At 71.3% G+C, this 57,151-nt stretch carries 49 protein-coding genes (2 of these 49 cut by a window edge); 22 read left to right on the plus strand and 27 right to left on the minus strand.

All coding sequences use genetic code 11. The annotated features are described in order from the left end of the window. Nucleotides 1-794: the 5' portion of a 6-phosphofructokinase gene (locus IPL40_12515; GenBank protein ID MBK8481973.1), read on the minus strand. It extends 466 nt beyond the left edge of the window; the window shows 794 of its 1,260 coding nt (coding positions 1-794); its start codon is at nucleotides 792-794; its stop codon lies beyond the left edge, outside the window. A 138-nt stretch (nucleotides 795-932) separates the two neighbouring features. On the opposite strand from IPL40_12515, the gene IPL40_12520 reads away from it, so the two are divergent. Then, complete coding sequence (locus IPL40_12520) at nucleotides 933-1,571, plus strand: MBL fold metallo-hydrolase (protein MBK8481974.1); 639 nt, start codon at nucleotides 933-935, stop codon at nucleotides 1,569-1,571. Between the two features lie 126 nt (nucleotides 1,572-1,697). Here the strand turns inward: IPL40_12520 and IPL40_12525 are convergent, their stop codons facing one another. Together IPL40_12525 and IPL40_12530 are read right to left on the minus strand one after the other, a co-directional pair. Further along, the gene (locus tag IPL40_12525) at nucleotides 1,698-2,099 is read right to left on the minus strand and encodes a peptide chain release factor-like protein (protein ID MBK8481975.1); all 402 of its coding nucleotides are present in this window, start codon (nucleotides 2,097-2,099) and stop codon (nucleotides 1,698-1,700) included. 11 nt (nucleotides 2,100-2,110) lie between these two features. Beyond that, complete coding sequence (locus IPL40_12530) at nucleotides 2,111-3,505, minus strand: phospholipid carrier-dependent glycosyltransferase (protein MBK8481976.1); 1,395 nt, start codon at nucleotides 3,503-3,505, stop codon at nucleotides 2,111-2,113. Nucleotides 3,506-3,849: 344 nt separating this feature from the next. On the opposite strand from IPL40_12530, the gene IPL40_12535 reads away from it, so the two are divergent. Next, nucleotides 3,850-5,157 carry a hypothetical protein gene (locus tag IPL40_12535; protein MBK8481977.1) on the plus strand — a complete coding sequence of 436 codons (1,308 nt, stop codon included), beginning with the start codon at nucleotides 3,850-3,852 and terminating at the stop codon, nucleotides 5,155-5,157. Nucleotides 5,158-5,217: 60 nt separating this feature from the next. Here the strand turns inward: IPL40_12535 and IPL40_12540 are convergent, their stop codons facing one another. The 6 genes from IPL40_12540 to IPL40_12565 all read right to left on the minus strand — a co-directional run bounded on the left by IPL40_12540 (nucleotide 5,218) and on the right by IPL40_12565 (nucleotide 11,083). Next, nucleotides 5,218-5,979 carry a hypothetical protein gene (locus IPL40_12540; GenBank protein ID MBK8481978.1) on the minus strand — a complete coding sequence of 254 codons (762 nt, stop codon included), beginning with the start codon at nucleotides 5,977-5,979 and terminating at the stop codon, nucleotides 5,218-5,220. An 11-nt stretch (nucleotides 5,980-5,990) separates the two neighbouring features. Continuing rightward, nucleotides 5,991-6,653 (minus strand): hypothetical protein, encoded by a 663-nt coding sequence (locus tag IPL40_12545; protein MBK8481979.1) that lies wholly within the window; start codon nucleotides 6,651-6,653, stop codon nucleotides 5,991-5,993. A gap of 76 nt (nucleotides 6,654-6,729) precedes the next feature. Continuing rightward, complete coding sequence (locus IPL40_12550; GenBank protein MBK8481980.1) at nucleotides 6,730-8,316, minus strand: serine/threonine protein kinase; 1,587 nt, start codon at nucleotides 8,314-8,316, stop codon at nucleotides 6,730-6,732. A gap of 165 nt (nucleotides 8,317-8,481) precedes the next feature. Then, nucleotides 8,482-9,267, minus strand: coding sequence for an ABC-2 family transporter protein (locus IPL40_12555; protein ID MBK8481981.1), 786 nt, complete (start codon nucleotides 9,265-9,267; stop codon nucleotides 8,482-8,484). Between the two features lie 44 nt (nucleotides 9,268-9,311). After that, nucleotides 9,312-10,007 carry an ABC-2 family transporter protein gene (locus IPL40_12560; protein ID MBK8481982.1) on the minus strand — a complete coding sequence of 232 codons (696 nt, stop codon included), beginning with the start codon at nucleotides 10,005-10,007 and terminating at the stop codon, nucleotides 9,312-9,314. Nucleotides 10,008-10,132: 125 nt separating this feature from the next. Beyond that, on the minus strand, nucleotides 10,133-11,083 hold the full coding sequence (locus IPL40_12565) for an ATP-binding cassette domain-containing protein (GenBank protein ID MBK8481983.1): 951 nt from the start codon (nucleotides 11,081-11,083) through the stop codon (nucleotides 10,133-10,135). Between the two features lie 244 nt (nucleotides 11,084-11,327). On the opposite strand from IPL40_12565, the gene IPL40_12570 reads away from it, so the two are divergent. Further along, nucleotides 11,328-12,776: an OmpA family protein gene (locus IPL40_12570; GenBank protein ID MBK8481984.1), complete on the plus strand. Its 1,449-nt coding sequence runs from the start codon at nucleotides 11,328-11,330 to the stop codon at nucleotides 12,774-12,776. 128 nt (nucleotides 12,777-12,904) lie between these two features. Here IPL40_12570 and IPL40_12575 read toward each other — a convergent pair whose 3' ends face one another. Further along, complete coding sequence (locus tag IPL40_12575) at nucleotides 12,905-13,351, minus strand: hypothetical protein (protein ID MBK8481985.1); 447 nt, start codon at nucleotides 13,349-13,351, stop codon at nucleotides 12,905-12,907. A gap of 306 nt (nucleotides 13,352-13,657) precedes the next feature. Between IPL40_12575 and IPL40_12580 the strand changes: the two genes are divergently transcribed. Next, nucleotides 13,658-15,865, plus strand: a complete 2,208-nt coding sequence (locus tag IPL40_12580; protein ID MBK8481986.1) for a protein kinase — start codon at nucleotides 13,658-13,660, stop codon at nucleotides 15,863-15,865. A 56-nt stretch (nucleotides 15,866-15,921) separates the two neighbouring features. On the opposite strand, the gene IPL40_12585 is transcribed toward IPL40_12580, so the two are convergent. After that, nucleotides 15,922-16,959, minus strand: coding sequence for a response regulator (locus IPL40_12585; protein ID MBK8481987.1), 1,038 nt, complete (start codon nucleotides 16,957-16,959; stop codon nucleotides 15,922-15,924). 193 nt (nucleotides 16,960-17,152) lie between these two features. Here IPL40_12585 and IPL40_12590 point away from each other — a divergent pair, with 193 nt between their 5' ends. The 11 genes from IPL40_12590 (at nucleotide 17,153) to IPL40_12640 (ending at nucleotide 29,990) form a co-directional block, all read left to right on the plus strand. Beyond that, nucleotides 17,153-18,283, plus strand: coding sequence for a type IV pilus twitching motility protein PilT (locus tag IPL40_12590; GenBank protein MBK8481988.1), 1,131 nt, complete (start codon nucleotides 17,153-17,155; stop codon nucleotides 18,281-18,283). Between the two features lie 8 nt (nucleotides 18,284-18,291). Beyond that, complete coding sequence (locus IPL40_12595; GenBank protein ID MBK8481989.1) at nucleotides 18,292-19,926, plus strand: hypothetical protein; 1,635 nt, start codon at nucleotides 18,292-18,294, stop codon at nucleotides 19,924-19,926. A 37-nt stretch (nucleotides 19,927-19,963) separates the two neighbouring features. Next, entirely contained in the window at nucleotides 19,964-22,666 is a 2,703-nt protein-coding gene (gene alaS, locus IPL40_12600) for an alanine--tRNA ligase (GenBank protein MBK8481990.1), read from the plus strand. Continuing rightward, complete coding sequence (locus IPL40_12605) at nucleotides 22,663-23,541, plus strand: hypothetical protein (GenBank protein ID MBK8481991.1); 879 nt, start codon at nucleotides 22,663-22,665, stop codon at nucleotides 23,539-23,541. The genes alaS and IPL40_12605 overlap by 4 nt, the downstream gene beginning before the upstream one ends. 542 nt (nucleotides 23,542-24,083) lie before the next feature. Next, nucleotides 24,084-24,710, plus strand: a complete 627-nt coding sequence (locus tag IPL40_12610; GenBank protein ID MBK8481992.1) for a hypothetical protein — start codon at nucleotides 24,084-24,086, stop codon at nucleotides 24,708-24,710. Between the two features lie 967 nt (nucleotides 24,711-25,677). Then, nucleotides 25,678-26,007, plus strand: coding sequence for a transposase (locus IPL40_12615; protein ID MBK8481993.1), 330 nt, complete (start codon nucleotides 25,678-25,680; stop codon nucleotides 26,005-26,007). Then, entirely contained in the window at nucleotides 26,007-27,149 is a 1,143-nt protein-coding gene (locus IPL40_12620; GenBank protein MBK8481994.1) for an IS3 family transposase, read from the plus strand. Before IPL40_12615 ends, IPL40_12620 begins: the two co-directional genes overlap by 1 nt. A gap of 245 nt (nucleotides 27,150-27,394) precedes the next feature. Beyond that, nucleotides 27,395-27,805, plus strand: a complete 411-nt coding sequence (locus IPL40_12625; protein ID MBK8481995.1) for a FixH family protein — start codon at nucleotides 27,395-27,397, stop codon at nucleotides 27,803-27,805. A 154-nt stretch (nucleotides 27,806-27,959) separates the two neighbouring features. Next, nucleotides 27,960-28,733 carry a hypothetical protein gene (locus IPL40_12630; GenBank protein MBK8481996.1) on the plus strand — a complete coding sequence of 258 codons (774 nt, stop codon included), beginning with the start codon at nucleotides 27,960-27,962 and terminating at the stop codon, nucleotides 28,731-28,733. A 166-nt stretch (nucleotides 28,734-28,899) separates the two neighbouring features. Next, on the plus strand, nucleotides 28,900-29,487 hold the full coding sequence (locus IPL40_12635; protein ID MBK8481997.1) for a redoxin domain-containing protein: 588 nt from the start codon (nucleotides 28,900-28,902) through the stop codon (nucleotides 29,485-29,487). After that, the gene (locus tag IPL40_12640; protein MBK8481998.1) at nucleotides 29,460-29,990 is read left to right on the plus strand and encodes a hypothetical protein; all 531 of its coding nucleotides are present in this window, start codon (nucleotides 29,460-29,462) and stop codon (nucleotides 29,988-29,990) included. Before IPL40_12635 ends, IPL40_12640 begins: the two co-directional genes overlap by 28 nt. Here the strand turns inward: IPL40_12640 and IPL40_12645 are convergent. Continuing rightward, nucleotides 29,987-30,157 carry a fasciclin domain-containing protein gene (locus tag IPL40_12645; protein ID MBK8481999.1) on the minus strand — a complete coding sequence of 57 codons (171 nt, stop codon included), beginning with the start codon at nucleotides 30,155-30,157 and terminating at the stop codon, nucleotides 29,987-29,989. The two genes, IPL40_12640 and IPL40_12645, sit on opposite strands and share 4 nt — an antisense overlap. 1,065 nt (nucleotides 30,158-31,222) lie before the next feature. Next, nucleotides 31,223-31,999 (minus strand): HAD-IIB family hydrolase, encoded by a 777-nt coding sequence (locus tag IPL40_12650; GenBank protein MBK8482000.1) that lies wholly within the window; start codon nucleotides 31,997-31,999, stop codon nucleotides 31,223-31,225. 42 nt (nucleotides 32,000-32,041) lie between these two features. Between IPL40_12650 and IPL40_12655 the strand changes: the two genes are divergently transcribed. The 3 genes from IPL40_12655 (at nucleotide 32,042) to IPL40_12665 (ending at nucleotide 37,825) form a co-directional block, all read left to right on the plus strand. Further along, nucleotides 32,042-33,271, plus strand: a complete 1,230-nt coding sequence (locus tag IPL40_12655; protein ID MBK8482001.1) for a hypothetical protein — start codon at nucleotides 32,042-32,044, stop codon at nucleotides 33,269-33,271. Nucleotides 33,272-33,336: 65 nt separating this feature from the next. After that, nucleotides 33,337-35,898, plus strand: a complete 2,562-nt coding sequence (locus IPL40_12660; protein MBK8482002.1) for an Hsp70 family protein — start codon at nucleotides 33,337-33,339, stop codon at nucleotides 35,896-35,898. Further along, nucleotides 35,891-37,825 carry a hypothetical protein gene (locus IPL40_12665; protein ID MBK8482003.1) on the plus strand — a complete coding sequence of 645 codons (1,935 nt, stop codon included), beginning with the start codon at nucleotides 35,891-35,893 and terminating at the stop codon, nucleotides 37,823-37,825. Before IPL40_12660 ends, IPL40_12665 begins: the two co-directional genes overlap by 8 nt. Nucleotides 37,826-37,847: 22 nt before the next feature. On the opposite strand, the gene IPL40_12670 is transcribed toward IPL40_12665, so the two are convergent. After that, a complete protein-coding gene (locus tag IPL40_12670) occupies nucleotides 37,848-38,492 on the minus strand; it encodes a lytic transglycosylase domain-containing protein (protein MBK8482004.1) in 645 nt (214 codons plus the stop codon). Nucleotides 38,493-38,664: 172 nt separating this feature from the next. Between IPL40_12670 and IPL40_12675 the strand changes: the two genes are divergently transcribed. After that, nucleotides 38,665-40,941 carry a hypothetical protein gene (locus IPL40_12675; protein ID MBK8482005.1) on the plus strand — a complete coding sequence of 759 codons (2,277 nt, stop codon included), beginning with the start codon at nucleotides 38,665-38,667 and terminating at the stop codon, nucleotides 40,939-40,941. After that, entirely contained in the window at nucleotides 40,931-42,373 is a 1,443-nt protein-coding gene (locus tag IPL40_12680) for an outer membrane protein transport protein (protein MBK8482006.1), read from the plus strand. Before IPL40_12675 ends, IPL40_12680 begins: the two co-directional genes overlap by 11 nt. Here the strand turns inward: IPL40_12680 and IPL40_12685 are convergent. The 7 genes from IPL40_12685 to IPL40_12715 form a co-directional block, all read right to left on the minus strand. Further along, nucleotides 42,322-42,783, minus strand: coding sequence for a hypothetical protein (locus tag IPL40_12685; protein MBK8482007.1), 462 nt, complete (start codon nucleotides 42,781-42,783; stop codon nucleotides 42,322-42,324). The genes IPL40_12680 and IPL40_12685 overlap by 52 nt on opposite strands. Before the next feature lie 58 nt (nucleotides 42,784-42,841). Beyond that, a complete protein-coding gene (locus IPL40_12690; GenBank protein MBK8482008.1) occupies nucleotides 42,842-44,662 on the minus strand; it encodes a S1 RNA-binding domain-containing protein in 1,821 nt (606 codons plus the stop codon). Nucleotides 44,663-44,666: 4 nt separating this feature from the next. Beyond that, nucleotides 44,667-45,584, minus strand: a complete 918-nt coding sequence (gene pssA, locus IPL40_12695; protein ID MBK8482009.1) for a CDP-diacylglycerol--serine O-phosphatidyltransferase — start codon at nucleotides 45,582-45,584, stop codon at nucleotides 44,667-44,669. A gap of 66 nt (nucleotides 45,585-45,650) precedes the next feature. Beyond that, a complete protein-coding gene (locus tag IPL40_12700; GenBank protein MBK8482010.1) occupies nucleotides 45,651-46,082 on the minus strand; it encodes a hypothetical protein in 432 nt (143 codons plus the stop codon). Continuing rightward, nucleotides 46,079-46,819, minus strand: coding sequence for a tRNA pseudouridine(38-40) synthase TruA (gene truA / locus IPL40_12705; GenBank protein ID MBK8482011.1), 741 nt, complete (start codon nucleotides 46,817-46,819; stop codon nucleotides 46,079-46,081). The genes IPL40_12700 and truA overlap by 4 nt, the downstream gene beginning before the upstream one ends. A gap of 41 nt (nucleotides 46,820-46,860) precedes the next feature. After that, nucleotides 46,861-47,640, minus strand: a complete 780-nt coding sequence (locus tag IPL40_12710; protein ID MBK8482012.1) for a hypothetical protein — start codon at nucleotides 47,638-47,640, stop codon at nucleotides 46,861-46,863. Further along, nucleotides 47,637-48,959: a hypothetical protein gene (locus IPL40_12715; protein ID MBK8482013.1), complete on the minus strand. Its 1,323-nt coding sequence runs from the start codon at nucleotides 48,957-48,959 to the stop codon at nucleotides 47,637-47,639. The genes IPL40_12710 and IPL40_12715 overlap by 4 nt, the downstream gene beginning before the upstream one ends. 351 nt (nucleotides 48,960-49,310) lie before the next feature. Between IPL40_12715 and IPL40_12720 the strand changes: the two genes are divergently transcribed. Continuing rightward, complete coding sequence (locus IPL40_12720; protein ID MBK8482014.1) at nucleotides 49,311-49,919, plus strand: hypothetical protein; 609 nt, start codon at nucleotides 49,311-49,313, stop codon at nucleotides 49,917-49,919. A 49-nt stretch (nucleotides 49,920-49,968) separates the two neighbouring features. Here the strand turns inward: IPL40_12720 and IPL40_12725 are convergent, their stop codons facing one another. The 6 genes from IPL40_12725 to IPL40_12750 all read right to left on the minus strand — a co-directional run bounded on the left by IPL40_12725 (nucleotide 49,969) and on the right by IPL40_12750 (nucleotide 56,316). Continuing rightward, the gene (locus IPL40_12725; protein MBK8482015.1) at nucleotides 49,969-50,676 is read right to left on the minus strand and encodes a DUF3943 domain-containing protein; all 708 of its coding nucleotides are present in this window, start codon (nucleotides 50,674-50,676) and stop codon (nucleotides 49,969-49,971) included. A gap of 70 nt (nucleotides 50,677-50,746) precedes the next feature. After that, entirely contained in the window at nucleotides 50,747-51,763 is a 1,017-nt protein-coding gene (locus tag IPL40_12730) for an aspartate-semialdehyde dehydrogenase (GenBank protein ID MBK8482016.1), read from the minus strand. Beyond that, on the minus strand, nucleotides 51,763-52,098 hold the full coding sequence (locus IPL40_12735) for a DUF4129 domain-containing protein (protein ID MBK8482017.1): 336 nt from the start codon (nucleotides 52,096-52,098) through the stop codon (nucleotides 51,763-51,765). Before IPL40_12735 ends, IPL40_12730 begins: the two co-directional genes overlap by 1 nt. Nucleotides 52,099-52,101: 3 nt before the next feature. Continuing rightward, nucleotides 52,102-54,015, minus strand: a complete 1,914-nt coding sequence (locus tag IPL40_12740; GenBank protein MBK8482018.1) for a DUF3488 domain-containing protein — start codon at nucleotides 54,013-54,015, stop codon at nucleotides 52,102-52,104. Between the two features lie 160 nt (nucleotides 54,016-54,175). Next, the gene (locus IPL40_12745; GenBank protein MBK8482019.1) at nucleotides 54,176-54,778 is read right to left on the minus strand and encodes a hypothetical protein; all 603 of its coding nucleotides are present in this window, start codon (nucleotides 54,776-54,778) and stop codon (nucleotides 54,176-54,178) included. Nucleotides 54,779-55,158: 380 nt separating this feature from the next. Then, complete coding sequence (locus tag IPL40_12750) at nucleotides 55,159-56,316, minus strand: hypothetical protein (GenBank protein ID MBK8482020.1); 1,158 nt, start codon at nucleotides 56,314-56,316, stop codon at nucleotides 55,159-55,161. 134 nt (nucleotides 56,317-56,450) lie between these two features. On the opposite strand from IPL40_12750, the gene IPL40_12755 reads away from it, so the two are divergent. Then, nucleotides 56,451-57,151, plus strand: the 5' portion of a protein-coding gene (locus tag IPL40_12755) for a transporter (protein MBK8482021.1). Its footprint extends 106 nt past the window's final position; 701 of the gene's 807 nt are visible here — the first part of the coding sequence; its start codon is at nucleotides 56,451-56,453; its stop codon lies off the right edge, out of view.

A 57,151-nucleotide genomic window follows, 5' to 3' on the forward strand; every position in this document is an offset into this window, starting at 1 on the left:
TCGTCGCGCTCGACGTCCTTGAGCTGGCTGAGGTCCTGCTCATCGATGCACTCCGCCGCGCCCTCGGCGATGATCGCCACGCCGTGCATATGCCCCGCGGCCCTACGCTTGATCACCGCGCCCTCGAGGATGCGCGAGAGCTCGGCGAGTCGCACCTTGCGACCCCGGAACTCCTCCGGAATGATCGTCAGCGTCGAACCCGAGGCCTTGCCCATGCCCAAGGCGAGGTGCCCGGCGGTGCGACCCATCGCGACGACGAAGTACCAGCGCATCGTCGTCCGCGCGTCCTCAAGCAGGTTGCAGACCAGATCGACGCCGACCTGGCGCGCGGTCTGATAGCCGAAGGTGGGCAGGTCGCCCGGCAGGGGAAGATCGTTGTCGATCGTCTTGGGCACATGGGCGATCTCGATCTCCTTGCCCGTCGCGGCGTCGATCTTGCTGGCCGTCGAGGCCGTGTCGTCGCCACCGATGCTGATCAGGTAGTCGACCTCGAGCGCCCGCAGCGCGCGCACGGCGTTGCCCAGCTTTTCCTCGCTCTTGGAGGGATTCTCGCGCGAGGTGCCGAGCACCGAGCCGCCCTGCAGGTGGATGCGCGAGACCTCGTCGACCGTCAGCGGACGCACATGCGTCGTATCGCCTTGGGCCAGCCACTTGAAGCCCTCGAGCACGCCGAGCACTTGCAGGCCCGAGTTCGTCGCCTCGATCGTCGCCGAGCGAATGACGCCATTGATACCGGGCGCCGGGCCACCGCCGACGACGATCGCGAGCTTCTTGCCCCGGTTTTCACTTCGCATCGGAGATGCTATGTCGATTGCCATATCTACGAGCCTCCCGTTCAGGTGCGGGGACCATAGTCCCACCGCGCCTGCAGTTCAAGCCGCCACGGCGGCACGGGAGCGCGGAGGCCTGCGATGACCGAGCATGGCGGAATCATGGTCGAGACGGTGCCCAATGGGCCCTTCGTCGAGAACTGCTACCTGGTGGCCTGCGCCGCCACGCGCACGGCCCTGATCATCGATCCCGGCGACGAGCCCGAGCGGATCGCGGAGCGCGTCCGGGCGCTCGGATTTCAGGTCCAGCGCATCGTCGCCACCCACGCGCACATCGACCACGTCGGCGCGGTGGCGGCGCTGAAACGGGCGCTCGGCGTCCCCTTCACCATCCACGCGGCCGAGCGCACCTGGCTCGATCAGCTCGCGCTGCAGGCGACCGTCTTCCGCCTGCCCGCGCCCGAGATCCCCCTCGTCGACGAGGAGCTCGTGCCGGGCGCGGCCCTGACCTTCGGTGAGCAGCAGGTCCAGGTGCTCGCCACCCCGGGCCACACGCCCGGAGGCTGCTCGCTCCACCTCGCGAGCGCGGGCGTGGTCTTTGTCGGCGATACCCTCTTCGCCGGATCGATCGGCCGAACCGACCTGCCGGGCGGCGACCTGCCGACGCTGATGCGTTCGCTGCGCCAGGCGCTGCTCACCCTCGACGACGAAACGGTGGTCTTCAGCGGCCACGGACCGACGACGACGATCGGCGCCGAGCGGCTGCACAACCCCTTCATCCGCGGCAGCGTCGGACGCTGATCGAGGCTGGGCGCGCGGGCGCTGGCCCGTCTAACGACCTCCGGCGCCACCGTGGCATTGGCCAGACCGCGCACCGCTGCCGTCCCAAGCGCTGGCCGCGCCGACCGCGGCTCTGCGGGGCTCTGCTCAGTCGTCGGCCGTCGCCGGACCGCGCTGGCGCTTGAGAGCGCCGCGGCGCCGTTTGGCGACGACCATCTCGCGACGAACGCCCGGCGGCGGCCGCCGGCGCCGGCGCCGCTCCCGTTCGGCTGCCGCGCGCCGGGCGGCGGCCGCGGCCGCGCGTTGCGCCTCGACCCGAGCGATCAGCTGTTCGCGGGCGGCGATGCGGTTCTGTAGCTGAGAGCGTTCGCTCTCGGCGCGCGTCTCGAGGCCGCTCGGGCCGTGCACGAGCTGCACCGCGCTGGCCGTGCGGTTGACATGCTGGCCACCCGGTCCGCTGGCGCGGACGAAGCGCTCGACGAGATCCTCGGCCCGCAGGCCGAGCTCAGCCAGGCGCTGGTCGAGCTGCTGCAGTCGCGTCATGGTCATGCCGAAGCGACCTAACGCCAGCCCGGCAGGCGCGCATAGCCCAGCTCGATCACCGCCCTTGGCACCGGCAGGCCAGTCAGCACCGGATAGGTCAGGACAAACCAAAGCGCGGCGCCGAGCACGACGACGGCTGCCGCGCGACGCGCCCAGGGCGGCAGGCTCCCCTCTCCCGCCCGCGCCCGCGCCACGGCCAATCCGAGCACGATGCAGAGCAGGGGCACCGCCGGCGCGTAGTGGTAGAAGAGCATAATCCGCGGCGAGAGCGTCCAGGGGAGCCAGAGGGCGAAGTATGCCAGCAGCACGAACCAGCGCGCCCAACGCGCCCGCGCGCAGCGCTGCGCCTCGGCGTGGCTCAGTCGGCCCCCGCCACTGGCGGGCACGCCAACGCCGAGGAAATCGCTCAGGCTCCAGCGCAGGGCCACGGCGAAGCCGGCGATCAACGTCACGGAGTTGCCGAGGCTGTAGATGTGCGCGACCCATCCCGCGCGCAGGTAGGCAACGTGCAGCCAGATCGGGCGCAGGTTCAGCACCCACTGCCAGGGCCGCGACTGGTAGCTATGCGTGGCCTTCAGTCGCGTGTGGTACCACCACATCTGCTGCTGCAGCTCGAGCAGCTGCCGCCAGCCGCGGCCGACCGCAAAGAAGTGCAGGTAGCTCGCCAGGTAGAGCAGCGGCGGGATCAGCGCGAAGACGAGGGCTGCGAGCCAGAGGCCACGATCCTGCCAGCGGCGACGGCCGAGCAGTAGGTCGCGCAGCAGGTCGATGCCGACGATGCCGACGAGATAGAGCGCCGTCCACTTGGTCGCCAACGCGAGGCCGAGGCCCGTGGCGGCCAGCAGCAGCGAGCGCCGCCGCCCGCCGTCCTTCCAGCGCACATAGTGCAAGAGCGTGAAGAGCGCGAAGCAAATGAAATAGGCGTCGTTCATCGCGATGCGTCCGAGCGTGAACGATAACCCCTCGAGGCTGAGCAGCAGCGCGGCCCAGAGCGCCGCCGCGCCAGAGCCGAAGAGCTCCGCGCAGAGCAGCGCCGTGAGGCCCACCGCCGCCGTGCTACTGAGGGCCGAGCCCAGGCGCCAGGCGAAGGCGCCTTCGCCGAGGAGCGCCATCGCGCCCGCCATGATCAACTTGGCCAGCGGCGGATGCGTCCATTCGAAGGCGCGAGTGGGCGGCGGCTTGGCCCAGGGGTCGTAGGCAGCGGGATTGCCGTGCAGGTACTGCTGCGCGGTGAACGCGTGATAGACCTCGTCGAGGTAGAAGTCCGGGGGTTCGGAGAGGCGCACGAGCTTGAGCGCCAGCCCGCCGAGCAGGATCGCGAGCAAGGCCCGCCGCCAGCGACGATTCGCCGCGTTGGCCGGCGTCGCGTCGGGCGCTGACGCGGTCGACGATGCTGCACTGCACGAGATCATGCGGATAGCGCCGGCCCTGCCACCTGAGGCGCTCGCTTCGGCGCGCCACGCTGGCGCGCGCTGCCGGGAACGCCAGCGGCAGCATAGCATCGGGCGGGCCATTCAGGCGCTGCGGTGAGCCGCCTCGAGGCCTCGTCCCTGCCCGTCGCGGCAGCGACTCCGTTACTCGAGGGCGGTATCGCGCGGCCCTAGCGCTGCTAGACTGGTGCGCTGCTCACTTGAGGCGCAGCGGGGCTGGCGCGCGGCATCCGCTGGCACGCTGGCGCGCTGGCGCGAAGCGATATGCGCAGCGCGCGATGCGATATGCCCGGCGCGCGATGCGATATGGAGAGGGAGGGGAGAGCATGAGAGCCGAGCGACCAGGGCTTCAGCGCAGGTGGCGCGCCTGGGGCGGATTGCTGATCACGGGCCTGCTTGTCGGCGGCTGTTCGTCGACAAAGCAGGAAGCGGGGCGCGCCGACGCGCAGAGCGCGCGCGACGCCAGCGCGGATATGCAGCGCGGCAAGGGCGACGCCAGCGGGGACACCACCAGCCGCGACAGCCGCGACAGCCGCGACAGCCGCGACGGCCGAGCCCTCGCGGACGCCGGCAGCGACGGCCCGCTGCTGCCCTCGGGCTGGTCGGCCGGCCGCCCGATGGCGACGGCCCGCAGCCAACACACGGCGACGCTGCTGGCCGACGGGACGATTCTCGTGGCGGGTGGGGTCGGCACCGGCTCGACCGCGCTCGACAGCGCCGAGCGCTACGACCCAGCCACGGACACCTGGCGCTCGGCCGGCACGATGACCACCGGCCACGTCTTTCACCAGGCCGTGCGGCTGGACGATGGGCGGGTGCTGATCGTCGGCGGCTGCGCGAATACCTGGAACCAATGCACCTATGTCAGCGCGGAGCTCTTCGACCCCACGAAGCCCGCGGCGACGGCCTGGACCGCCACCACGGCGATGCCCAAGGAGCGCCGCAGTCACCGCGCGCTCCTGCTCGACGACGGCAAGGTGCTGGTGACGGGCGGCTTCGACAACGACGGCGCACACCTGACGATCAACCTCTACGACCCCCAAGCCAACCGCTGGAGCAGCCCCCTGGGCGTCCTCTCGGTAGGGCGCAACCTCGCGACGGTGACCAAGCTCAGCGATGGCCGCGTGCTGATCGTCGGCGGCACCGACGGCAGCGCGGTAAGCGACACGCTCGAGGTCTATGATCCCACCACCGGTCAGGCGAGCACGCTGACGGCCAAGCTCGGCACGGCGCGCTTCGATCACAGCGCCACGCGGCTGAGCGATGGGCGCGTCCTGATCGTCGGCGGTTACTGCGACGACCTTGTCGGGGGCTGCTCCGCCGCCACCGCCGAGCTCTTCGACCCCGCCACCGGCGGCGTCAGCCCGGCCGGAGCGCCCGCGTCGTCGGTCGTGCAGCATCAGGCCACGTTGTTGGCGGACGGACGCGTGCTGGTGTCGGGCGGCCACGGAGGACCGTGGGGCGACGCGGCGTCGATCTTCACGCTCGGGCCGCCGGCGGGCTGGACCACGGCCCCCGACCTGGTGCCGGGCCGGGTGCTCCACACGGCCACGGCGATCGGCTCGCGGGTAATCGTAATCGGTGGCGAGCACCACTACGACGACCTGGCGACGACCACGATCTTCGTCCCCTGACCGCCCCGGACTGCTCAGGGATCGCGTCGGCGTGCCCTCAGATCGCGCGGCCAGGCTCGGCTAGCCTTCCGTCGGGAAGCAGTTCTTGCCGAGCGTACACTCGTAGCCCTCGCCCCCGCGGCAGGCCTCGGCGTCCTCACAGCGCGCCAAGCAGTACGCACCGATGACGCGCTGGTTGGCGTCGCGTTCAGGCACACAGACGGCGGCGGCGCCGCAGGTCTCGGCACCACCCGCGTCTTGCCCGTCGCCACAGGCCCGGGTGCAGTAGCCCGCCGGCAAGGCGCGCGACTGACCGACGACGACGACGTGCTCGAGACACAGGCCATCGGCGCACTGCTTGTGGCTCTCACAGGCGGCGCCGAGCGGGCGGCGGGATGCGGCGTCGCCGCCCGCGCTGCCGCCGTCTACCGGCTGGCCGCAAGCGCTAGGCTCGCGCGCCGCACCCGCGCCGAAGAGGAGCTCGACCTCGGCGCGAGGCAAGACGACGATCGTCGACACCTCGCCGCCCGGCTGCGCGCTGGCCGTGATCGTCAGCCGACGCCCCGCGGTCGGTGCCGCCGGCAGCACTCGCACCCGATTGCTGCTGCAACTCACGAAGGGCGCGGCGACGGTCACCTGCCCCGTGGCTCCCCCCTCCTCGGCCGCGGTCACCGTGACCGGCCCCACTGCCAATCCCGATTGGCGATAGAGCCGCACGACGAGCTGGCCTGGAACCTCTCCGCCCGCGCTGCACGCCGCCAGGAGCGGGCCCAAGGCGAGGCCGAGCCAGGCCAGGCGCCCGAGCGGCACCGCGGACCGAAACGAGACCATCCCCCGGGTCATCGTCGGGGCCCTCATCGCCGAAGATCGATCTGCGGGAGCGCGGTGCCAGGGTCGCGCAGCGCCACGTAAGTGCCCACACCGGCTCCCGCGCCGACGACTGCCGCCGTTAGGGCCCAAAACCAACCCCGCCGATAGAAGGGCTGGCCCGTGGAGGATCGCCGCGCACGCCCGGTCGGCGCAGCATGCGCGCCAATCGCCACGGGCGCGGTCGCGCGCGCATCGCGCTGGAGCGCTGCGGCGGCCGGGCCCGGAGCGGCGCTGCGCCCAGCCGCCGCGGCCGTCGCGCTTCGCCGCTCCTCGGCGGCGAGGGTCGCCCGCAGCTCGCCCTGCAGGCGCTGCACGAGCTCGCCGTTGGGGGGCAGCGTATGCTGGCGAAGATACGAATCGTAGAGCGCGAGGGCCCGGCGCAGGTGCTCGAGCTGGTGGTCGATGCGGTACTGCAGCCGATACGCCTGGGCGATGTTGAAGAGGAAGGCCGGCGCGGGCCACGCGCGGTAGGCCGCCTCGTAGCGCGTGATCGCCTCGTCGTAGGCACCGAGGTCGTAGGCCTGCTGCGCCCGGGCGAACTCCTGGCGTGCGCGATGCTCGGCAGCGGAGGACGCCGCCTCAGCGCCCGCGCGGCCCGCAGCCGCCAGCAGCGAGAGGCCGAGCGCGAGCCAGAGCATCACCGGCACGCGCCCGCTCAGACACGGACGCCGAGGCCGAGGCGCGCTTCGACAGGCGACGGCGCGACCCACCGCGGCGCCGCGATCATTGGGCGAAGGGATCGAGGGTTTCATCAGGATGCCTCGGTGAGCCAGAGGGGGCGCCATGCTCGATCGGCAGAGCAGCGCGGTTGCGCCGCGCTCGAAGGCGAGGGTGCGGAGGACGCGCGTCGGCGGCAAGCGCCGCCAGCGGCGAGGGATGAGGCCCTTCGACCGTCGCCAGCCCGGCCTCGACCGCTGCCGGGGTGATGGCCGCTGCCGGGGTGATGGCCGCTGCCGGGGTGATGGTCGCTGCCGGGGCGCGATCGGGCGGCGGGGCCGCCACGGGAGCGCGCGCGGGTTGGAGCCCGCGGTAGGCGACGAGCGCGAGGACCATCGCGCCGGCCAGCGCCAGGATCCACCCACCCGTCCTCCACCCAAGGGTGCGCCCGCGCGCCCCCGGCCGAAAGTGCCGCCGCTCGCCCGCCACCAGCGGCGCTGCCGCGTCGGCTACCGACGACCAGACCGATGCGCTTGCCCCCTCGGCCGCGTCGGGCTGTGAGTCGCGCACCAGAGAACGCACCCGCCGGGGCCAAAGCTCCGCGCTGGGGCTCCCGCCTTGCTGCGTCGCCAGGGCGAGGTTGCGCAGCTCGGCGCGCAGGGCGCGCACGGTCGGCGGCCGGTCCTCCGGGCTCTTGGCCAGGCAGCGGCACACCAGGTCCTCGAGGGCGGGCGGAATCCCCGCGCGATACTCACCGAGACGCGGCGGCGCGCGCTCGAAGTGCTGGATCGCGAGCTGGACGAAGGAGTCAGCGACGAAGGGCAGCCGCCCGCTGAACATCTCGAACATCACCACACCGAGCGAGTAGAGATCGGCCGCAGCGGTCACCGCTACCCCACGGCACTGCTCGGGCGACATGTAGTGCGGCGTGCCGATGGCGGCGCCGGTCTGGGTCGCCCAGCCGGCAGGGATCCCGGGTTCCTGCAGCTTCGCGATGCCGAAGTCCAGCAGCTTGCCGGAGACCGCGCCGTCGCTCTCCTCGATCACCATGATGTTCTCGGGCTTGAGGTCGCGGTGCACGATGCCCACGTCATGCGCGGCCTCGAGCCCGCGCGCGATGCCGTAGAGCACGGCTAGACCATAGTCGAGGGGGAGCGGGGCGCCTGCCTCGAGCACCGCGCGCAGCGAGCGACCGTCGATCAGCTCCATCACGCAATAGGCACAGCCATCCTCGAGGCGGCCGAAGGAGAAGATGTCGACGATAAAGCGGCTCCGCGCCTGATTGACGGCCCGCGCTTCGAGCGTGAAGCGCGCGAGCCCCTCGTCGCTGGCGCTGTACCGCGCCTGCAGCACCTTGATCGCCACGCGCTTGCCGATCAGCGGCTGGATGCCAGCGTAGACCACCCCCATCCCGCCGCGCCCGAGGACGCTGGTGACGCGGTACTCGCCGACCATCTGGCCAGGAATGAGCACGCCCGGCGCGGAGGGGGTAACCACGGTGGGAACGTCGGCGATCGGCGACGGCTCCGAGGGCCGCCGAGCCGTCGGTTCGCGGGCGCCGGGGCCACTGCCCTGCGGACGGGTCACACCCGGCGCCACGCCGCCGACGACGGTATGCTCGAGCCCACTCGGGTCGGCTGGCGCCCGTGCCAAGGTAAGGCCCCCTGCGTCCAACGAGCCCGCGCCGGCGCCGGCTCCACGAGCCGCCCCCCTTGGCAGTCCGCTAAGCTACGGAGGGGCCCCAACCTTTAGGCTAGTGCGGCGCGCCCCGGCTTGGCAAGTTGACGCTGACCGTTGACGCTGACGGTGGGCGGCGCCTCAGCCACCGGCGCTGGTGTAATAGCGCACGCTGCGCTGCCAGATCGCGCGCGCGACGGTTGCGAAGATCAGCGCCCCCGCCACGGCACCGAGCGCGCTCGTCGGCGCGAGGCGGTCGAGTAGGGCGCGCGCGGGGAAGCTCGTCATCACCACGAGCGGGATGATGAAGGTGAAGATAACCGCCAAGACCCCGCGGAAGACGCTCTCGGGCCAGCGGGCCGCCTCGTAGATCGACCCGAAGAGGTAGGTCAGGTTGTCGACCTTGACGGCGACAAAGGCCAAACCGACGACGACGATCCAGATCGAGTAGAGGATCAGCAGCGAGGCGGCGACCAGCGTCAGCGCCAGCAACACCCCGCCGACCGTCACGCGGTGGCCGCTGTGCCTCAGGCCATAAGTGATCAACGCCAGGCCGGCGCAGGAGTCGGCAAAGTTCCAGAGCTCGAAGCGCGCGGTCGAGACGAGGAACTGCGCATCCGCCGGCTTGAGCAGCAAGAAATCGAAGGCGCCCGTCCGCACGCGCTCGACGACCTCTTGCAGCGAGGGACGAATCGCGCCGTCGAGCACGCCCTTGAGCAGCGAGAAGAAGCCGACGACGAGCAGCGCCTCGGGCCAGCGCCACCCGCCGATATTGTCGCGCTGGTGAAAGAGCACCACGAGCGGCACCAGCGCCACGCTGACCCACGCCAGCGAGAGCAGCGCCTTGACCAGGAAGTCGAGCCGGTACTGCAGCGCCAGCAGCAGCGCCGTGCGCAGTTGCAAGCGCAGCAGCCTCAGATAACGCAAGACGTGGCCTCCATGCTCGAGCGTGTTAGCGAGCGCCGCGCGCGCTAACCACCAAAGGCGGCATAGCGCCGCAGACCGCGCTGAAAGACCGTCAGGGCGGCGGCGAAGAGCGCCGTGACGTAGAGCCACTGCACCGCCAGCGCCACGAGCGCGCCGCGGATAGGCGGTAGGCCGAGCGCCAGCTCGACGGGAAAGGAGAGCACGAAGCGAAAGGGCAGCCAGGCGACGATCGCGCGCAGCCCGGCGGGGAAGAGCTCGAGCGGAATCGTGTAGCCCGAGAAGACGAAGTAGAGCGCCAGCCAGAGCTCGAAGAGCGAGATCGCGCTGTCCCAATAGAGCGCCAGCGCACCGATCAGCAGCATCAGCGATAGCAGCAGCGCCCAGGCCCCAGCGAGCGCCAGCGGCAGGAGCAGCCAGTGCAGCGGCTCGCCGCTGAGCTGGCTCGTACCCAGCCAGGCCAGCATCACCACCAGCAGCGGCAGCACGATTAGCATACGCAGGGGCACGGCCGCGGCCTGCTCGGCACAATAGGCGAGGAAGGGATGCACCGGTCGCAGCAGCCGCCGCGCGAGCGTGCCCTGGCGGATCTCCATCGTCATCTCCCAGACGACCCATGAACCGGTCAGCAGCCGTACGGCCATCGTCAGCAGGAAGTAGGCGCCGAACTGCGCCGCGCCGAAGCGGCCGACGGGGCCATCCTTGGCCACGGTCGTCCAGAGCAGCATCATCACCAGCGGCATGTTGGTCGTCAGCAACCAGACGAGGAACTCGCTGCGATAGGCCAGCGACTGCGCCAGTCCGACGCGCAGCAGCGCCACGAGCAGGCGCCCCAGCCGCAGCGGCCAGGGGGCGACGCCAGGCTGGCTCACGGCGCGATCACGGCCGCGGCGTCCCGCGCCGGTGCCGGCGATGCAGCAAAGAGGTCCGCGAGCACGGTCTCGAGCGGCGCATCCGCCACGCTGAGGTCGACCACGGGCAGGACCGCCAACGCCTGCGTCACCAGCCGCTTCAGGTCGCCCTGCGCGACATGCAACACCGCCTGCGTGCCTTCGTAGCTGACGAGCTTGGCCCCGAGCCCTTCCAGCTCGGCGCGCGGCAGGACGCGCTCGAGGTGGACCTCGACACGCTTCTCCGGCCGCGTGCGGCGCACGAGCTGCGGCAGCGAGCCGTCGTAGATAATGCGGCCGTGGTTGATCACCACGATCCGCGGGCAGAGCGCAGCGACGTCGGCCATGTAGTGGCTCGTCAGCAGCACGCTCGCGCCGTGGCGCTCGTTGTAGGTCGCGATGAAACGCCGCAGGCTGGCCTGCATCGTGATATCGAGGCCGATGGTCGGCTCATCGAGAAAGAGCACGCGCGGGCGATGCAAGAGCGCGGCGGCCAGCTCGCACTTCATCCGCTCCCCGAGCGAGAGCTGCCGCGCCGGACGGCGCATCACCTGGGCGATGTCGAGCAGCTCCACCAGCTCGTCGAGCCGCTGACGGTAGACCGGCCGCGGGATCTCATAGATCGCGCGATTCAGCTCGAAGGTGTCGACCGCGGGAAGATCCCAGAGGAGCTGCTGCTTCTGGCCCGCCACTAAGGTGATCGCGTGCAAGAAGTCGCGGCTGCGCGCGGCCGGGCGAAAGCCCGCCACGCTGACCTCACCCGAGGTCGGGTGGAGCAGACCCGCGAGCATCTTCAGGGTCGTGGTCTTGCCGGCGCCATTGGGGCCGAGGAAGCCGATGCGCTCGCCTGGCGCGATCGAAAACGAAATGTCGTCGACCGCGCGCACCGTCTCCCAGCGCCGCCGAACGAGCGAGCGGAGCGCCGCCATCACACCGGCGCTGCGCTGGTGCACGCGGAAATGCTTGACGAGGCTGTCGACAGTGATCTGCGTGCCCGCGGCCTGAGTGCCTGCGACCGGCGCGACCGCGGCGGAGCCCGGGCGTGCCTCGGGCGCCGTCGCGGCTGCCCCTGACTCCGTGGGCGACGTGAGCTGCTGCGGTGTCTTGTCTTGCATTTCAGTAGCGCCGGGGTTAGCACGGCGAGCGGTCTTTATGCCATCAGGGGGTTGTCTCATGCACCAAGTCACTCGCGGCTTCAACTCGCGCACGCTGCTGTCAGCCGCCGTCTTTTGCGCCATGCTCGTGCCCACGCTGCTGCCGGCGCCCGTCGAAGCCAAGCCCGGCAGCGTCTGCCTCGCCAAGCAGCGCAACCTCTGGGAGGTTGGCGTCTACCTCGGCGCCTTCTTCCCCGATGCGCAGCATGAGCTCTACGAGAACGGCATCGTGCCGCACCGCCCCTTCGACGATGTCTCCTTCTCCGGCGGTCTGCGGCTAGCCTACCTCCCCCTGTCCTGGATCGGGATTGAGGCCGAGGCGGGCTGGATGCCGACGCAGACCGAGGCGAACGACGCCTCCGCCAACATCTACACGCTGCGCGGTCATGTGCTCGCGCAGTACCCGGGACGAATCGCGCCCTTCGTGCTCGCCGGCGCGGGCCTGCTCGGCGTCTCGTCGGGTCGACGCGCCGCGGGCGATGACGCCGACCTGGCGCTGCATTGGGGCGTCGGGCTCAAGTACTACGTCGAGCCGAGCTTCGCCGTGCGGCTGGAGGGGCGCCACATCCCCACCAAGGGCCTGGGCAAGGACAACTTCGCCAACCACTTCGAGGCGCTCTTCGGCCTCTCCTACATCATCGGACTTAAGCGCGCGCCGGCAGCGCCGAGCGACAGCGACGGCGACGGCCTGCTCGACACCAAGGACGCCTGTCCCAACCTCTTCGCCCAGACGCCCGATGGCTGCCCGCCACGCGATAGCGACGGCGACGGCGTGCTCGACGACCACGACAAGTGCCCGCTCGAGGTCGGCGCCTCAGCCGACGGCTGCCCGGTGCGCGACCGCGACGGCGACGGCGTCGCCGATGACCAGGACGCCTGTCCGACCAAAGCCGCGCGCACGCCGGACGGCTGCCCGCTCAAGGACACCGATCAGGATGGGATCCCCGACGCGCAGGACCAGTGCCCAGACCAGCCCGGTAGCACCCCCAACGGCTGCCCGCCCGACGCTGACGGCGACGGCGTGATCGACGCCCTCGATAAGTGCGTCAACGAGCCCGAGACCGTAAACGGCTATCAGGACGCCGATGGCTGCCCGGATAAGCTTCCCAAGGCCGTCCAGCGCTTCACGGGCACGATCCGCGGCATCACCTTCGAGAGCGGCAGCGCCAAGATCCGCAAGAGCTCGTTCGCGCGCCTCGACGCGGCGATCAAGGTGCTGCAGGAGTACGGCGACCTGCGGCTGCGCGTGCGTGGCCACACCGACACCACCGGCACCCGTGAGCTGAACCTCGCGCTCTCGGCCGAGCGCGCCGAGGCCGTCAAGACCTACCTCGTCGGCAAGGGCGTCGCCGCCGAGCGGCTGAAGGCGGAGGGCCTCGGCCCTGACGAGCCGGTTGCCAGCAATGTCAAGGCGGCAGGCCGCGCCGAGAACCGCCGCATCGAGTTCCGCCTGGAAACCACGCCCTAGCGCACGCCCTAGCGCCGACCGAGGCGCAGGCGAGCACCTTCGCCTGCGCGCCAGCCACCGACTCACGGGGCGACGCGCGACGCCAAGCTCGGCGCCGCGCTGCTCGGTGCCCCGCGGCTCGGCGCCCTTCAGCCCGGCGGCCAGGCTGCATGCACCTCCAGCACCTCCACCCTCGTCTTGCTGCTCGCGAACACCGCCAGTGCAGGACGACGCGGCTTTCCGGGCCCTCCAGGCCCGGCATTGAAGGCCTGCCAAAGGAGCCCCATCTCCGAGGCCTCAGGCGCCAGCCTGGCTGCCAAGCGTGCCGTCAGCTGCGGGAAGCACGCCACGAGCCTTTCCCTGAACTGCTTCGCAAAGGGCGTGAACTGGTCGGCAACCCAACTCACCAAGACGAGCTGCCCGAAGGACGTTTCTGAGACAGCAGCGTGAGGAAGCCGCGCCTCGACGAGGAGAGTACGTTTGACGAAGCTCATGTTGCTCGCCATCCCGTGGATGGCCGCGCTGAAGGCCTGCTGATCGGCCGCCAGCGCGGTCTCGGCCTCCACATGCTCGTACTCCGACGACACGCTGCTCATGCGCTTCTCCCTCCCGCGGCTCGGATCCCTTGGCTCGGCACAGACCCTACGCCAGTTGGTCTCGCCCGCCCAAGCACCGTGGCCGACGACCCGCGGCTTCGAGGCTAGCAAAGCGGCGCCGCTTTGCACGGGCGCCGGCTGCGGCATGCGGAGGCCCGAGGCGAAGCTGCGGTGTCGAGGGCGCGGGTCTGTGGCGGGGACTGTCCGTGGGGCTCGGGGTGATCCATGATTCAGCGAATTGGGGCAGGCGCCGGCGGTCTCCGTCGAGGCACCGCAACGCTGCCCCCCTGACGGCAAGAGCCCCGCGTGAGCGACAAGCGTCTGGGACCCTATCGGTTGATTCGCCTGCTCGGGCGCGGCGGGATGGCCGAGGTCTATCTGGCGACGACCGAGGCCGTGGGCGGCTTCCGCAAGCGCCTGGCGGTGAAGCTGCTGCTGCCGCGCTTCGCCGCCGACAAGGAGCTCGTCGCGCTGCTCGCCGACGAGGCTCGCGTCTCGATCTGGCTCAACCACCCGCAGATCGTGCAGGTCTTCGATTTTGGCCGCGACGGCCCAAGCTACTACCTGGCGCTCGAATACGTCGACGGTTGCGATCTGCGGGCGCTCGTGCGCCACGCCCGCGGCTCCTCGGAGGCTCGCGGGCGCGCGCTACCTCTGCCCACCGCGCTCTTTGTCGCGCTGCGGGTGCTCGAGGCGCTCGACCACGCGCATCGCCGCTGCGACCCGCGGGGCCGCCCGCTGGAGATCATCCACCGCGACGTCAGCCCGCATAACATCCTCATCTCGCGCGCTGGCGAGGTGAAGCTGGCCGACTTCGGCCTGGCCCGGGCCGCGATTTCCGTGCACCAGACGCAGAGCGGGATCGTGCGCGGCAAGTTCGCGTTCATGCCACCGGAGCAGGCCCACGCGCAGGTGATCGATCAACGCATCGATCTCTTCGCCGCGGGCGCGACGCTCTATCAGGCCTTGACCGGGATCAAGCCCTACACCTCCGTAACCCTTCCGCAGCAGCTCTATCAGCTGGCGCGCGCGCTGCCCCCGCCCTCGACGCACGCGCCTGGGCTACCGCCTGAGGTCGATGCGCTGACGCTGCGGGCGCTCGCGCTGCGGGCCGATGACCGCTACCCGAGCGCGGCTGCGATGGTCGAGGACCTCGCGCGCGCGCTCGAGCGTCACGGCGGCGGCGACGAACAACGGCGCCTGGCAGCCCTCGTCTCGAGCGCAGCGCCGCCAAGCGCCGAGCCCGATGGTGATCTGCCGGCGCTCTCGATCGCCGACGTCAGGGTGCCGCAGCAGAGCCTGATCGGCGACGCGATCGTGGCGGCGCAGCACACCCTCGCGGCAGAACCGGAGCGCAGCAGGCGGCCGGCGTCAGCGCCAGCGAGGCCAGCGGCACGCGTGCCGGAGGCGCCGCGCCAGAGCGGTGCGGGGCGCGAAGCGGCGCCAGGAGCAGAGCGGGTCGCGCCCAGCCGCTCGAACACGGAGGAGGATCTGCGCGCCCTCGACGCGAGCGCGTCGCGTGCGCAAGGCGCTGCGGAGCCTGGACGCCACGACTCGCGGCAGATCGACGCCGTCCACGGCGTCATCAATCGTCAGCGCGCGCCGTCCAGCCGGCGCGGACGGGCGGAGGCGCGAGCCCCATTGGCTTCGCGGCACGCCGCTGCCGCGCCAGGGGCGCGCCTCGTCCAGGCCTTGCGGCAAGCGCGCGACAGTGGCGGGGGGCGCCGCCGCCGTGAGCGCCACGGCGTCTCGGCCTCCTGGGCGCAGGCGCCGCGCCCTCCCGCGCGTGAGCAGCGCTCAGCAGAGGTGCATGAGGAGACGCAGCTACTCCGGCGCGGCCGAGCTCGCTCGTCGCCACGCGCGCTGCTGGTCCTCGGCGCAGCCGCCCTGATCATGCTGGGGCTGGGGCTGGGCTGGATCCTGCGCGACAACCTCGAGCAACCGAGCATGCTGCCGGCCGGTTACCCCCTTCCGCCGGCCTGGCCACAGCCCGCGCTGGGCGTCCCCGAGGCGCCCGCCGCGGCGGAATCACCGGAATCACGGGCCGCCACCGACGCACCAAACCCCATGCCCGCGCCAGACCCCATGCCTGCCGCCCTCGACGAGTCCCTGCCTGCGCCGCCACCGCAACGCGCGCGCCGCGGCGCGCATCAAAGCGATCGCGCCAGCGGAGCGGAGCGGGCGCGCTCGACCGCTGCGCGCGAACCACCACCGATGCGCGAGCAACCACCGGCGCGCCGCGCCGCCCGTCCAGCGACGTCGACGACGGCCGCGGCAGACCTCGAGCCAGTCAGCGGGCGCCCCAGCTCGGCTCCGGACCAGGGGTTGTTGCGCATCAGCGCCGAGCGCCCGGCACGGGCCTTCGTCGACGACGAGCCAGCGGGAGCGACTCCCTTGCGGCTGGCGCTCTCGCCGGGGATTCACCGTGTGCGCCTCGTCTACGACGATCAAAGCAGCTCGCCCGTGCAATGGATCGCGATCGAGGCGGGGCAGCAGGCGAAGCTCGAGTTCTAGCAGCCCGTCGCTCGCTGGCGCTCGATCGCTCCCGCCGCGTGCCCCGCGCTCGGCTGCTAAGCGTCCTCGACGGCGCCCAGCAGCTCCTGCCGCACCTCGGCGTAGCGCTGGAGCAGCCCGCCATGCAGCGTACGAAAACGCTCGAGGTAGCGCCGCTCGGCCTGCTTGGCGGCGAGGCCCGTCCGCAGCGCTTGAAGTTGCTCGACGAGCTGATCTCCGCTGCTCAGCATCGGAATGAATTCGATCGATCGCTCGGCCTCGACGATGTCGGCGCGCCCCGGACGACTCGCCGTCGGATGCGTGAACCGTATCACGATGCCATCGTCCGCTTCGGCGCGCAGGCTGCGCGCGACGATGCTACTCGGAAGGTCTGGGAGCCCCTCCTTCACCAGGGCCAGGTCGAACTTGGACTGACCGACGTAGTCCAAAGCCTCGCCACCGCTGACGACGCTGACGACCTGAAAGCCCCCCTCGCGACCGAGCGCGAGGCCCAGGCCTTCTGCCGTCCGCGGCTCATCATCGACCACGAGCACGACGCAGGCACGCGGGCCCGCCGCGGCGGCGCCAGGCGCGCGCTCGCCGCCGTCCTCGGCTGGTGAGGACGCCCGCGAGGCCTCGATCAGGGCGCGCAGCAGCTCTTCCTGCAACGCGAGGGCGCGCCGCAGCGCCTCGGCGGGCGCCTCCCGCGGCGGCGCTGGGCGGCGACTCAGCCGGCGAATCGCCTCGGTCAGGTAGCCGACATTCTCGGGCGCCTTCGCGACGATGTCGACGGCGCCGCAGCGCAGGGCCTCCGCGGCCGCCGCGAAGGTCGGCCGCGCCAGCAAGGCGATGCTGCACAGGTCAGAAGCGCCCGCCTGGAGCTCGCGCAAGAGCGCGAAGCCCTCGTCGGGGCCCGGCGTATCGACGTCGACGACCGCCACTCCGAGGCCCGGGCGGGCCAGCGCTGCCAGCGCCTGGGATCGATCGCCCGCCAGCTCGACCTCGATGCCGACGCGGCCCAGCAGCGCCGCGAGTCCCTCCCGCACGCGCACATCCCCGTCGTAGAGCAACACGCGGTGCGCTGCGGGCTTGACCCCGCTGATCGACTTCGACACCGCGCGATCAAAGCACGAAACACCAAGGGGGGCCAACCACCGGACTCGCCCGAGGGGGACCGCCACGGGCCGAACCTTGGTCACCGACGGCTGCGCCGAACCTTGGTCACCGACGGCTGCGCCGAACCTTGGTCACGGTCGGCTGCGCCGAACCTTGGTCACCGTCGAGGCGCTGTGCTAGCTTTTGCAGCTGATGGTCGAAGCAATCGAACGCGTGCTCGCGGCGGCCGCCCGGCTCGGCGCCTCCGACGTCCACCTCAAGGTCGGCTTGCCGCCGATCTTCCGCGTCAAGGGTCACCTGCGCACGGTGCGCGACGTCCCGCCGATTTCGCGCGAGATGCTCGATTCGTTCGCCGACCACATCATGAACCCGCGGCAGAAGAAGGACTTCGAGCAGTATCGCGAATGCGACCTGGCCTACAGCACGGACGACGGCCTGCGCTTTCGCACCAACGTCTTCACCCAGCGCGGCAACCTCGGGATGGTGCTGCGGCTGATTCCGCCGGAGGTGCCTGCCTTCGCCTCGCTACGCCTGCCGGAGGTCATCCTGCGGCTGGCCGAGGAGCCGCGCGGCCTGGTGCTCGTCACCGGTGTGACGGGCAGCGGCAAGTCGACCACCCTGGCGTCGATGATCGACCACATCAACCGCACGCGCGCCTGCCACATCGTCACGATTGAGGATCCGATCGAATACGCCTTCACCGACCGGCGCAGCGTGATCAATCAGCGCGAGCTGGGGCTCGATACCGTGACCTTCTCGCGCGCGCTGCGCGCCGCGCTGCGCCAAGATCCCGACGTGGTCCTGGTCGGGGAGATGCGCGACGTGGAGACGATCGAGATCGCCATCCTCGCCGCCGAGACGGGCCACCTGGTGCTGTCGACGCTGCACACCACAGACGCCGTCGAGACGGTGAATCGCATCACCGGGGCCTTCCCGCCGCATCAGCAGCTGCAGATGCGGCTCCAGCTCGCGGCGGTGCTCAACGGCGTCGTCTCGCAGCGCCTGCTGCCGATGGCCGATGGCCGCGGCATGGTGGCGGCGGTCGAGGTGCTGGTGAACACGGCGCGCGTGCGCGAGATGATCGAGTCACCGACGCGCACGCCGGAGATTCACGACGCGATCATCGAGGGGCTCCACCCCTACGGCATGGTCTCCTTCGACCAGAGTCTGACCGAGCTGGTGCAGCAGAACCTCGTGACCTACGAGGTGGCCCTTCGCCACGCGACCAACCCAGACGACTTCGCGCTGCACTTCCGCGGCATCGCAGACACCCGCAACTGGGTCGACCCCGGCGCCGGTTCCTACGGCCAAGACCCGGGCTGACGGCGCGCTTGAAAACCGCGGCCGCGGCGACGCCGCTTCGTCGATGGCGCGCAGCGCTGGCGCCCGCCCTGCTGGGCGTCGTCCTTGCCTACTGCAGCCTGACCGCCGCCGGAGCCGCGGCCGCGCGCAAGCCCGGCGTCGTGGTGCTGGTCTTCGACGGCAGCTCCGGCGCCCGCGCCAGCGCCGCGATCCTCCGCGCACTCGACGGCCTCCGCGTGGTCGCCGCCGCCGCCTACCGGCGTACCGCCGCACGGCTCGGCGCGGCGCAGGCGAGCCGCGTGCTCGAGGTCGATGCCATCGTCCGTGGGGCGATCGTGGTCCGCGCGGGCGAGCCCCTCTTGCTCGTCGAGTTGGTCCGCACCACGGGCGCCCATAAGACGACGCGGCTCAGCTTTCCCCTGGAGAGCGCCGCCCTAGACGCGGCGACGGCCACGCAGGTGGCGGCGCGCCTCGCGGCCGCACTGCTACAACCCGGCGCCGCCAGCGCTAGCCCGGCTCGATCGCGGGGCGCGTCGCGACGGTCGGGCGGCCGCGGCGGACGGGGCCGGCGCGGGTCCGCCGCGCCGACCGCCACGGAGGGCACCGCGTCGGGGTCGGCGGTCGAAGGCGGGCCGAGCGACGAGGGCGGCGGCTTCGACGAGGTCGGCGCGAGCGAGGGCGGCGCGGGCGATATCGCCGTCGTCGACCCGGCCGAGCGCCGCGAGGCGCTGCCGAGCTGGTCGCCGGGGAGTGCCGGACAAGGCGGTGGCGGCCCGACCAGCAACCTCGGCTACGCAGTCGGCCAGGCCCGCAGTGGCTCCAGCGCCGCAGCGAGTCCAGCCGGCGCTGGCGATCGGCGACCAGCAGCCGCCGAGGGCGAACCCGCGGGCGCAGCGGAGACCGTTTATCGCACCGTCGAGCTTGCCGCGGGGGTGCTGATGGTCGGACGCGGCTTTCGCTTCCTGCAGCCGGTCAATCCGCCGCGGCCACCCACCCTGGGAACACCCGCGCTGCTGCCCGCGCTGCACCTCAGCGCCACGCTGCAGCCCTTCGCGCCGTGGACTCAGCGACCCATTGCCGGCCTCGGGCTGACCCTGCGCTACTGGCGCGTCGTCGGCGCGAGCGCAACGCTCTCCGAGAGCCCCGACCAACCTCTCGCGCTGCTGCTGCAAACAGCAGAGGTGGGGGCACGCTACTACTGGAGTCTGCTCGGCCGGCGTGACAGCCCCGCGGTGCTGCTGCGCACGGCCTTTGGCCACCAGACGTCCGCCACCGAGGCGCCGGCGGGCTTCGCCAATCCGACCCAGGATCTCGCCTATACCTACCTGCGGGCGGGCGCCGGGCTGCGCTGGCCCTTTGTGGTGCGGGGGCGTTTCGAGCTCGGGGCGACGGTCGGGCTCGACTACCTCGCGGTCCTGACAGCGGGGGCGATCGAGCGGGCCAACGACAGCGGCTACGGCAATGCGGCGATCCTTGCCTTTGATGGCAGCCTGGGTATCTTCGTCGCCTATGCTGGGGTTTTCGCGCGGATTGAGGGCTCATATCGGCGTTTCGAGCTGGCCTTCGATCGAAGCTGCTCCACGCGTCGGACCGGCTGTCGTCAGGCGGTCGGCGCGCGCGACATCTATGCTGGAGCGGCGCTAGAGCTGGGCTATGCCTTCTGAGCGGGAGGCAGCCTCAAACGGAGATCGTTGGTCATCCATGGACTCATGCACCATTCGCAGCCGCTTCCTCGACTTCTTCGCCGGGCACGCGCATACCGTCGTGCCCAGCTCGCCGCTGGTCCCCGCGAACGACCCGACCCTCTACTTCACCAACGCCGGGATGGTGCAGTTCAAGGACGTTTTCGTCGGCGAGCAGAGCCGCCCCTACAGCCGAGCCTGCAGCGCCCAAAAATGCCTGCGCGTCAGCGGCAAGCACAACGATCTCGAGACGGTCGGGCGCACGCCCAAGCATCACACGCTCTTCGAGATGCTCGGCAACTTCTCCTTCGGCGACTACTTCAAGCAAGAGGCGATCGCGCTGGCCTGGCGCTTCCTCACTGCCGAGATGGGTCTGCCCGCCGAACGGATGATCGCCACGGTCTTCTGCGGCGAGCAGGGCGTGCCGGCCGATGAGGAGGCCTTCGCGACCTGGCGCGACGCCATCGGCTTACCGGCCGAGCGGATCTTTCGCCTGGGATCGAGCGACAACTTCTGGGCGATGGGCGAGACGGGCCCCTGTGGGCCGTGCAGCGAGATCCATCTGCTCGCCGATCCGACCGTGTCGATGCGCGAGGCGCTGGCCGCCGGCGGCCCCGCCGTAGATGCGCGCTGGGTGGAGATCTGGAACCTGGTCTTCATGCAGTTCAATCGCCAGCCCGATGGCGTGCTGCAGCCCCTGGCGCGCACCGGCGTCGACACGGGCATGGGCCTGGAGCGCCTGACGGCGCTGGTCAACGGCTTCGCCTCGACCTACGACACCGACCTGCTGCGTCCGCTGATCGAGACGGTCAGCCGCCGTGCGGGCGTGCCCTATGGCGCGGCAGAAGCCACGGACATCAGCATGCGCGTCATCGCCGACCACGCACGAGCGACGGCGTGCTGCATCGCCGACGGGGTGTTTCCCGAGAAGGGCGGCCGCGAGTATGTGCTGCGCCGGATCATGCGGCGCGCGATCCGCCACGGCAAGCTGCTGGGCCTCGAGGAGCCCTTCTTCCACGAGGTCTGCGCCGCCGTCGGCGAGCGCATGGGTGACGCCTATCCCGAGCTGCGCGAGCGCGCCGAGGTCATCACCAAGGTGGTGCGCGCCGAGGAGACAGCCTTCCGCCGCACGCTCGACCGCGGCCTGGTTCAGCTCGAGCAGGCGATCGACGCCGCCCGCGGGGCCGCGAGCACGGAGCTCCCCGTGCCCTTCGTCGGCGACCTCTACGCGACCGCGGGCTTCCCGATCGACCTCACGCGCCTGATCGCCGAAGAGGCGGGGCTTCACGTGGACGAAGCGGCGGCGCACCGCTGGGTCGCTGAGACCCACGGGGCCACCGCGAGCAAGGTCGGCGAACAAGGCATCGCCGCGATCCACAAGCAGCTCGCCGAGGCCCATGGGCCGACCGAGTTCGTCGGCTACAGCGAGGAAGCAGCCGAGGGCACGCTGCTCGCCTTGGTCTGCGCCGGCGCGCTGGTCGAGCAGGCCCGCGCTGGCGACGAGGTCGAGCTGATCGTCGACCGCACACCCTGCTATGGGCGCTCCGGCGGCCAGGTCGGCGACAGCGGCACGGCCCAGAGCGCAGGGGCGCGACTGGAGCTGCTCGAGACGACCAAGCCCGACGGCGCGCTGATCGTTCACCGCGCCCGCCTGCTCAGCGGCAGCCTGCAGCGTGGCGAACGCCTGATGCTCGTCGTCGACGGCCCGCGGCGCCAGGCGATCCGCCTCAACCACAGCGCTACGCACCTGCTGCACCATGCGCTCCGCGAGGTGCTCGGCACCCACGTCGCGCAGAAGGGGTCCGAGGTCACGCCCGCCCACCTGCGCTTCGACTTCAGCCACTTCGAGGCCATGACGCCCGCGCAGCTGCGACAGGTCGAGGCGTTGGTCAATGCCGAGATCCGACGCAACGTCGCCAGTCGCACGGAGCTGAGCAGCTACGAGCAGGCACGGCAGGCCGGGGCGATGGCGCTCTTCGGCGAGAAGTACGGCGAGCAGGTGCGCGTGGTGCATATCGGCAGCGCCTCGACCGAGCTCTGCGGCGGCACCCACGTCGCGCGCGCGGGCGACCTGGGACACTTCCGCATCCTCAGCGAGGAAGCGCTGGCGCTCGGGGTGCGACGCATTGTCGCGCTGACGGGTGAGGGCGCGTTGGCGCTCGACCAGCGCTTCGAGGATCAGCTACGCGGCGTGGCGCGCCTGCTGAAGGCAGCCCCGGACGAGGTCGCGGAGCGGACCGAGCGCCTGCTCGGACAGCCCAGCTCCAGGAGCGCGGAGATCGCGCGGCTTCGGCGCCAGCTCGCGACGGGCGGCGGCGGCAGTGATCCGCTGCAGCGGGTGCGCACCGTCGCCGGCGTGCGCTTGCTCGCGCTGCGCACCGAGTCCGGTGACCCAAAGACGCTGCGTGACGTCGGCGACGCCCTGCGCAACCGCCTCGGCGAGGGCGTGCTGGTCCTCGGCGCCGAGCACGAAGGCAAGGCCACCCTGCTGGTGATGGTCAGCCCTGCGCTCAAGGATCGAGTGCATGCGGGCAAGCTGGTCGGCGCGCTGGCGCTCTTGGTCGGCGGCCGCGGAGGTGGGCGGCCGGACATGGCGCAGGCCGGCGGCCCCGAGCTCGCGCGCCTCGATGAGGCGCTGGAACGCAGCGAGGAGCTCCTCTCCGCGCTGCTCGCCGGCACGCAGAGCGGCAGCGCGGCCGGGTCAGGGGTGGCGACGCCATGAGCGAGGCCGGGCTCGCGGGAACGCGCCAAACCGTCGACGCAGCGCTGCTCGACGCCGATCGTGAGCTGCAGCGGCTGATCGCCTCGACGGGCCTCGATGAGGCCGCCCTCGCCAGCGCTTTGGCGCGAGCACGCGAGCGCGCCCGGAGCACCGCCCCACTGGACCATCCGCTCCCTGAGCTCGGCCTCACGACCGAGCTCGAGGGTGAGCCAAGCGTCGGCGTGGCCTTGCGCGAGGCGCTACGCCAGCAACGGCTGGCGCTGCTCAAGCGTCACGCCGTACGCCACGCGCCAGCGCCGCCTCCACCACCGCCGCTCGGGGCCACCAGCACCGATCCAGTCGTCGCCGCCCTGGCCCAGGCCGCGCAGAAGGTCACGCGCGTGCACTCTGGCGAGGCCGTCGCCAGCGGCTTCGACCTCAGCGATGCCTCCGCGGCCGCGGGCGTAGCCAATCCGACGATCGAGGGGATCCCCGAGGAGGTCTTTGCCGATACGGGCGAGTTCCGCGACGTCGCGTCGGCCACCGCCGCCCCGGCGCCGGCGCCGAACTCCGCCGAGCCGCCGCCGCCGACCTTGGTTGACGCGCTCTCGGAGGATACCGATCTCAATGGCTTCGAGCTCGACGAGACGATCGAACCCGATGGCTTCGACGATCCGCCGCACGCCGCCGAGGGGACACCGATCATGACCTCGGCCACGCCGACCGCCTCCGCACGCGACGCTCGCAGCCTCGACGAGGTCCTCGGCGGAGGCAGTGTCGCTGCGGCCCCACAGCCGCCGCCCGCCCCCGCCCAAGGCTCGACGCCCCCGCCAACGCGGGTCAAGAGCGGTCTCTTTCGGCGCATCTTCGGCAAGGACCCCAAGGACGGGAGCTAGTGCGAGCAGGGCCCCCCGAGGCGCGCGCCGGCGCCGCGCTCCGAGGGAGCACAAGGGGCGTGCGGCCCGGGCGGTCGAGCGGCGCGGGCAGCGCTTCCGGTTCACTACGGATCTTCGGAAGATAGCAGGAGTGATTCGCCGCGACAGTCGAAAGGTGGCAACTCGCACATGGGCGACCGTGCTTTGATTTCGGAGCCAATTGAGGTCCCAATCCCCTCGAATGGACCTGCCAATCCCTGAATCGCTCGTGGCATACATTTTGCTTTTTGATTCGCCGAAGAGCTTACTCCTCCTGCCGTAGTCCAAGGGTGCAGCACTGACTGACTGTGGCCGCGCAGGCAAAGGGGCGACCTGGCCGATATGGTGTCGAGCTTTCTCATGATCCGCTGTGTGCGTGGACCCGCCGATTGGGAAGCACCATGGCTCGTCGCGCCTAGAACCGAGCAACAAGCCAAGTCCGGGGGACACCTCGCGCCTTTCTTGGACGGCAGCGTGGGACGAAGAAGACGTTTCGGGCCTGCGAGCGGGAGCTGGGTCGCGTGATGCGCGGGATCGAGTACCAGACCGAGGTGGTGCTGCAGCACGGTCGAGCCGAGAAGATCCGCGGTCTCGCCGGCTACCGCGAAGTCGGTGCCAGGACCGTCACCCTCTCTTCGGCGCCAGAAGACCCGAGCAGCAGAGATCTGGGCGAGCGCTGCCCGCAGCGCCTGGATACCGTCAGGTATGCGCGTGCGGAGTGCGAACAGAAGGCGCTCACCGAGGAGCGGCACGCCGGGGTCGCCCCCGTCAAAGCGGTGCGCCCCGACCTCGAACGGGAGGCGTTGGCCGACGGCGCCGAGAATCACGGGCGCTACTTCGACGGTCCCAGATTGGTCAACACGACTCAGATCGTCGACCATGGTCACGCCGCCCAGCGCTGGCGGGCCGGGCCTGTGGCCTGCTATGGCGACACCGTCGACGGGCGTGCCCAATGCAAGCGACCTCGTATCATCCTGCGCGAGAAGGCCGGCGGGGTGAACGCGGTCATTGCCGAGTTCCGCCGACTGAATCGAATGCCTCGCCAACGGCAGTGCTCAGTCCGACGCAAGCTCCTGACGAGAGAGCGCAACTGCTTTTGCAAGCAACAAGAGCGCATGGACTACGCGCGCCGCGAAGCGAGCGCCACCTAACCGCAGCGGTGTAATCGAATCGGCGTGCAAAGCCCTCGCCTCACAGTATCTCAACCTCGCTCGAACGAACTGGATCGACGGCAAGCAGCGGGTCCTCACTGTTTTCGCAGCCTCCAACGAGGCCACCGCGAGGACCGCAGCTAGGCGCTCCTCGCCGGCTGATTTCGACGCAAGGTCGCCGTGCCGAAAGCAGTTCAACCCGAGCTGCTCGACTGCGCTGCGCGAGCGACGCACTCCCTATGACCACACAAACGGGACAAGACGAGCGACGGCAATCCAATCGCGCGCTCTTCCGCAATCTGCGCGACCGTGGCGTTTCGTTTCATGCGTCCATGAGCGACGGGAGAGGGGGCGATGTCTTGGCGAGTAGAGCAACCAAGCTGACGATGTTCTTGGCAGGCATCTTGGCCATCCCTCGCCTTGCACTCGGAGCCCCCGAGTCACGCACAGGTAGGCAGGACAACGGCCGCAGCGCTTCACCACCTTTGATACGCACCCAACGGGGGGGTGATAGGGCCGGCCTTCCTGAGACGGCCGCCAACCAGCGGCGCCAAGGGCTGCTATTACGGTCACCTTGCACGCCAGCCAAACCGAGCCGGCTTCACTCGAAGCTAGAGGTCGGCGGGGGTACGCCAGCGATCCCCGCAGCGACCTTGGCCGCGGAGTTGAGCTCGGGCCTTACGGTTCGCTTCAAGCAGCGGATCGTCGACGCATTCGATGTCAATCATCGCAATCATCCTTACCCGGCGTTCCCCTCTGTGCCAACGTTGGCTGAGACAGCCGCTCCTCGATATCTTTGTACTGACGGCGGAGAAACGGTGTCCCCAGCGTGCCCAAGCCATCCCCAATACCAGGTCGAGAGGTCGCCGCCGAGAGCGACGGCAGGCGGCGTGAGCCGGGCGTAGCAAGCTCGCCGCATGAGGCCGTGGCGCCGGGCGCGCGACGGCAGTTCTCTGCAGCCGAGAAGCTGCGGCTAGTGAAGGCGGCCGACGTGGCCCTCGCGAGCGGCGAGCGCGGCGCGCTGCAGGCGATGATGCGCAAGGAGGGCATCTACAGCTCCCACCTCGCGACGTGGCGGCGGCAGCTCGGCGTGGGTGGCGAGGCCGGCCTGGCCTCGCGCAAGCCGGGCCGCAAGCCGAAGCTCGACGCCAAGGACCGCGCGCTGCTCGCCGCCACCAAGGAGGTCGACAAGCTCAAGCGCAAGCTCCGGGTGGCCAACGCGCTCATCGACCTCCAAAAAAAAGCACACGAGCTACTGGGCCTGACGCTTCCCGAGCCGCCCGAGGACGAGACCTGATGCGGCTCGTCGAGCAACGCGAGGCCGGTGTGCCGGTCAGCGCGGCGTGCGCCGCGTTGGCCGTGGGCCGAGCGTCGCTGTATCGGTGGCGTCGCCCAGCACCACCCCCATCGCTGCCGGGCGTCCGCGTGCGTACCCCAAGCCCGCGCCGGCTCGACGACGCCGAGCGGCAAGCTATCCTCGATGCGCTCCACAGCGCCGAGTTCGCCGACCAGCCGCCGACGGAGGTGTACGCGACTCTGCTCGGGCGCGGCATCTACCTCGGGTCCATCCGCACGATCTATCGCGTGCTCGCCGCGGCTGGTGAGACCAAAGAGCGCCGCAATCAGCGGGCGCCGCAGCAGCACGCGATGCCGTCGTTGACCGCGACGGCGCCCAATCAGGTCTGGACGTGGGACATTACAAAGCTCGCGACGACGCAGAAGGGCGTGTTCTTGATGGCGTACGTCATCATCGACCTCTTCAGCCGGTTCGTCGTCGGTTGGATGGTCGCGACCAAGGAGTGCAAGCACCTCGCAGCCCAGCTCTTCGCCGAGACCATCGCGCGCCACGGCGTCGAGCCCGGCCTGCAGGTCCACGCCGACCGCGGGTCGGCGATGAAGAGCGACACCCTCGCGCAGTTGCTCGACTCGCTCAGCGCCTCGCGCAGCTTCAGCCGCCCTCGCGTGTCCAACGACAACCCGTACAGCGAGGCGCAGTTCAAAACCATGAAGTACCAGCCCGACTATCCCGGCTGCTTCGGCTCGGTGCTCCACGGCCGTGCCTGGCTCGGCGACTTCCTCGGCTGGCACAACGACGACCATCACCACGCGGGCCTCGCCCTGTTCACCCCGGCCGATGTCTTCTACGGCCGCGTCGCCGAGGTCGCCGCGACGCGCCAGGTCGCGCTCGACGCCGCGTACCGCACCCATCCTGAGCGCTTCCCCAACGGTGCGCCGCGCGTGCGGCTGCCGCCTGCCGCAGTGCACATCAACCCCATCGTCATCGAGGCCGTCGATATCGCCGCGCTGGCCATCGACAGCGCACCGGACCCGGTCACCGACGACTACGGTCCTGCGCCACCAAACCCAACTGCCACCGACATGCCGATGCCGACCGGGCCGACCTACGGGCGACCGGCCGCGGTGGCTATCGCTACATAGAATTCACGTGCCCACTGTCTCAACCGCGTTGACACGTTCCGGAACCGCGAGCTTGCCGGCGACCGCGCCCCAGCGAAACCCGACCAACCAACGGCGCGCAGTATGCGTGCCGGTCACCATCGGTAGCGGAGTTATCACAGGCCGCCGAGGAAGGCAGACCGATCACGTCGCCTGCGACAAGTTGCCGCATTGTCAGCGCTCCGCCGGTCGAGCTATGAAGGGCCCCCAAGAGCGGAGCAGAAGAAATGCGCGCACTCTCGATTCTTTTCGCAGTGTCCTGTGTGGTCGGGTTAGCCGGCGGTTGCGGTGGCGATGACGATGAAGGCAGCCAGGCTGCCAATCAGTCCACCGCCGCCGGGCTGCGCCTGACCCTGGTGTTCGAGTTCGACCCGCCCGTCGTTGGGCAGAACAGGCTCTCCGTTTCTGTCTCGGACGACGCCGGCGCACCCGTCACTGGAGCGCAAATCACGGTCGATCCGCAGATGCCGCACATGGGCCACGGATCGACCGAGGAGGCGACAGTCAGCGAGCTTGGTGGCGGCAGCTACGACGCCTTCCCCGTGACGTTTCAGATGCCGGGCATGTGGGAGGTGACCGTTGGCGCGACAAAGGGCGCGCTGAGCGCTAGCGAGACGATCAAGTTGATGGTGGAGTAGATCTGGCGTGCACGCGCCACGCGCCACCGCCTGGTTGCTGGCATGGGGGCTGCTCGCCGGCGCGGCCCGCGACGCGAATGGGGCCGCCTGTTGCATGTCAGCAACGGCGACTGGGCTGGGGCGCTTGCTGGCGTGGGAACAGCTGGCTGTTGGCTTGCGCAGCTCAGTCATCGGGGGCGTGGGCTACTGGGACCCGACTGGCCACTGGCGGGCCTACGGCTCGGGCTACAGAGAGCTGGAGTGGCGCTCCGAGCTCTGGAGCATGGTCGGTCTCGGCCGGCGGTGGTCGCTGTACGGGCGCCTGCCGTGGATTCTGGGCTACCGCCACGTGGGCAACCTGGGCGGCAACGTCGATGGGGGCCTGGCCGACGTGCAGGCCGGGGCGCGCTACGAGTTGCTCGGCATCGGCGAGTACCTGCGGCTGCCCGCCGTCGCCTTAGGCTGCGGCCTCACCCTTCCCACAGGGCGCACGGTCGAGGCCGCCGATCTGGGTGGGAGCGGCGTGACCAGCCGTGGCGTGTGGGTGGTCTCCGCGGCCGCAACTGTCGAGAAGACCTACCTGCCCTGGTTTGTCCGCTTGACCGTCGGTCTCAACGCCCCAGTGGCGCGGCGACAAGACAGCGGCAAGAGCCAGCGCTACGGTCTCGGCGTGCAGTCCGATCTCGCCGGGGGCCGCGAGTTGCTGCGCGATCTGGTTCTGAGCGTGACCGCGCGCTTTCTCTGGGAGGATGCGATCCGCCTGGACGGCGCGCAGGTCCCCGATTCCCGGCGGAGCGATCTTGGCCTAGGGGTGGCCCTGTCCTGGCGTTTCGACCCGCACTGGACGGCCCAGACGGCTTTCGATACAGGCGTCTTCGCCAGCGGCCTGGGCGACAACACGCCCGGTCGACTGACGGCAACTGTGGGGGTGCGCTATGGCTACTTTTAGTCCCGCTTCTGGCTGTGGAGAGCGGACCGCAGCCCCCTTGGCGAGGCCGGCACTGGGAATCCCGGGCTTCGACAGAGGCGTTCGTTTCCTCATGGTGCGGTTGTTGCCCCTGTGGCTGCTGTGGCTGCTGTTGCTGGCGGGCGCCTGCGCCGCCAGGCCAGCTGGCTTGGTCGCGCTGCCCAGTGAGGCTCTCGCCGCAATGCCGCTGAGACAGCTCGACGGGCGGGCGCTCGATCTCGCACAGACCGTGCGCGGGCACGACGCCACGGTGCTGGTCTGGTGGGCGACGCGCTGCCCCTGCGTTGCTCGCTACCAACAGCGTATCGAGGCGCTGGGGCGGTCCTTCCCGCCGGAGCGCGTCGCGTTGTTGGCAATCGCCAGCAATGCAGACGACGATCTGGCCACCGTCGCACGGGAGGTGCGCCGGCGGGGCATGCACACGTCGGTCGTGCTGGATCCCCGCGGGCAGTTGGCTCAGGCGTTCGGTGCGCGCACGACGCCCAGCACCATCGTGCTGAATCGGCGCGGCCAGGTGGTGTTCCACGGCTGGATCGACAACGAGCGCGAGCCGGGTGTCGCGGGCAGACAGCCCCATGCCAGACGCGCCATCGCGGCGACCCTCGCCGGGCGCACGCCGAACGAGAGAACGACCCCTGTCTATGGCTGCCTGATCACCAAACGCATCGGCGAGACCCAGAGCTGTCTCCCAGCTCCGGAGGCAGAGACATGCCACGCAGCTCACGACGAGGACTAGCCCGCGCGCCCTACCAGGTGGCCCTGGTAGCCGCACTGGTGGTCGGCGTTGGCTGCAGCGCCCATTCGCACGCCAGCGGGGCTCGCCAAGGGCCCTCCGTCAGTGCGGCGAGTCCCGCGCATGTCGCCCAGGCCGAGGCGCTCCCTGCACTGACCCGAAAGGCCACGGTGGCCTACGACCTCCGGGTTGCCGCAGGGCCAACGGCGCGCCCCGGCCAACCGTGCGTCGCTACTGTGCAGGTCATCGCCAAGAAGCCCTACGAGATCACCGCCGACTACCCGGCTCAGTTGACGGTGCGAAGCGGCGACCTGCGGCAGCGGCTGACGGCTGCCGACGCCTCGATCGAGGCCGAGCGGCTGACGTTCACGCCCACCTTGGCGTTTGACCGTCCCGGTAGGTACGAGGTGAGCGGCGAGCTACGCTTCAGCCTTTGTGATCGGCAAAGCTGCCTGCTCCGGCGCGAGTCGGTCAGCTGGACTGTGCACGTCCCGGGGTCGCCCTAGTTCATCTTCTCCGGCTTGAGGATCTCGCGCAGCGCGTCGGCCTTCTCTGGCTTGAGCAGTTCCTCCACTGTGCCCGCCGGAAGCTTTTCGAACGCCGCGTTGGTCGGGCCAAAGACGGTTAGCGGCCCGGAGGCTGCCACAGAGGTGACGTAGTCGGCCGCCCTCACCGCTGCGACGAGCGTCGTGTGGTCTCGAACACGTGCTCATGCGCTGGTCAGCGTGTTGACCGGCGACCGAAACCCAGGTTCGGCGACCGACGGCGACCGACGGGCGACCGAGAGGGTTCGGCGACCGAGAGGCGAAATGCTCGTCCGCCTGCGCCTCGGGCACCTCGTTGATCGGGACCAGATGGCTGCTCGCATCGACCCCAGGCCCGCCGCGTAGGTCGTTTTGTATCTACGGCTTGATCCGGAGTCGCTTGATTTCAGCTATTTGCGCGTTGGGGTGGTCAAGATGGGGGTAAACCATGCGCCCTTGTGCGCGCTGGTTGACGTCGCGCGGGGCTTCGGTAGAGTGCGCCTGTCTTGGGCGATGCTGCCCTGCGAGGGTGGCTGGGTCGGACGCGGCGCGTGGGCCGCGTAGGGAGGCGGGGAAGCATGCAGCGCAAGTTCAGCAGGCAGGGCAAGTTCATCGTTGTCGGTGCCGTCATGCTCACCCTCGCCCTCTTGGGCACCACCGCTGACGCGCGGCCGGCTGGTGGCGGCGAGCGCGGCGAATCGGGTCCTCTCACTCGGCTTTTCGCGCGCGCCTCAGGTTCGTCGGGAGGAGTCACGGCGCTCGGGCGCTTTGCCCTTGTTGCCGCGCTCGCCACGCTCCCGCTCCAGGGCTGCGAACGGGCTGGCGCCGTGTCCAGCGCCGGCGTCGGCGTTGACAGTGTTCCCTTTCTGCAGGTCGGGCTTGCGACGAGACGCGCACCTGACGCCGCGGAAGGGAGTGCCCTCCCGCGCGCGGCTGTCCCGTCCCGCCCGCGCCGCGCGACCTCCGTGGCCACCATGACTTCCGTGATTTCCGCGCCGAAGTCGATGGCCGTTGCGCGGGCCAACACGTCGCCAGCCTCCGCTGGGTCGCGAGCGCACCATCGATAGGCTCTTGACGCGCGCAGCCTGACGCGCGGACCTGGCTGGTTCATCACTGGTTCATCACTGGTTCAGCACTGGCTGGCCGGTCGTGGCCAGCCGCTGCGGTGGCCAGCCGGTGGCCAGCGGGTGGCCACCGGTGGTGCGTGCTCGCCCTTATCGGCGCGCCGCGAGCAGGTAATCGACCAGCTCGGCGAAGCCCTCGCCCCCGGCGGCCCGCGTGAGGTAGGCCGGCAACGGGGTGATGCGATGTGCCAGGCGTTGCAGGTTGGCGACGCCGCAGGCGTGCGGGAAGGCGGCGAACATCGGCGCGTCGTTCGGCGAGTCGCCGACGAAGGTCGCGCGCTGCGGATCGAGCTCGCGGCCGCGCAGCTCGCGGCTCCAGCGCTGGCACATGCTCAGCTTGTCGTGCGTCCCCAGCCAGCCATTGACGTGTATCGAGCTGATCTTGGCCACGGCGCCGTGCGCGGCGAAGATCTGCACGATCCGGTCGACCGCAGCCTCCGGCAGTGGCGCCACCTCTTCGGCGATGTCGATCGCCAGATCGCAGCAGCGGTAGGCCTGGTCGGCAGCGACACGACAGCCGGGGACCTCGGCCAAGACCTGGCCGCGGATCGCGGCGAGGCGCGCGTCGGCCGCCGCGGGACGCGGTGCGAAGAGGCGGCGCAGCGTGCCGTCGACCAGCGCGAAGGCCAAGGCGCCGTTTTCGCCGATCACCGCGTGCACGGGCCATTGGCGCGCGAGGTGGTCGCACCAGCCGGCCGGCCTGCCGGTGACCAGCACGACGTCGAGGCCCGCCTCGAAGGCGCGCCACAGCGCGGTATACGCGGCCGCCGGGATGCGGCCAGCGCTGGTCAGCGTGTCGTCGATATCGGTGAAGAGCGTGTCGATGCGGTTGGCGACCGCGGCAGGCATCGTGCTGAGGGGCTGCATAGGACTCCCGCTCGGGCCGTCGTCGGCGCTAGGATAGCTGCAATGCCTCGTCCGCGCACCGTCCTCGCCAGGCTCGCGCTCGTACTGCTGCTGCCAGCCGCCGCGTCGGCAACCAGCGGCTGCGCGATCGACGACTGTGCGCGGCCCGCCGTCTGTTGCGCGAGTTGCGAGGCGACGACGGTGCGCCAGGCCTCCTGCGCCTGCGCGGCGGACGAGGTCTCGGCGCTGGAATGTCCCAAGCGCTCGGCCTGTGCGCTGACCCACTACGTCGGCGACGAGGCCGCCGTGTGCTGTCGCGGGAGCTGCGCCAGCGCCGCGAGCTACGACGCGGCGAGCGGACGCTGCGAGGGCGAGGATGCCTATCTGCACGAATGCACGGTCGAGAGCGCCTGTTTGCAGGGCTACCGCGCGCGCCGGCTCGGCACGCTCTATCTACCCTGGCAGGCCGAGGCCTCCGGCAGCGGCACGTTGCTGACGGGGATCTGGGCCCACGACGCCGCGGAGGCGTGGGCCGTCGGTTTGCAGGGGCGTGTGCTGCACCGGGGCGCCGAGGGCTGGCGGGCGGTGGAGGCGCCGACGACCGAGCACCTCACGGCCGTGTGGGGCAGCGCGGCCGACGATGTGTGGGCCGTTGGGTGGAACGGCACGTTGCTGCACTATGACGGCGAGCGCTGGCTGCTGCATCCGACGCCGACCACGGCGCATCTGCTCGCGGTCTGGGGCCGCTCCGCGACGGAGGTCTGGGCAGCGGGCGCCGAGGGCACCTTGTTGCGCTTCGGCGGCGCGGTCTGGGAGCTGCAGCCGCTGCCGACGCGCGCGCTCTTGACCACCGTGCGCGGCGGCGTGGGGGGCGAGCTTTGGCTGGCGGGTGACGCTGGCACCGTGCTGCGCGGGGATGGCGAGGGCTGGACCGTCGAAGCGACGCCCGTCACGGCGCCGCTGACCGCGCTCTGGGTCGGTGCAGCCGCCGACGACGTCTGGGCCGTGGGACGGAGCGCCACGCTGCTCCGCCGCCAGCAAGGTGAGTGGCGCACGCTTGATGAGCCCGTGCCTGGCCTGGCCGCCGATCTGACGGCGATCTGGGGTGATGGCGAGGCAACCTGGGTCGTCGGCGATCAGGGCGTGATCTTGCGCAGCGGCGGCGAGGGCTGGCAACTCGTGACCTATTTCGCCGGCCCGGCGCGGATCGACTTGCTCGGGCTTTGGGGCGCCGGCGAGGGGCTCTGGGGCGTCGGCACGGGCGGCACGATTCTCCACTACGAGCGTCCGTGAGCCCGACAAACCTGCCCGCGCTCGGGGCCTGATCTATACTCGGCCAGGTTGCCAGCCAAGCGCGCATGAGCCGAGAGCGAGACAAGTCCTCACCTGACCCGGTCGCGGAGATCGTCAACCGCTATGGGCGGCGCGCGTCCAGCGCACGACGCGACGCGGGTGGTCGCTTCTGGCAGCGTCTGGCCGAGTCGGTCTCACGGGAGCCGACGGTCAGCCGTGAGGCGATGCGCACCACGCGCCCATCGGTCGGGGGAGCGCCGGCGGTTGGCGCGTTCTCCGCCGAGCTGGACGCGCCCAGGGCGCCGCCGCCACCGGCGGGAGCACGCAGCAGCTCCGACGACGATCTGGGCGACATCGACATCGACCTCGGCCTTCCCGCCCGGGCGCCCTCGGGAGCGCAGGCACGCGTCCCGACGCACCCAGACGCGTACCTGCCGGCCGCTGAGCGTGCACCGTCAGCGCGTGCCCTGCCCGTCGCTGAGGCCGCGGCCGCAGCCGCAGCCGCGGGCGCGGCGCAGATCGAGATCACCTTTCCCGACGGGTCGACGCTCGCGCTGGCCGGTCGGCGCCTCGAGGGCCCCGAGGGGCGGCTGCGCCTGCAGGCGGCCGATGCGCCGGGCAACCCGCGTTGGCTGCTCGACGCCCTGAGCGCCTTGGCGCGCGGCACGCAACACGCCTTGCAGCGGGTGGCGGCAGCCCGGCGGCCCGACGACGCCGACGCGGCGCCGCCCTCGCCCACGCCACGCCCTCCGACCGCGAAGGCCGAGGCGCCCTCGTTCGCCGCCGAGGGCCAGGGCCCCGACCCGCGCGAGCCGCAGCTCGATGACCTGTTCTTGCCCGAGGGACTGCTGGCCGCGCTGGCCGGCGGCCCGCTCGCCGCCGTCGAGGGTGAGGCGCTGCCGCTCTGGGATGGCTTGCCCGCCTTGCCCGACGCCACGCTGGCGGCGCCGCTCGAGGCCGTCGAACCCGCCGGGTCGCCCCCGCGGCCGCATCGGTCCTCCGTGCGCCTCGGGGGTGCAGCAGCGGAGCAGGGCAAGCTCCCCACCCCTGAGGAGCCGCAACCGGCTCTACGACCAAGCGAGCGGCAGGCCTTCCGCACGCCCTCGTCGGCCGGCCAGCAGGCGGCGAGCGATGCCCCGCCGACGCAGCCCGGCAAGCGGCGCCGGCCGACGGCGGGCCCGGCTGGCGAGGCGCCGACCTCCGAGCGTGTGCGGCCCGCGCGCCCGCCGCGCCGCGCCGAGGCCGCGCCACCCCCCCCCGAGGCGCCGACCTCAGCGCCGTCCCCTCGGCCTCAGAGCGCCGAGCTGCGGGCGATCGCCGGCCCCGCGGTCCCCCCCCTGGGTGGCGCCGGCGACGAGCGCGCGCGCACGCGGCCCGCGCGGCCGACGCACCACAGTCGAGCGGCGACCGGTGCCTCGGCGCCAGCGGCTCGCGCTTCGGCCCGGGCGCCGGCGCTCACGGTCGGCGTCGACCTCGGCAATACCTACGCGCGCGTCGGCTTGATGCGGCGGCAGATGGAGCTGCTCGGCGACGCGGAGGGCCGGCGCGCACTGCCCGTCGTGGTCGGCTTCCCGCAGCGCGATGAGGTCGTCCTGGGCTGGGACGCGCGCGAACTGCGCGGCGAGCACCCCGAGCAGACGGTGGCGCACTTTACGCGCCTGTTGGGGCTCTCCAAGGCTCAAGCGGAGCGCGAGGGTCTGCTCGACGCGGCGAGCCTACCGGCACGCGGCGGCCGCGACGAGGAGCTCGTCTTCGACGCTCATCGGCGCGAGCTATCGGCCGCGCGGCTGGTCACGCTGCTGCTGGCGCAACTGCGTGCCGTCGCCAGCGAGGCGCTGGCCCAGCCGATCACCGACGCCGTGGTGAGCGTGCCGCTCGGCCTGACGCGTCGGCAGCGCGTGCTCTTGACCGAGGCCGCGGGGCAGGCGGGTTGGGCGCGCTTCTCGCTGATCGACGCCCCGTGGGCCGCGCTGCACGCCTGGGGACTGGATCAGCATCCGGGCGTCGTGGCGGTCTATGATCTCGGCGGCTCGGGCTTCGAGTTCTCCGTGCTGCAAACGGGACCGCCGGCGCAGCGGCGCGTCCTCGGCATGGCCAGTGAGACGGGGGTCGGCTCGATGCTGCTCGACGGCGCGCTGGCCGGGCGGGTGGCGGAGCGCTTCGGTCGCGCCACCGGCATCGACCTGCGCGCGCGTCCGGCGGCGTGGCAGCTGCTGCTCGCGGCCTGCGAGGACGCGAAGTGCCAGCTCAGCGAGCGCAATGCGGTCCAGGTCGTGGCGGGTGAGCTGCTCGAGCCCGAGCTGCTGGCCGAGGCGCAGCACTCGATGGGCTTGGCCTACCGGCTGACGCGCAAGGAGCTCAGCGAGCTGGCGAGCGTCGTCGTCGATCGCTCGCTGGGCGTGGTGGTGCGCGTATTGGTCGAGGCGGGGCTCGCCTCCGACGCCTTGAGCGCCGTGGTGCTCTGCGGTGGCGGTGCCCTGAGCCCGCTGGTGCAGGATGCGGTGGCCGCGTTCTTTGGGCGCGAGCCCTTGGCTCACGATCCCCAGCTTGCGGGCGTCCACGGCGCGGCGAGCCTCGGCGCGTCAGGTGACGAGAGCGCGGTGGAGCTGACCCGCCGCGATGACTGAGCCGAGGCTAAGCCGAGGGGCCGGCTGCGGCCTTCCCTCCCTACCGCTGCCGCCGGCGCTGCTGCCCCTCGCCGCCTTGCTCGTGTGCCTGGCGGTGGTGCCGAGGTCTTCGACGGCTGCCACGGTCGACGCCCGAGGCCGGCTGCGCTGTCGCCCACGGGCCAAGCGCGTGCTCTGGGTCTCACCACGCAGTCCGCGGATCGGCGACCCGCTGCGCTTGCTCGCGGCCGCGGAGCGCGATTACCCGCACGCCGCGTTGGCGCTGCTGGGGCCAGCCGGCTGGCAACGGCTGGCGACCTCCAAGGGCGGTGGTCCGCCCCATTGGTGGGCGGCCGAGCTTCCTGCTGCCACGGCCGCGCCGCTTCAGCTCGCGCTGCTCAGCGCCGCCGACGAGCCCCTGATTTGCGCCACCCTGCGGATCAGCGCGCGCCCCGCCCGCCTCTCGAGCAGCTCCGCTCGCGGTCTCGAGGCCGCCGTCCATCCGCGTTGGCCGCTGCGGGCGGAGTGGAGCTGGGCCACCGAGGCGCTCTACGCCGCCTGGGTCGAGCACCTCTTCGCGGCGCCGGCCGACGCCGGAGAAAATTGGCGGCCGAGCTGGTCGCCCTTGCATCAGGTGCTGCGTGATTCTCAGCGCAACTGGCTCCACAACCATCTCGGGCTGGGCGAGGACGGCCCCGATCCGCAGCGAGCCGTGGTGGCCGAGCCGGATTGTGCGGATCTGCCGTATTTCCTGCGGGCCTACTTCGCCTGGAAACTCGGCCTGCCCTTCGGTCTACGGCATTGCGACCGCGGTGGCGCGGCCCGGCCGGCGCGCTGCGGACCGCTGCAAGCGCCCGTGGCAGGTGCGGCCCCGCTGGTCGGCGCGAGCGCGGCGCAGGACTTCTCGCGCTGGCTGCGGCAGGAGGTCAGCCTCGTCCACTCGGGGGCCGGTCGCACCGCCGGCGACGACGATGCGACGGACTTCTATCCCCTCCCCTTGACCCGCGCGGCGCTGCGGCCGGGCGCGGTCTACGTCGACCCCTACGGCCATTTGCTGGTGGTGGCGCGCTGGCAGCCCCAGGGGTCGCCGGGGAGCGGGGTGCTCTACGCGATCGATGGGCATCCGGATCTCTCGGTCGGGCGCAAGCGCTTCTGGCGCGGCGCCTTTCTCTTCGTGCCGGGGGCCGAGGGCGGCGCGGGCGGCTTCAAGGCCTTCAGACCGCTGCGCCTGGTCGACGGCGCGCTGGTCGCGCTGACCAACGAGGCGCTCCGCCGCGAGCAGGCCTTCGTGCCGCCCTCGCTCGAGCAATACCAGTTGGGCACCGAGGCCTTCTACGCGCGAATGGATCGGCTGATCAATCCGCGGCCACTCGTGCCGCAGGAGGCGCTGCTCGAGCGCCTTCGCGCCTTGCACGAGCTGATGCTCGAGCGCGTCGAGGCTGTCGCCGCCGGCGAGCGCTACCTGCAGCAGCAAGGGTGGCCCGTGGTCGCGATGCCGGCGGGGCCCCGCATCTTCGAGACGCGCGGACCGTGGGAGGATTTCTCGACGCCGGCCCGCGACCTGCGCCTGCTGATCGCGATCGACGAGACGATCGGCTTCCCCGCCTACGTGGCGCGGCACGCCAAGCGCTTCGCCTGGCCGGCGGGGGAGAGCGCCGCGGCGGTGCGGGCCGCGCTCGAGCGCTTACTCGCCCAGCAGCTGGCCGCGGCCGAACTGAGCTATCAGCGCAGCGATGGCCTGCGCCAGCCGCTGACGATGGCCACCGTGATCGCGCGCCGCGAAGCGCTCGAGCTGGCCTACAACCCGAACGACTGCGTCGAGCTGCGCTGGGGCGCCAGCGGCGACGAGCTCGCGGCCTGCCAGCGCCACGCGCCGGCCGAGCAGCGCGAGCGCATGGACAGATATCGCGCCTGGTTCGCGCGCCGCCAACGCCCACCCCTGCGCTGAAGGCCTCGTCGGCGTCGAGCGATCAGGGCGGCGCCACCTCATCGACGCGGGGACCATAGAGCCGCTGGCGCAGCAGCGCGCGCAGCCCGGCACGGTCGAGGTCGACGGGTCGGCGAGCGCTCGCGAGCTGGTCCAGCGGGCCCTGGAGCCGGTCACGGGCGGCGAGCACGGCGCCGATGTAACGGCGGCTGTAGCCGGGCAGCAGGGTGCCCCGTGCGACCCAGCGCTGCACCCGGCTCGGTCCCGTGTGGTAAGCGGCGAGCGCCAGGTCGACGCGTCCGTCGAAGCGCTGCAGCAGGCGCGCGAGGTAGGCGGTGCCGGCCTCGATGTTGAAGGCGGGATCCTCGAGCTGCGGCGAAGGCCAGCGCAGGCGCAGGGCCAGCGCGGCGGCGGTGCGTGGCATCAGCTGCATCAGCCCACGGGCGCCGACCGAGGAGCGTGCGTCGACGCGAAAGCCCGACTCGACCTCGATCACCCCGCGGACCAGCGCCGGATCGACCGCATGTCGCGCGCAGGACTGCTGGACCAAGCGCTCGAGGGCCGCGAGTTCCGACGCTTCAGACCCTGCGCCGGGCCCCCGGGCCCGCTGCGAGGTCGCACAGCCTGCCAGGCTGGCCGCCACCAGCAGCGCAAGCCCGCTCCTCCCAGCGCGGTTGGCCGAACGCATCACCGCAGCATGGAAGCGGCGGTAGGCACGGTCAACAAAACCTGGCTAGCCGAGTCGCCAGCACCGCCATCGAAAGCGAAGCAGTCGAGAGATATCGGCACATCCCAGGCCATTGGCCCTCCGGCACATCGTTTGCTGAGCGCATGGACCAGGATTTGCCTCGGAGCGCCTCTTGCCACCGTCCGTGATGCCGCGACGATCGAGTTCCCGCGCCAGCGTGATGCTCGCGCTGGCCCTGATCAGCCTGCCTGCGACGGCGCGCGCCCTGCGCTGCGAGCGCGGGCTGGCCGTGCGGGTCAACGACGCCGGGTTGCGTTTTATGGCCGAGGCGCTGCGGGCCGCGTTGCCGCCGACCGTGGATCTGCCCGCGATCGCCGCCGTCGTCTTCGATTGGCCGCTGACCACGGCGGACGCGCGAATCGAGCTGCCCACGGTGCCGCGCGCGATCGCCATCCGCCAGCTCGACGTCGCGTTGGTCGGAGACGTGCTGCGTCTCAGCGGCGCCTTCGATGTCAACGTGCAGAGCCCCTTGACCGTGGTCAATCCCTACGCCGGCTTCGGCAGCGTCACCTGTCAGGCCGACGTCGTGTTGCCGAACCTGCGCTTCACGCTCGATCTCACGGTCGGCGGCGCCGGTGATCGCGTGCAGCTCACCCCGAGCAACGTGCGGGTCGAGGCCGCCGGCGCTGGCAGTCACGCGCAGCTCGCCGGCTGCGACACGCTGCAGCTGCTAGCGCAGGCGGTCGGCGCGCTGAAGGAGCAGACCGTCGAGCAGCTCCGCGCTTGGCTCGAGCGCTTCGCGCGCGGGGAGGCGGCGCGCCTGACGGAGACCTGGCTGGCGCAGGCGGCGACCCTGGCGGGGCAGGCGCAAGGCATCGCCTTCAGCACCGAGGTCGTCGCCGCGAGCAGCGCGGGTGGTGCGCTGCTGACCGAGGCGAGTGCTTCCTTCGAGCTGTCGACGAACGCTGGACCGCGCTGTGCCGTCGCCGCCCTGCGCCCCCCCGCCCCGCCTGTTTGCGCGCGGCCCGTGCCGCCACCCACCGACCGCACGGGCGCCATGTACGCCGTGGCGATCAGCGATGGCCTGCTCAACCAGGCGCTCTACACTGCCTGGTCGGCCGGTCATCTCTGCCTCGACAGCGCCTCCGCGCTCTTCTCGCGCGTGGTCGGCTCGCCGGAGCTGCTCGTCGCCGCGCTTGGGCTGCCCGTGGGCACGCAGCTCGCCTTCACCGTCGGCCTGGCGCAGCCCCCGCGGATCGATCTCTCGGTGGGGCGCGGTGCCGAGCTGCGCCTCGAGGGGATGCAGCTGATCGTCTCGGCCACCCTGCCCGGCGCGGGGCGCGGGTCCTTCACCGTGCACGCCGACGCCAGCGGCGCCGCTCGACCCTGGATCGATCCCCTCTCGCACGGGCTGGTCCTGGCGATCGGTCCTGTTGGCCTGACGCGCCTGCTCGTGCAGCCACAGTCCGGTCCGGGCCTCGCCCTCGATCCCGCGCGGGTGCAGGACTTCATCGCCGAGGTGGTGGTGCCCTTGTTCGAGGCGCGCCTCGCCGCGCTGCCGCTCTCCCCCGTCGTCGTGGACGCGCGCCGCTTCTTGCTCGAGCTCAAGCACGTCTTCGTCGGTGACGGCTATTTGGCGCTCCACGCGGACGCGCATCCCGTCGTTCCGACCGCGCCTGACAGCCTGCCACCCGAGACGGCGCTGACCTCGCCATGGGTCCCGTTGATCGGTCCGCGGCTGCTGACGCTCGCGCTCGCTGGCTCGGATAACGCGACGCCGGCCCCGCTCTTGCGCTTCGAGACGCGGGTCGACCGCGGGGCCTGGAGCGGACCGCGCTTCGGCGCGCAGGCCGAGCTGGCCCTGGGCGCCGGCGCCCATCTGATCGAGGTGCGCGCGGTCGATCTGACCGGCAACGTCGATCCGACGCCGCTGGCGCTGCCGCTCACCGTCGACGCCGTACCGCCGACCCTGGAGATCACCTCGACCCCGGGCGCGCTACAGGCCGACGGCGTGGCCTCCGTGCGCTTCCGCGGCGCGGACGACCGCACGCCCGTCGAGCAGCTCGAGCTCAGCGCCGAGCTTTGGCGCGTGCCCGATGGCGGGGGGGCGCCGGAGCTGAAGCGCGCCGAGCGGCTGTCCAGCGGCGCGCAGAGCGCGCGCCTCGCCGTTGGGGGTGAGGGCGTCTATCGCCTGCGCGTGCTCGTGCGCGATCAGGCAGGCAACGTGACGTCGGCGGACCGCGGCTTCGTCATCGACCGAGGCGGCTGCGCGCTGGCAGGGCAGGGCGCTGGCTCGCGCTCCGGGCTTGCCTTGCTGCTCCTTGCCGGTCTACTGCTCGGGGCGCAGCGGCGCGCACGCCGCCGGGGAGCGGACCATTTCCGACCGACCAGCGTCCGAGCGAGTCGTGCCCGTGCCACTCGTCTTCGAACGAGCAGCGATGAAGGGTAGCGCGGGCGCTCGAGCGTCTGCCCCATCGTCTTGGCGTCGCCGCCGCAGCGCGTTGCTGGTGGGCGCGGTGCTGCTCTGCGGAGGCTTGGGCTCGCTGGCGCAGGCCTCACCAGTGGGCACGATCTTCGCTGGAGCGGCGGCGGCAGATCCCTCCGCCGTCTACTGGAACCCCGCGGCGATGACGCTGCTGCAGGGAACGCGCGCGCTCTTCTTCACCGGGGTCTACAGCACCAGCGTGCGCTACCAGCGCGCGAGCCCGAGCCTCTTCGATGGCTCGTACTACCCGGAGGCGCAGTTCACGATTGCCAGCGCCCGGCCGACCTTCGCCCTGGTGACCGACGCGGGGCTGCGTGACTGGCGCTTCGGCCTCGCCTTTGGCATTCCGACGATCGACGGCGTCAAGTGGTCGTACAACGCTCAGGGGCGCCCCTCGTCGACGCGCTATCACGGGCTCGATCCCTTGCTCGGCGAGTTCCTGATCACGGCGGCCGCGGCCTATCGCGTGACGCCCTGGCTCTCGCTCGCCCTCGGCTTCGACGTCGCCGGCGCGCTGATTCGGCATCGGTTGATCGTCGACTTCGGCGCGCGGACCAACCAGGTGATCTGCGCGCGGCTCGGCGCACAGACCTGTCCGATCAACGCGCCCTTCGCGCGGGAGGACCCGGCCAACGACGGCCGGGTGAATGTCGACGGCTTCGGCTGGGGCCTGGGGCTGACGGCAGGGGTCCTGCTGGCGCCGCTCCCGTGGCTGCGCCTCGGCGTCGGCGTGCATCAGAACGCCGGGGAAATGCAGCTTCCCACCGACACGAGCGTCAAGGTCCCGCCCGCGATCGCCAGCTTCGTCGCCCAGAGCCTGCCGGGCGTCGCGCTGCCGCCGCTGCGCGCCCACGCCGATCTGGCGGTGCGGATGCCGGTGATCGTCACGGCCGGCCTCGCGATCCTACCCCTGCCGCGCCTGGAGCTCGGCGTCGACCTGCATTGGATGGACCTGTCGACGACGCGCACGATCATCGGCATCGTGCGGCGCAGCAACACCGAGCTGATCAAGGACGTCGTCCTGACGAAAGGGCGCACGGATTATTACTTGCTCGCGTTGCGCGGGGCCTACCGCCTGCTGCCTGAGCTGACGGTGGGGCTGCGGATCGAGTACGGCGCCAATACGCGGCCCGAGGAGTTCGTCACGCCGACGAGCATCGACGCGCATCGCATCGTGCTCAGTGCCGGCGTGAGCTGGGACGTATTGCGCTGGCTGCGGCTCTACGGCGAGTTCTCGCACTACGTCATCGCCAGCCGCGACATCAGGTCGAGCCGCTTCGCCCCGAATCCGAACCCGACGACAGCCTTGGAGCAGAGCTTCGACCTGCCCTCGCCGATCGGGCGCTATGTGCCGTCGGCGGAGTCGATCGGCTTCGGTGTGGAGCTGAGCTTCTGAGCGGGGCAACCGAGCGGAGCGCGGGCGAAGACGTACTCGGTGACCGCTGAGCCGCCGATCAGGTGCTGCTGGATGATGCGCTCCATCACCTCGACGTTCAGTCCGCGGTACCAGATGCCCTCGGGGTAGACGACGGCGATTGGCCCTTGCTCGCAGACGCGCAGGCAGTCGACCTTGTTGCGGAGCACGTGGCCGCGCCCCGCTGGCGTCGCGAGCACCGCCTCGGCAGCCACCGCCTCACCGCCGCCCCAGCCCGGTGGTTTGCTGCTCAAGCCCAGCTCGTGGAGGCGCCGCTTGAGGTAGCTCCAGACGCGCTGCCCCTCCTCGCGCGTCGCGCAGCGCGCCACCTTGGCCTCGGCGCAGACGAGGATGTGGCGCTGGTTCTGTCCGAGCGCCAGCGCGCGCGCGATGCCGTCGAGTCGTTGGGTGGGGGAGGCGTCGGCCATGAGCTGAGCGGTTGCGCCCGCGCTACTTCTTGAACAGGCGCTCGAGGTTCGCCAGCGCCGCCGCCCGCGTGCTCGGCCGGGGCCGGTCGCCGCCGCCGGCGCCGCCCCGTGCGCCGGGGCCCTCTGCCACACCACGACGCGCCTGCGTGCGCAGGCTGAGCGCGATGCGGCCGCGCGCGCTGTCGATCGAAAGCACGCGCGCCGTGACCTGCTTGCCGATCGTGACCACCTCGCTGGGGTTGCTGACGAACTCGTCGGAGAGCTCGGAGACGTGGACCAACCCCTCCTGGGGCAAGCCGATCGAAATGAAGGCGCCGAAGTGCGAGATGTTGGTGACGACGCCATGCACCGTCATCCCGGCGCGCAGATCGCCGAGGGAGCGGACGTGGGGGTTGAGCCGCGCAATCGACGCTTGGCCGCGGGCGGCCGGTGCGCCGGGCTGCATCGGTCGCGAGCGGCGGCGCTCCAGGCGCACGAGCTCGACCGTCTCGGTCAGCGCCGCACGCAGGCGCTCGGTGTCGAGGTCGGCCTGGTACTCGGCGAGCCCGATGCCCACCGGATCGACAGCGCACCACTCCTTGAAGGGATCGAGCGCGCGACGCGCCAGCACCAGCGCCGAGGCTGCCGCGGTGCCGAGGCGCAGCGGCGGCTGGAGCAGCGGCTGGCGGGCCTCAGCCAGCGCGGCGGGGCGGATGCGTACGATCTGCAGCCCGGCGGCGGAGAAGGGCGCCTCGACGCTGTTGAGCAGCTCGGCGATCGGCGTGCTGGTCGGCAGCACGACCTGGCTGACCGCGTGCTCCTGGAGCAGCGCGAGCGCCTTGTCTTGCCACTGGCCCTGCGCCTTGAGCAGGTGTTGCGCGACCAGGTCGCCCTCGCGCTCGACGATCACCACGGCCACGGTCGGCGCGCCGCCCGAGAGCAGATAAAGCGCGCCGAGGCGCCGCGCCGGCAATGGCGCCGTACGCAGCAGGCCGTTGAGGCTCTCGCAAGCGGTCTGGATCGCTTCCTGCTCGGCCTCGTGGTCGAGCAGGGCGAAGACGCGACGCGGCAGCTCGTCGAGCACGAGCTCCGCGAGCAGCGAGGCATCACTGCGCTCCTCGACCGCGGGCCCGAGCTGGGTTCGGTAGAGGGCCGCCTGGGCCAGCAGCTCGTCCAGCGGCAGCTCGAGCGCGAGTGCCAACGCGCGGGCGCGCTCGCCCCGTCGTAGCGCGAGCCAGCGGTGTCCCGCGCGCTCGGTCAGCGCCAGGCTCGTGCCGACGTGGACGTCGAAGGTGGCGGCGGCGCGGGCATCGCCACCTTCGAGCGCGCTGCAGCGCACGGTGCCCCGCTGGCGCGTCAGTCCCAGGCAAGCGCGCCAGAGCTCGAGGCCGGCGTAGAGCGCCCGCAGGGAGGGGTCGGCCTCAGGGTCGGCCTCAGGGTCGGCCTCACCGGCCCCCTCCCCGGCCGCGACCCCCTCCGCCGCAGCCCCTGGCGCGGGGTCAGCCGGTACCGGGCGCGAAGCGGCGAGGGGCAGCAGCGCGGCCACGCGCAGCAGGGCATCGAGCTCGTCCGGCGTCTGGGTCGCGTCCAACGCTGCCGCGGGGAGGGGCGGCTGACGGACCTCTTGGCGGCTCTGCTCGATCGCGCTGCGACGCTGGCGCCAGGCGCGCCACAGGCGGCAGGTCGTGACCAGGCGTCGCAGGGTCTCCACCGGCAGGTGGCCGAAGTCGTCGCCGTAGTGGCTCAGCAGGTCAGCCGCCGAGTGACCCCGGGCGGTAAGGGTCGCCGCGTGTTCGGTGAGGCTCTCGGACAGGCCCTCGAGCTCTGTAGCTCGGGTCGCCCTGAGGAAGCGCGCGAAGCTCATGGTGTCAGTCCTCGCGCACGAGCGGGCCGCCGCCGCCCTCGTCTGCGCCCGTCGCGGACGACGAGGGGCGCTCGAAGCCCAGCGCGCGCAAGACGTCCGTCTCGTCCTCTAGCACGTCCAGCTCGTCATGGGTCAAGGGCTCTCCGGCGGCCAGCTTGGCCTCGCGGCGTTCGCGACGGCGCTCCGCCGCATAGTGGAAGACCTCTTCAGTCAGGCCCAGCGCCAGGTAGCACGAAATCAGGAAGACGAAAATAAACGACGCGCGCAGCCGGGCGATGATGATGGCGCAGATCAGCGCGACCACGAAGAGCAGGCCGAGCGTCCGCTTGGTCAGGCGGATGTCCTTGAAGCTGCGAAAGCGCACGCGGCTGACCATCAGGTAGGCGAGGATGACGACCAGCGTGGCGATCGTGCTCTGACCGACGACGAGGTAGCTCCCGCCGATCCGGCCGATACGGTAGTGGACGACGACCAGCGCGACGATCATCGAAGCGGCGGCTGGCGTCGGCAGGCCGAGGAAGTAGCGCCCCGCCTTGCCCTGCTGCTCGTGCTGCGTCAGCACGTTGAAGCGCGCCAGGCGCAGCGCGGCGGCGGCGACGAAGAGAAAGGCGATGAAGACGCCCGCCAGCCCGAACTGCGTCAGGCCCCACTTGTAGACCAGCATCGCCGGCGCCGCGCCGAAGGAGATCACATCGGCCAGCGAGTCGAGCTGCAGGCCGAGCTCGCTCTGGGTGCGGGTGAGGCGCGCGACGCGGCCGTCGAAGAGGTCGAAAATCAGGCCGAAGCAGATCGCGAGCGCGGCCTCGTAGAGCTCCTCGATCCGCGCGGCGCCAGCACAGCGCGTGAGCGCGAAGAAGCCGCAGAAGACATTCCCCAGCGTGAACAGATTGGGCAGGATGAAATACGTCTTGCGCAAATTCATCGACGGGTGCTCACGCGGGCACTCTACTACAGGCGCGGGCCCTTGGCCCGGGGCGCTTGCTCGGGGCTAGTCGGCCGGCGCGGCCCGCGGGCGACGGCGGCGCAAGAGCGCGGCCAGCGGCCAGAGCAGCAACGCCGCGGCCACCAGGCGCGTCGCGGCCAGCGGCCAGGGTGTCCACAGCCCGCGGAGCTGTTGCAAGAGGGCGTTGACGGCGAGCTCGAGGGCAAGGCCCGCCAGCAGCAGCGCCGTCGCCGCGCACCAGGGGCGTGACACGAGCAGGGGACCGATGACCCAGGCGACGGCGAGCAAGCCGAGCAGCTTGCTGCCGTCGAGCGCCGCGACGCCCACTGCGACCTGCAGCCAGGGCGCGGCGTCCACCACGCCGATCCGCGTGATCCAGCTCAGGAGCCGCCCAGCGAGGGCAGCGTGGGCCAGATAGCTGGCGAGCGTGCCGAAGAAGAGCAGGCTTGCCTCTCGGGCGAGCAAGCGCAGGCTCATCCGAGGTGGACCTTGACGAGGGTCAGGCCATGCGCCGGGGCCGTCGGGCCGGCGCGGCGGCGGTCGCCCTGGTGCAGCAGCTCGCCGATCCGCGCCGGTGGCATGCGGCCGCAGCCCACCTCGACCAGCGTCCCCGCGATGATCCGCACCATGTTCTTGAGGAAGGCCGTGCCCTCGATGTCGAGCAGCAGCTCGGGTCCATCGCCGCGGGCGATGCTGGCGCGGGAGATCGTGCGGTGCGTGTCGAGGCGATCGCAGTCGGCGGCGCGAAAGGCCGAGAAGTCGTGGTGGCCGACCAGCGACCAGGCGGCGCGGGCCATCGCGGTCGCGTCGAGCTCGTGGCGCAGATGCCAGGCGTGCCCCGTCAAGGGCGCCTCGAGGCGGCGGGCGTTATGGATCGCGTAGCGGTAGTGCTTGCCCAGGTTGTCGCGGCGCGCGTCGAAGGTGAGGTCGACGTCCTCGACGCCGCGAATGACGATGTCTGGCGCCAACAGCGCGTTGAGCCCGCGGCGCAGGGCTGCGCAGCTCAGCGCCGTTTCGCTGGTGAAGCTCGCGAGCTGTCCTAGGGCGTGGACGCCGGCGTCGGTGCGACCCGCCGCGCGCACGCGACAGGGCTGCTGCGTGAGCTGCTGCAAACAGGCCTCGATCGCGCCCTGCACCGTCGGCTGACGCGGCTGGTATTGCCAGCCGTGATAGGCGCTGCCGTCGTAGGCGATGGTCAGGCGGATGTTGCGCATAGCGGTCGGGTCGGCGCGCGCGGGGCAGGCCAGCGCGTCGACTAGAACTCGAAGGCGAGGCCGCCAGAGAAGGTCGTGTCGCCGAGGTTGGGCCGTCGCTCGGAGGCGACGTGGACGATCTCGCCGAAGAGATAGGTGTGGTTGATCCCGTAGTCGGCGTCGAGCGCGCGCGCCGCGCCCGGATCGAGCGCGTCGAGCTGCAGGGCGAGGCCGCCGGCGAGCTGCCATCCGAGGTTGCCCCCGCGTCCGCGGGCGGAGCCTGTGCTGTCGGCGGGCGTGGCGACTGCGACGTCACCCGTGCCATCGCGCACCCACCACAACGTGTAGTTGAGGCCGACCTTGAAGTGGGGCACGACCGGCACGTTGAACCGGTTGGCCAGCACGTCGAAGCGGTAGACGAGCAGGGCCGCCAGCGGCACCAGCGAGAGGCGCGTAGAATCGCCCGCCACGCGATTCGCCGAGCCGGAGCAGGAAACGAGCGCTGCGTCGCTCTGATCGCCCTGACGGCAGGCCGCGGCAGACTTCGAGTAGTAGCCGAGCGAAGCGCCGAGGGCGACGCTGCCGAAGCCGCGCCAGAGCTCAACGTCGAACTCCGTTTGCCAGAGCAAGGCGCTGCCGCCGCCAAAGAGGTCGCCGAAGGGGGTCTTGCCGGCGAACTCGCTGTCGATGTCCGGGGCGTAGGGACCCAGCTTGAACTCCAAGGCGAAGGCCTGCGGCGAGGCATAGGACGGCCTGCGCGCCTGGGCGCTCGCGGCCACGGGCACGACGAGGACTGCCAGCAGCAGGCCGGCCAGCACGCGCCTGCGGATACTCCCGCTCATGGACGCCTCCGATCGGGACGGGTCAGGCGTCGCCCGCGCCTGGCCGCCAGCAGCAGCAGCGCGCAGCCGAGTAGCAGCAGCGAGAAGCCGCCACGCGTCGTCGTGGCGGTCGTTGCACAGCCGTAGCCGCCTCTGCCCTTGCCACCGAGCGCGATATACCGCTCCCACAGATCCTGAGTCACTGCCGGGGTTGCCGAGCCGAGATCGACGAGGGCGCTGGCATTGCCCGCGCTATCGACGGCGACGGCATAGAAACGGTAGGCTTGGCCGTTGGTCAGCCCCGCGATCTGCAGCGAACCCGGCGTGGTGATACTACCCGAGCAGAGGTAACGCGGATCCTCGAGCAGCCCGGCCGCGCTGGTGCTGTCGCCGCCGTCGCTGCCGCTGCCGACGCCCGCATCCGCCGCGCCGGTGGCCGCGCTGCTGGCATCCGCCACGCCCGCATCCGCCGCGCCCGTCGTCGCGCCTCCGGCGTCGGCCACCGCCGCGTCGGCCACCGCCGCATCCGCCACCGCCGCATCCGCGTCCGTAAGCGCGGCGCTGCTGACGCCGGCGTCCGCGCCGCTCGCGCCGGCGCAGGCCGTGGCGGCGCTGCTGAAGATGGCTGTCGTGCTCGCCACGCTGCGCCAGGGCCCCGCCACCGCGCCGTCGACGAGGCGCGCGCAGAGGAGCTGGTAGCGCACATCCTGCTCGCTGGTCGAGCCCGCCTTGAAGTCGACGCTCACCAGGTTCTCGCCGCCCGTCGGGTCCTTGCTCTTGACCGGCGGCGTTGGTGCTTGGCCGTCGATCGAATAGGTCAACGCCGGCTCGAGCTTGCGAGCCAGGGTCTGGTCTTGGCCGGCATAGACCGTGAGGGCGAGGGATTTCACGTTCGGGGTGCACCCGCCCGGCATCATTTGCCGCACGGTCGTGTCGAAGACGATGTTGGTCTCCTGATCGGCGATGCGACCGGAGGCCACCAGCGCGCATTGGGCGGCGTCCTGGACAATGCGGCTCTCGGAGTCGAGGCAGTTGGCGCCGGCGACGACGAAGAAGGACTCAGTGGCGTTGTTGCGATCGGTCGTGATCTCGATCTCGACGCGCACCCGCCGCTGGTTCGCCGTGCAGGCGCACCGCGCGCGATTGAATACGGTCTCGCTGTTGAGCTGGATGTCGCTGTCGAGGGTCTTGCCGTCGAGGGTGATAAAAAACTGCTTGATGGCGAAGGTCGAGGTGCTGGTCTGGGCGGCGGCGCCGCCCGGCAGAGCCGCCAGGGCAACCAGGCAGCCGAGTCCGAGGGACAGCCGACGGCCCCGTCGAGTGGCGGTGTTCAGGCGCATGCGATTCTCCTCGCCCAGAGCGAGCGCAAGTCGATTAGCACGAAAGAGGCCATCCGGGGAGAGCGCTGTCGGTCCCGAGATCACGGTGGTTTCCACCGGGGCGATGCCGCTGGTCCAGGCGCGCCGCCGCCTTGCCTTGCCATTCTGTCAACGATCGACGCCCACAGCGCGACAGAGAGGCAAGCGGGGCGGCGCCGCCGAGGTGGCGAGGGCGAGGCGCCGCGCTGCTTGCGATGGTGGCCGAGACCCTATATTCACGTCATGGCGTTGCGCGCTGAAGAGACCCTGCGTTCAAGGAACCCTGGCGGCAGTGATGTGCGACAGTGATGGGCGGCAGTGATGAGGATGAGGATGACGATGACGATGACGATGATGAGTGTTCCACTGCGAAGCGGCCTGCTGCCCGTCACCTGCCTGCTGCTCTGCAGTCAGGCCTGCGCCGACCCCGCGGGCATGACCGAGCAGCGCGATCGCGGTGCCGTGGAGCGTGACGCCGAGGTGGCGCTCGGCGAGGCCGATAGCCGCTCAGGGGGCGCCGGCGACGGCGGGGCGGAGCCACTGACGCTGGTGTTGAGCAGCGCGGCGACGGAGGCGGCTGGGCCCACCTCCAGCTACGGGGGCGGCCCGATCGTTCCCTTCCTGGTGCAGGTCAGCGGCGTCGAGCAGGCCATCCGCCTCTTTCTGGACGACACCGATGGGCGCACCTACGCGGGCGGCTTCGACGAGGGGGATCCGCTCGCCTTCCGCGCGTCGGTGGAGGGGTTCAGGGTCGCGCCGAACTGGTCCGTGATCGAGCACGTTGCCGGGTTTGGCCTGGCCGGCAGCGCTGAGCCCTTCGAGCGGACCCTGAGGTTTCAGGCGCGGGCGACCTTCGCCAAGGACGGGCTGGTGCGCTCCAACGAAGTAGCGATTCGTTTCTATTGCGCGGCGGGTCGGGTGAGGTCGGGTTATTGTCAGTAGTCGTGGTCGCGCTCGTCGCCGAGGCCCGCGCGGCGGGCGCGGCGCGCGGCTAATCGGGCAGCCGTAGCAGGTCGCGCTCGAGCTGGCCGAAGGGGTCGACCAGGTAGAGCAGGACGTGGCGCCCCGTCGTGCGGCGCATCGCGCACACCCTCCGGTAGAGCTGGTAGCGTCCCTCACCGAGCAGCGCGCCGGCGCTGGGCGTCCATACGAGATCGATGCCTGAGGGCTGCTTATGCCAGCTCTCGATCAGGAACTCCCAGGTCAGGCTCCAGGCGACGGTCATCGCGGCGGCCACCCACGGGGCGTGGCGGTATTGCCGATGCCGCAGGTAGAACTCCGAGCCGAAGAGGCCGTGTCCGATCACGTTGATCGTCCACGGGTCGCCGTCCCACGCGAAGGCGCCCGCGTGGCGCCGCCACTCCGGCGCCGCGCTGAAGGCCTGGCGAAACCGCCGCCAGTTGTGACCGCTGTCGGCCACGGCGAAGCTCTGGGGCCAGATCGCCACCGAGCGGAAGTACATCGCGGTGACGAAGCCCGCGCCATGGCCCGTCGGAATCAGCCAGTCGCGGGCGCGCCGTCGCGGCGCCTCCGGCTGAGCGGGCGCCGGCTGAGCGGCCTCCGGCTGGGCGGGCGCTGGCTGGGCGCTAGGGTGAGGCGCGCTGGTCGTGGGCTCGGCGGGGCGAGGGCTGGCGGCCGCGCTCGGCGCCAGCAGCAAGAGCAGCAGCGCAAGGCCACGCAGGGAGCTGCCAGGCCGCACCTTGAGCCTGCGGCGGCACGTGGCGGGGAGCATCGGCGGGAGAGGGATCGAGGCCGCGCGCCGCGGGCGGCTAGAGCTCGCCCTGTTGGACCAGGTATTCGGCGATCTGCACCGCGTTGAGCGCCGCGCCCTTGCGGAGGTTGTCGGCGACGACCCAGAGGTTGAGCCCATGCTCCAGCGAGCTGTCGAGGCGCACGCGACCGACGTAGACGGGGTCGGTGCCGGCGGCTCTGCGCGCCAGCGGATAGCGGCCCTGCGCCGGGTCGTCGACGAGCTCCACGCCAGGCGCGTCGCTCAGCAGCTCGCGCGCCCGCGCCACGGTCAGCGGGCGGGTGAGCTCGAGGTTGACGGCTTCGCTGTGGCCAATCATCACGGGCACGCGCACGGCCGTCGCCGAGACGCGCAGCGCCGGCTCAGCGAGGATCTTGCGCGTCTCGTCGATCAGCTTGCGCTCCTCGACCGTGTCGCCATCGGCGCGGAAGTCGCCGATCTGCGGCAAGCAGTCGAAGAGGATCGGGTGGCGGAAGACCGCCGGGGCGGGATCGGGCTCTCCTGCGGCCCAGGCTCGCGTCTGCAGCCCGAGCTCCGCGATCGCGCTCTGGCCTGCGCCCGCGACGGCCTGATAGGTGGCGACGACGATCCGCCGCACGGTGGCCTCGCGGTGCAGCGGGGCCACCGCGACGACGAGCTGGATCGTCGAGCAGTTCGGGTTGGCGATGATCCCCTTGGGTCGCTGGCGCGCGGCCTCGGCGTTGACCTCGGGCACGACGAGCGGGACCTGCGGGTCCATGCGGAAGGCGCTCGTATTGTCGATCACCACGGCGCCCGCGGCGGCCGCGAGCGGCGCGTAGTCGCGGCTGATCGGACCGCCCGCCGAGAAGAGCGCGACCTTGACGCCAGCGAAGCTCTGCGCATCGAGCGCCCGCACGGTCACCCGCTCGCCGCGAAACTCGAGCGCTTGGCCGGCCGAGCGCGAGGACGCGAGCGGCAGCAGCTCGTCGACCGGAAAGCGGCGCTGCTCGAGCACGCGCAGCATTTCGCGGCCCACGGCGCCGGTGGCGCCGACCACGGCAACCTTATAGCCCATCACCCTGAACCTCCCCGTCTGGCCCGCAGCGAGCGGCGCAACCGCGCCAGCAGCGTCTGGAGCTGCTGGGCCTGCGGTGCGCCAAGGCCGGCGCGACCAAAGCGGGCCGCATAGTAGCAGCGCGTCAGCTCGTCGACCAGGGGCGCCGCGGGGTGTCTGGCGCGCACCAAGCGCAACGCCAGCTCGCTCGGCGTCACGCCCTCCCCGCGGGCGACGCCCGCGCGCGCGAGCTCCCGCAGGGCGCGGCGATAGACGCGCGTCGCCGGATGCGCGCGCCGCCAGGAGCGGGCGCCGCGCCGCGCCCCAGCAGCGCCTCTGGCGCGCCGTCGGAGCAAGAGTCACGCAGCGATCGCTGCGGCGCCGATCAGGCCACCGATCCACGCGCGGTGCCGGTCGCTCGGCCTCGAGTTCGGCGACGAGGCGCCCGTCGAGCGCCCGCGCAGCCAGCGGGCGGCGCCGACGACGAGCGTCCGCTGCTTACCCAGGTCATATTCGATCACGTAGCGCAACCAGCGCAGCCGCAAGGTGTCCACGAGCTGCTGCAGCGGCAGCAGCCAACCCTTGGCGACCGGCCTCGGGCTGCCTCCCGCGGGCGTCGCATCGAAGACCACCCAGCCGAGGCCCGGGAGCAGCACCTCGGTCCAGGCATGGGCGTCCGACTGCCGCACCGTCAGGTAGCGCCCGTACTCATTCCACTGCCCGCCTAGGAAGCCATTGACCTGCCGGGTCGGCACGCCGACGACGCGCAGCAGGATCGCGAGCGCGGTGGCGAAGTACTCGCAGTGCCCGGCGCGCCCTTCGAAGAGAAAGCTATCGAGCGGCTCGGAGGCGCCAGGAGCGGGTAGCTGGGTCGTGTAGCGGTAGGTGCGCTGCAGGTAGCGCTGCAGCGCCAGCGCCTTGTCGTAGGCGGTGGCGCTGCCGGCGGTGACGCGACGCGCGAGCGCTGTTATTCGCGCGGGAAGCCCGGGCGGCAGGCGCAGGTAGCGCGCCAGGCGGCGATCGCCCGCTGGAACGACCGCCTGGCGGGCCGTGGCGGTATCGGCGGTGTAGAGGTGCGAGTAGGCGACATAGCGCAGGCCGGCGCTGCGAGGGCGACCGGCGCGCAGCTCCCCGAGCGGGCCGCGCTGGGGCACGAAGAGGCGTCGGTGCAGCAGCGGTGCATCGATCAGCTCGAGCGCCACGGGCCGATCGAGGCCGAAGAGCACCGAGCTGCCGATCGGCTCGCGATAGATCTCCTGGCGCACGAGCTGCTCGCGGGCCCAGCGTGTCGTCGGGCGCCAGGGCAGGCCTGGGGCGGGGTTGGCCCAATAGAGGCCGTCGATCGGAAGCAGATCATCGGTGCGGCCGCGCAGCTCCGGGCTCTGGCTCCAGGCGCCGCGCGCGTAGCGATCATACGCGGAGCCGCGCCAGCGCAGGCGCCCGGCCGCGCGCAGCGCCTCGGCGGTGCGCGGGTCCATCGCGGCGCGCAAGACCACCTGCGCGTTGTCGCGGATCGCCCCATGCTGCCCGAGCTGCACCCGCTCGTTGAAGCCCGCCACCATCGTCCCGCGTCGCTGAGCGCTCGAAAAGAGCCCGAAGCCGATGCGCGGGAAGCCGATGAACACCGCCAGGGCGCCCCCCAGCATGCCGAGCGAGAGCAGCGACGTGCCGACGAGCAAGCGCGCGCCGACGAGCTCCCGCGACGCCAGCCCCGCGAGCGAGGCGCGCGCGCGCGCGGCGTCCGGATCAGGCGGCGGCCTGCGCGCCGCTGGCGCTGATCCCGCGTCGGTGAGCGCCGTCTGCGCTTGCTGCTCAATCTCGCGCCGGAGCTGCAGCAACACCAGCGACCAGGTCGCGCTGACCGTGAAGCAGACGAAGCAAATCGCGTAGGAGAGCTCGGTGTTCAGCGCGGTCGCGACGATCAGCAGCAGCAAGGCGATGATCGTGAGCTGCTGATAGTCGGCGCTGCCTCGGCGGTTGAAGAGCTTGTTGACCAGCAGCACGAGCAGAAAGCTGACGCCCGCGTCGATGATCGACTCGCCCTGCAGCACGCGGAAGGCGAGAAAGCCCAGCACGAGCAAGGTGCCGAGATTCCAGGCCGCGGCCCAGCGCTCGCCGCGGTAGCCCGGCGGCTCGGCCCAATAGCTCGCCAGGACGCCGATCAGGGCCAGCACATGCCCCGGCCGCGCCACCCCGGGCCCGAGCAGCACGGCGGCCAACGCGGCCACTGCCATCAGATAGGTCGCGAGCTTATGCAGCGTGACGAAACGCAAGCCCGCATCGTACCCACTAGCGACGCGATCGCCCAGCGAGCGGGTGCTTCAGGCTATCGACGCGGCCGCGCCAGCGCGGGCGAGCGGCTGCGAGGCGGGGTCTCTGCGAGCGAGGGGGGCGGAGAGTCAGCCGCGCCGCGGGGCGCGGGCGGCGCGCTCGTCAGAACCCTATCCCGGACCCTGAAGTCGGCTCCGCCAACTCCTTGGCGCGTGTTCGGATGGCGCCGGCGATTTCCTTCTTCGTCTTCGCCTTCGTCTGAGCCGGTCGTTTTGCTGCCCGCTCGGACCCGGCCGTAAGGTTTGCCGCAAAGACCGGAAGGAGCGCGTTCAGCGCCTCAGCCACGTCACCGGGAACCACGATCGCTTGACCGCCCGGGACCTTGAGCGTTCGCTTCTTCCCGTTCAGTATCGCTGTGGCTGCCTCGTGGGCGGCGAGCTCCGTCGTCTGCCCGGTGGGGCGAAGCTTCCGCTGCAGGGCCACGGCGAGCTTCGCGCCCTGGTTGACGGCAAGGGTGGCGATCCTATTGGCTTGCTTCTGAGAGAGGGTCACCCCCAGTGCCTGCGCGCCTAGGGCATTGGGTTGGCGCAAGGCCTGCGCGAGGTGGTCCCGCAGGGGTACGTTCATAACGCGGCGGGGGCTCCTGACGCCGGAGGGCGTCGCGCCAAGGGCGACCACGGGCGTCCCCAGCACGGCCAAGCCCACGACTCCCACTATCATTGCGACGCGACGCCGAGCGGCGCCGCGGGTCCTGCTCGCTTCCATGTCCGTACTCCCCCCCGTAACTCGCTTACGGCTCGATTGCTGCGACTCGATTGCTACGACTCGATTGCGTTGTCCCGCCAAGCTCGGCGGGCGGCTGCGCCGCGTCCCTTGAGCAACATTCGGGCCGACGTCCCGAGTTCGCGAGTGGGTGTTCGATCGGGGACCCGGTGGTCTGTCCTAGGCGGTTGAGATTTTGACCATTTTACGGGCCGCCTCGCCTCGCCATGGAGCGCAGCGAGGGGGCTCGTGGGGCCTTTGCGACCGCGCGGATCGCCCCCCTGCGATGGGTCGAATTGCGTGAAGCGTCCGAATCTCGGAGCGCCGTGCTGGCCAGGCGAGCGCCAGCCGCGCCATGGCTAGGAGGTCAGAGCGGGTGCCAGCTAGTACGCAATATCCTGACTGACATCCTGACTGACGACCGGGTGATTCCCTGCGCCGGGCACGAAGTTGTGCGGATGCGTGACCAACCCGCCATTGTAGGGCGGCGCGCGATGGCCGTCGACCACGATGGCGTCGGGAAGCAGGGTGCTGATCGCGAGGCGCTGGGGGCTGAGGGCATCGCGCTGCGCTGCGGCGGTCTTCAGTCCTTTCAGGCCCACCAGCCAGGGAAGTACCACGCTCGTGATCACGTCTGCCGAAAGCGGCACGAGGCTGCCTTGCTGAGCCGGGGTCATGGCGTCGGCCCAGTCTGTCTTGTAGGGATCGAATGTTCTCGCTCGCGCCTTGACGACGCGGAGCACGAGGCCAGCCAGGGCTGCCGGGTCCATCCGCGCGAGGACGTGTCCCGCGGCCGCCCAGTTGGCCTCGCTCCGGGCCGGACCCGCGAGCGATGTGCCGGGCTCGTCATGACGCCGTTCGCCGGCGGCGGGCCACTCGAGCCAGCCATTGCCGAAATGGAAGGCGAGCGTGCGCTGCAGCGCGTCCAGCACCGAAGGCGCGTAGAGGCTCAGCACGCTGAGCTCGCGCTGCGCTTTCCCATTCAGTCCGCTCGCGCCCGCTGCCCCGTGGTAAAAAAACGATTGCTTCTGGGAAGCACCGGCGCCGCGCCCCATTTGGTCAGGGTTCGGTTGCATGTGGTGGAAAAACGGATTGATGGCTTGCGCATCCTCGGCGTTGGCCTTCTGCCGCTCGGCCGATTCGCCGTGGACTGCCGATGCGACGGTCGAAGCGCCGGCCGAAGCCCGGTCTATGAGCGCTGGAAAGAGCGCGCGAATGTGTTCCGGTTTCAGCCTGAGGTGTTGGCCCGGCCATGGCTCCGCTGGGCGTCCCGGACGCCGGAGATCGGTGGCGGGCAGCTTCCCCGCGTCGATCCAGCCGTGGTGGGCAAGCTGATGCGCCGCCTCCCCCGTCACTGCCGCGGCGAAGTGCTGCGGCTGGAGCTCAGGCCTGAGGCGCTCAGCCGCGCCCGCCGTGCCCCCCCCCATCCCCGCCATCCCGAACGTGGCCACTGCTCCAGCGCTCAGCGCTACCGCGCCAAGCAGCCACGCCCTCGGCCTCCGTGCCTGAACTGCTCCGCGACCCAGCTTCTGCTTGCTCACACTCCACCTCCCCCTGTTTCCGCCCCGCCCCCTTGGCGAGCCCCTCGCTCTTGCCATCGGCGGGGCCCGGGCGTCAAGCCGCTTGGCGCGACCAGCCCTTGACCGCTTCCCGGCGTGGGCGATACGGCTTGGGCATGAAGGCCGCGCCGCTTGCTGCTCTCGTCCTGCTGGGGTTGGTCCTGGCCCCTGCGTCGCGCGCCGCCGCCGAGTCGGACGCGATCGTCACGGATCGCCCCGACGTTTGCGAATCGAGCCAGACCGTGGGGCGGTGGCGCTTCCAAGCCGAGCTCGGGCTCGACGCCGAGACGCGCGAGCGCGCTGGGGCCACCAGGACCGACCTGGGCACCGCGCTCAAGCTGCGCTTCGGACTCAGCGAAGCTACCGAGCTGCACCTCGAAACGGCGGGCCTCGCCATGCGTCGCCTGGCGACCACGGGCGGCGACCCGCCCAGCGCGACCGTGGGTCTGGCCGACGTGGACCTGGGCGGCAAGGTGCATTTGCTCGACCAACGGGGGCCTGTACCCTCTACCGCCTTGCTGGCAGCGGTCACCCTGCCGATCGGCGCCAAGGCGCTCTCGGATGACCGCGCCTGGCTGCTGGTCCCGACGCTGCTCGTCGACTGGACCTGGCTGGCCGCGTGGGGCACGGCGATCAATCTCGGCCCGACGGTGGCGCTCTCGCGGCGCGGTCAGGCGGCCGACCGTTTGCGCTACGCACTGTCGATCAGCCGGAGCTGGGCACCGCTGCTGACCGCGCTCGGTAGCTACTTCGAGTGCTTCGGCGAGACCGATCTCGCGCAGGGCGATACGTCGCTGGCGCTCGACGGTGGCTTCAC

Source organism: Pseudomonadota bacterium, from assembly GCA_016711215.1.
GTDB lineage: Bacteria > Myxococcota_A > Polyangia.

What these genes read in the sequence shown, in the direction of transcription:
- IPL40_12570 (MBK8481984.1), top strand. Translation starts at nt 11,328, where the DNA reads ATGCACCAAGTCACTCGCGGCTTCAACTCGCGCACGCTGCTGTCAGCC.
- IPL40_12730 (MBK8482016.1), bottom strand. Translation starts at nt 51,763, where the DNA reads ATGGGCTATAAGGTTGCCGTGGTCGGCGCCACCGGCGCCGTGGGCCGC.
- IPL40_12560 (MBK8481982.1), bottom strand. Translation starts at nt 10,007, where the DNA reads ATGCCGCTGGTGATGATGCTGCTCTGGACGACCGTGGCCAAGGATGGC.
- IPL40_12665 (MBK8482003.1), top strand. Translation starts at nt 35,891, where the DNA reads ATGACTGAGCCGAGGCTAAGCCGAGGGGCCGGCTGCGGCCTTCCCTCC.
- IPL40_12670 (MBK8482004.1), bottom strand. Translation starts at nt 38,492, where the DNA reads ATGCGTTCGGCCAACCGCGCTGGGAGGAGCGGGCTTGCGCTGCTGGTG.
- IPL40_12530 (MBK8481976.1), bottom strand. Translation starts at nt 3,505, where the DNA reads ATGATCTCGTGCAGTGCAGCATCGTCGACCGCGTCAGCGCCCGACGCG.
- IPL40_12590 (MBK8481988.1), top strand. Translation starts at nt 17,153, where the DNA reads ATGGTCGAAGCAATCGAACGCGTGCTCGCGGCGGCCGCCCGGCTCGGC.
- IPL40_12565 (MBK8481983.1), bottom strand. Translation starts at nt 11,083, where the DNA reads ATGGCGGCGCTCCGCTCGCTCGTTCGGCGGCGCTGGGAGACGGTGCGC.
- IPL40_12525 (MBK8481975.1), bottom strand. Translation starts at nt 2,099, where the DNA reads ATGACCATGACGCGACTGCAGCAGCTCGACCAGCGCCTGGCTGAGCTC.
- IPL40_12660 (MBK8482002.1), top strand. Translation starts at nt 33,337, where the DNA reads ATGAGCCGAGAGCGAGACAAGTCCTCACCTGACCCGGTCGCGGAGATC.
- IPL40_12650 (MBK8482000.1), bottom strand. Translation starts at nt 31,999, where the DNA reads ATGCAGCCCCTCAGCACGATGCCTGCCGCGGTCGCCAACCGCATCGAC.
- IPL40_12690 (MBK8482008.1), bottom strand. Translation starts at nt 44,662, where the DNA reads ATGAGCTTCGCGCGCTTCCTCAGGGCGACCCGAGCTACAGAGCTCGAG.
- IPL40_12540 (MBK8481978.1), bottom strand. Translation starts at nt 5,979, where the DNA reads ATGACCCGGGGGATGGTCTCGTTTCGGTCCGCGGTGCCGCTCGGGCGC.
- IPL40_12720 (MBK8482014.1), top strand. Translation starts at nt 49,311, where the DNA reads ATGACGATGACGATGACGATGATGAGTGTTCCACTGCGAAGCGGCCTG.
- IPL40_12700 (MBK8482010.1), bottom strand. Translation starts at nt 46,082, where the DNA reads ATGAGCCTGCGCTTGCTCGCCCGAGAGGCAAGCCTGCTCTTCTTCGGC.
- IPL40_12535 (MBK8481977.1), top strand. Translation starts at nt 3,850, where the DNA reads ATGAGAGCCGAGCGACCAGGGCTTCAGCGCAGGTGGCGCGCCTGGGGC.
- IPL40_12625 (MBK8481995.1), top strand. Translation starts at nt 27,395, where the DNA reads ATGCGCGCACTCTCGATTCTTTTCGCAGTGTCCTGTGTGGTCGGGTTA.
- IPL40_12655 (MBK8482001.1), top strand. Translation starts at nt 32,042, where the DNA reads ATGCCTCGTCCGCGCACCGTCCTCGCCAGGCTCGCGCTCGTACTGCTG.
- alaS (MBK8481990.1), top strand. Translation starts at nt 19,964, where the DNA reads ATGGACTCATGCACCATTCGCAGCCGCTTCCTCGACTTCTTCGCCGGG.
- IPL40_12620 (MBK8481994.1), top strand. Translation starts at nt 26,007, where the DNA reads ATGCGGCTCGTCGAGCAACGCGAGGCCGGTGTGCCGGTCAGCGCGGCG.
- truA (MBK8482011.1), bottom strand. Translation starts at nt 46,819, where the DNA reads ATGCGCAACATCCGCCTGACCATCGCCTACGACGGCAGCGCCTATCAC.
- IPL40_12640 (MBK8481998.1), top strand. Translation starts at nt 29,460, where the DNA reads ATGCCACGCAGCTCACGACGAGGACTAGCCCGCGCGCCCTACCAGGTG.
- IPL40_12520 (MBK8481974.1), top strand. Translation starts at nt 933, where the DNA reads ATGGTCGAGACGGTGCCCAATGGGCCCTTCGTCGAGAACTGCTACCTG.
- IPL40_12605 (MBK8481991.1), top strand. Translation starts at nt 22,663, where the DNA reads ATGAGCGAGGCCGGGCTCGCGGGAACGCGCCAAACCGTCGACGCAGCG.
- IPL40_12715 (MBK8482013.1), bottom strand. Translation starts at nt 48,959, where the DNA reads ATGCGCCTGAACACCGCCACTCGACGGGGCCGTCGGCTGTCCCTCGGA.
- IPL40_12710 (MBK8482012.1), bottom strand. Translation starts at nt 47,640, where the DNA reads ATGAGCGGGAGTATCCGCAGGCGCGTGCTGGCCGGCCTGCTGCTGGCA.
- IPL40_12610 (MBK8481992.1), top strand. Translation starts at nt 24,084, where the DNA reads ATGCGCGGGATCGAGTACCAGACCGAGGTGGTGCTGCAGCACGGTCGA.
- IPL40_12680 (MBK8482006.1), top strand. Translation starts at nt 40,931, where the DNA reads ATGAAGGGTAGCGCGGGCGCTCGAGCGTCTGCCCCATCGTCTTGGCGT.
- IPL40_12745 (MBK8482019.1), bottom strand. Translation starts at nt 54,778, where the DNA reads ATGGAAGCGAGCAGGACCCGCGGCGCCGCTCGGCGTCGCGTCGCAATG.
- IPL40_12575 (MBK8481985.1), bottom strand. Translation starts at nt 13,351, where the DNA reads ATGAGCAGCGTGTCGTCGGAGTACGAGCATGTGGAGGCCGAGACCGCG.
- pssA (MBK8482009.1), bottom strand. Translation starts at nt 45,584, where the DNA reads ATGAATTTGCGCAAGACGTATTTCATCCTGCCCAATCTGTTCACGCTG.